Source organism: Enterobacter sp. 241F3 (genome assembly GCF_034106785.1).
GTDB lineage: Bacteria > Pseudomonadota > Gammaproteobacteria > Enterobacterales > Enterobacteriaceae > Enterobacter > Enterobacter vonholyi.
The window spans coordinates 519,045-575,596 of record NZ_JAWNDD010000001.1; the positions used below are offsets into that span (position 1 = coordinate 519,045).

Annotated in this window: 57 protein-coding genes, 2 tRNA genes and 1 other RNA gene (2 of these 60 cut by a window edge); 32 read left to right on the plus strand and 28 right to left on the minus strand. The window is 56.0% G+C overall.

Annotation, left to right across the window (positions count from 1 at the left end):
• Both UR504_RS02355 and UR504_RS02360 read left to right on the plus strand, forming a co-directional pair.
• Positions 1-235, plus strand: the final stretch of a protein-coding gene (locus tag UR504_RS02355; protein WP_302234796.1) for an HlyD family secretion protein. 626 nt of this gene lie to the left of the window's left edge; 235 of the gene's 861 nt are visible here — the last part of the coding sequence; the start codon falls outside the window, past its left edge; it ends in the stop codon at positions 233-235.
• Positions 235-2,268, plus strand: coding sequence for an FUSC family protein (locus UR504_RS02360; protein WP_302234795.1), 2,034 nt, complete (start codon positions 235-237; stop codon positions 2,266-2,268). The genes UR504_RS02355 and UR504_RS02360 overlap by 1 nt, the downstream gene beginning before the upstream one ends.
• On the opposite strand, the gene sodC is transcribed toward UR504_RS02360, so the two are convergent.
• The 3 genes from sodC to UR504_RS02375 form a co-directional block, all read right to left on the minus strand.
• Positions 2,247-2,765 (minus strand): superoxide dismutase [Cu-Zn] SodC, encoded by a 519-nt coding sequence (sodC, locus tag UR504_RS02365; protein WP_115874864.1) that lies wholly within the window; start codon positions 2,763-2,765, stop codon positions 2,247-2,249. The two genes, UR504_RS02360 and sodC, sit on opposite strands and share 22 nt — an antisense overlap.
• An 80-nt stretch (positions 2,766-2,845) precedes the next feature.
• A complete protein-coding gene (locus UR504_RS02370) occupies positions 2,846-3,742 on the minus strand; it encodes an aldo/keto reductase (RefSeq protein ID WP_032638255.1) in 897 nt (298 codons plus the stop codon).
• Between the two features lie 48 nt (positions 3,743-3,790).
• Entirely contained in the window at positions 3,791-4,030 is a 240-nt protein-coding gene (locus UR504_RS02375) for a DUF1289 domain-containing protein (RefSeq protein ID WP_008500587.1), read from the minus strand.
• 149 nt (positions 4,031-4,179) lie between these two features.
• On the opposite strand from UR504_RS02375, the gene eptA reads away from it, so the two are divergent.
• From eptA to rnt, 5 genes are all read left to right on the plus strand, one after another.
• Positions 4,180-5,805: a phosphoethanolamine transferase EptA gene (gene eptA, locus UR504_RS02380; protein ID WP_302234793.1), complete on the plus strand. Its 1,626-nt coding sequence runs from the start codon at positions 4,180-4,182 to the stop codon at positions 5,803-5,805.
• Between the two features lie 41 nt (positions 5,806-5,846).
• Complete coding sequence (locus tag UR504_RS02385; RefSeq protein WP_111965654.1) at positions 5,847-6,446, plus strand: TetR/AcrR family transcriptional regulator; 600 nt, start codon at positions 5,847-5,849, stop codon at positions 6,444-6,446.
• A 54-nt stretch (positions 6,447-6,500) separates the two neighbouring features.
• The gene (locus tag UR504_RS02390) at positions 6,501-7,598 is read left to right on the plus strand and encodes an alkene reductase (RefSeq protein WP_115874861.1); all 1,098 of its coding nucleotides are present in this window, start codon (positions 6,501-6,503) and stop codon (positions 7,596-7,598) included.
• A gap of 100 nt (positions 7,599-7,698) precedes the next feature.
• Positions 7,699-8,106, plus strand: coding sequence for a lactoylglutathione lyase (gene gloA / locus UR504_RS02395; protein WP_008500591.1), 408 nt, complete (start codon positions 7,699-7,701; stop codon positions 8,104-8,106).
• A 95-nt stretch (positions 8,107-8,201) separates the two neighbouring features.
• Positions 8,202-8,852: a ribonuclease T gene (gene rnt / locus UR504_RS02400; protein ID WP_061098432.1), complete on the plus strand. Its 651-nt coding sequence runs from the start codon at positions 8,202-8,204 to the stop codon at positions 8,850-8,852.
• Between the two features lie 44 nt (positions 8,853-8,896).
• Here rnt and grxD read toward each other — a convergent pair whose 3' ends face one another.
• Positions 8,897-9,244, minus strand: a complete 348-nt coding sequence (gene grxD / locus UR504_RS02405; protein WP_003832760.1) for a monothiol glutaredoxin 4 — start codon at positions 9,242-9,244, stop codon at positions 8,897-8,899.
• Positions 9,245-9,582: 338 nt separating this feature from the next.
• Between grxD and UR504_RS02410 the strand changes: the two genes are divergently transcribed.
• Together UR504_RS02410 and sodB are read left to right on the plus strand one after the other, a co-directional pair.
• Positions 9,583-10,356, plus strand: coding sequence for a C40 family peptidase (locus UR504_RS02410; protein ID WP_136194737.1), 774 nt, complete (start codon positions 9,583-9,585; stop codon positions 10,354-10,356).
• A gap of 122 nt (positions 10,357-10,478) precedes the next feature.
• The gene (gene sodB / locus UR504_RS02415) at positions 10,479-11,060 is read left to right on the plus strand and encodes a superoxide dismutase [Fe] (protein WP_023311353.1); all 582 of its coding nucleotides are present in this window, start codon (positions 10,479-10,481) and stop codon (positions 11,058-11,060) included.
• A 38-nt stretch (positions 11,061-11,098) separates the two neighbouring features.
• On the opposite strand, the gene UR504_RS02420 is transcribed toward sodB, so the two are convergent.
• Both UR504_RS02420 and UR504_RS02425 read right to left on the minus strand, forming a co-directional pair.
• Complete coding sequence (locus UR504_RS02420; RefSeq protein WP_115874859.1) at positions 11,099-12,265, minus strand: MFS transporter; 1,167 nt, start codon at positions 12,263-12,265, stop codon at positions 11,099-11,101.
• A gap of 163 nt (positions 12,266-12,428) precedes the next feature.
• Complete coding sequence (locus UR504_RS02425) at positions 12,429-12,518, minus strand: YnhF family membrane protein (RefSeq protein WP_008500596.1); 90 nt, start codon at positions 12,516-12,518, stop codon at positions 12,429-12,431.
• Positions 12,519-12,815: 297 nt separating this feature from the next.
• Between UR504_RS02425 and purR the strand changes: the two genes are divergently transcribed.
• Positions 12,816-13,841 (plus strand): HTH-type transcriptional repressor PurR, encoded by a 1,026-nt coding sequence (purR, locus tag UR504_RS02430; RefSeq protein WP_302234792.1) that lies wholly within the window; start codon positions 12,816-12,818, stop codon positions 13,839-13,841.
• Between the two features lie 17 nt (positions 13,842-13,858).
• Here the strand turns inward: purR and punR are convergent, their stop codons facing one another.
• Entirely contained in the window at positions 13,859-14,770 is a 912-nt protein-coding gene (gene punR, locus UR504_RS02435) for a DNA-binding transcriptional activator PunR (protein ID WP_048222755.1), read from the minus strand.
• 114 nt (positions 14,771-14,884) lie between these two features.
• Between punR and punC the strand changes: the two genes are divergently transcribed.
• Together punC and cfa are read left to right on the plus strand one after the other, a co-directional pair.
• Positions 14,885-16,084, plus strand: a complete 1,200-nt coding sequence (gene punC, locus UR504_RS02440) for a purine nucleoside transporter PunC (protein ID WP_252092800.1) — start codon at positions 14,885-14,887, stop codon at positions 16,082-16,084.
• A gap of 298 nt (positions 16,085-16,382) precedes the next feature.
• Entirely contained in the window at positions 16,383-17,531 is a 1,149-nt protein-coding gene (gene cfa, locus UR504_RS02445) for a cyclopropane fatty acyl phospholipid synthase (RefSeq protein ID WP_320739297.1), read from the plus strand.
• Between the two features lie 32 nt (positions 17,532-17,563).
• Here cfa and UR504_RS02450 read toward each other — a convergent pair whose 3' ends face one another.
• Entirely contained in the window at positions 17,564-18,205 is a 642-nt protein-coding gene (locus tag UR504_RS02450) for a riboflavin synthase subunit alpha (RefSeq protein WP_095442481.1), read from the minus strand.
• Between the two features lie 225 nt (positions 18,206-18,430).
• Between UR504_RS02450 and mdtK the strand changes: the two genes are divergently transcribed.
• The 4 genes from mdtK to UR504_RS02470 all read left to right on the plus strand — a co-directional run bounded on the left by mdtK (position 18,431) and on the right by UR504_RS02470 (position 21,830).
• Positions 18,431-19,804 carry an MdtK family multidrug efflux MATE transporter gene (gene mdtK, locus UR504_RS02455; protein ID WP_133294238.1) on the plus strand — a complete coding sequence of 458 codons (1,374 nt, stop codon included), beginning with the start codon at positions 18,431-18,433 and terminating at the stop codon, positions 19,802-19,804.
• Between the two features lie 153 nt (positions 19,805-19,957).
• Positions 19,958-20,034, plus strand: a tRNA-Val gene (locus tag UR504_RS02460).
• 4 nt (positions 20,035-20,038) lie between these two features.
• A tRNA-Val gene (locus tag UR504_RS02465) sits at positions 20,039-20,115 on the plus strand.
• Positions 20,116-20,234: 119 nt separating this feature from the next.
• Positions 20,235-21,830: an FAD-NAD(P)-binding protein gene (locus UR504_RS02470; protein WP_302234791.1), complete on the plus strand. Its 1,596-nt coding sequence runs from the start codon at positions 20,235-20,237 to the stop codon at positions 21,828-21,830.
• A 28-nt stretch (positions 21,831-21,858) separates the two neighbouring features.
• Here the strand turns inward: UR504_RS02470 and UR504_RS02475 are convergent, their stop codons facing one another.
• Positions 21,859-22,494, minus strand: coding sequence for a carbonic anhydrase (locus UR504_RS02475; protein WP_109844381.1), 636 nt, complete (start codon positions 22,492-22,494; stop codon positions 21,859-21,861).
• A gap of 72 nt (positions 22,495-22,566) precedes the next feature.
• The gene (locus UR504_RS02480; protein ID WP_274242874.1) at positions 22,567-23,349 is read right to left on the minus strand and encodes an MBL fold metallo-hydrolase; all 783 of its coding nucleotides are present in this window, start codon (positions 23,347-23,349) and stop codon (positions 22,567-22,569) included.
• Between the two features lie 125 nt (positions 23,350-23,474).
• Between UR504_RS02480 and UR504_RS02485 the strand changes: the two genes are divergently transcribed.
• Positions 23,475-23,615 carry a hypothetical protein gene (locus tag UR504_RS02485; RefSeq protein WP_003857665.1) on the plus strand — a complete coding sequence of 47 codons (141 nt, stop codon included), beginning with the start codon at positions 23,475-23,477 and terminating at the stop codon, positions 23,613-23,615.
• A 94-nt stretch (positions 23,616-23,709) separates the two neighbouring features.
• On the opposite strand, the gene UR504_RS02490 is transcribed toward UR504_RS02485, so the two are convergent.
• The gene (locus UR504_RS02490; RefSeq protein ID WP_038419198.1) at positions 23,710-23,877 is read right to left on the minus strand and encodes a hypothetical protein; all 168 of its coding nucleotides are present in this window, start codon (positions 23,875-23,877) and stop codon (positions 23,710-23,712) included.
• Between the two features lie 245 nt (positions 23,878-24,122).
• Here UR504_RS02490 and UR504_RS02495 point away from each other — a divergent pair, with 245 nt between their 5' ends.
• From UR504_RS02495 to UR504_RS02510, 4 genes are read left to right on the plus strand one after another with little or no spacing between them, the layout of a single operon-like run.
• A complete protein-coding gene (locus tag UR504_RS02495) occupies positions 24,123-24,953 on the plus strand; it encodes an ABC transporter substrate-binding protein (protein WP_181899764.1) in 831 nt (276 codons plus the stop codon).
• 2 nt (positions 24,954-24,955) lie between these two features.
• Positions 24,956-25,771 carry an amino acid ABC transporter ATP-binding protein gene (locus UR504_RS02500; protein ID WP_127730519.1) on the plus strand — a complete coding sequence of 272 codons (816 nt, stop codon included), beginning with the start codon at positions 24,956-24,958 and terminating at the stop codon, positions 25,769-25,771.
• On the plus strand, positions 25,771-26,547 hold the full coding sequence (locus tag UR504_RS02505) for an amino acid ABC transporter permease (protein WP_127730517.1): 777 nt from the start codon (positions 25,771-25,773) through the stop codon (positions 26,545-26,547). Before UR504_RS02500 ends, UR504_RS02505 begins: the two co-directional genes overlap by 1 nt.
• Positions 26,531-27,217 carry an amino acid ABC transporter permease gene (locus UR504_RS02510; protein WP_302234789.1) on the plus strand — a complete coding sequence of 229 codons (687 nt, stop codon included), beginning with the start codon at positions 26,531-26,533 and terminating at the stop codon, positions 27,215-27,217. Before UR504_RS02505 ends, UR504_RS02510 begins: the two co-directional genes overlap by 17 nt.
• On the opposite strand, the gene fumD is transcribed toward UR504_RS02510, so the two are convergent.
• The 4 genes from fumD to UR504_RS02530 all read right to left on the minus strand — a co-directional run bounded on the left by fumD (position 27,198) and on the right by UR504_RS02530 (position 30,037).
• Positions 27,198-27,407 carry a fumarate hydratase FumD gene (fumD, locus tag UR504_RS02515; protein ID WP_008500615.1) on the minus strand — a complete coding sequence of 70 codons (210 nt, stop codon included), beginning with the start codon at positions 27,405-27,407 and terminating at the stop codon, positions 27,198-27,200. The two genes, UR504_RS02510 and fumD, sit on opposite strands and share 20 nt — an antisense overlap.
• A 110-nt stretch (positions 27,408-27,517) precedes the next feature.
• Positions 27,518-28,330: a MetQ/NlpA family ABC transporter substrate-binding protein gene (locus UR504_RS02520; RefSeq protein WP_008500616.1), complete on the minus strand. Its 813-nt coding sequence runs from the start codon at positions 28,328-28,330 to the stop codon at positions 27,518-27,520.
• A 23-nt stretch (positions 28,331-28,353) separates the two neighbouring features.
• The gene (locus UR504_RS02525) at positions 28,354-29,022 is read right to left on the minus strand and encodes a methionine ABC transporter permease (protein WP_008500617.1); all 669 of its coding nucleotides are present in this window, start codon (positions 29,020-29,022) and stop codon (positions 28,354-28,356) included.
• Complete coding sequence (locus UR504_RS02530; protein ID WP_045910313.1) at positions 29,015-30,037, minus strand: methionine ABC transporter ATP-binding protein; 1,023 nt, start codon at positions 30,035-30,037, stop codon at positions 29,015-29,017. The genes UR504_RS02525 and UR504_RS02530 overlap by 8 nt, the downstream gene beginning before the upstream one ends.
• Positions 30,038-30,437: 400 nt before the next feature.
• Here UR504_RS02530 and UR504_RS02535 point away from each other — a divergent pair, with 400 nt between their 5' ends.
• From UR504_RS02535 to lpp, 4 genes are all read left to right on the plus strand, one after another.
• On the plus strand, positions 30,438-31,808 hold the full coding sequence (locus UR504_RS02535; RefSeq protein WP_302234788.1) for a cystathionine beta-synthase: 1,371 nt from the start codon (positions 30,438-30,440) through the stop codon (positions 31,806-31,808).
• An 11-nt stretch (positions 31,809-31,819) separates the two neighbouring features.
• Positions 31,820-32,965 carry a PLP-dependent aspartate aminotransferase family protein gene (locus tag UR504_RS02540; protein ID WP_320739517.1) on the plus strand — a complete coding sequence of 382 codons (1,146 nt, stop codon included), beginning with the start codon at positions 31,820-31,822 and terminating at the stop codon, positions 32,963-32,965.
• A 377-nt stretch (positions 32,966-33,342) separates the two neighbouring features.
• Complete coding sequence (gene pykF / locus UR504_RS02545) at positions 33,343-34,764, plus strand: pyruvate kinase PykF (protein ID WP_029739779.1); 1,422 nt, start codon at positions 33,343-33,345, stop codon at positions 34,762-34,764.
• Between the two features lie 309 nt (positions 34,765-35,073).
• Complete coding sequence (lpp, locus tag UR504_RS02550) at positions 35,074-35,310, plus strand: murein lipoprotein Lpp (RefSeq protein WP_010430241.1); 237 nt, start codon at positions 35,074-35,076, stop codon at positions 35,308-35,310.
• 60 nt (positions 35,311-35,370) lie between these two features.
• Here the strand turns inward: lpp and ldtE are convergent, their stop codons facing one another.
• The 9 genes from ldtE to UR504_RS02595 form a co-directional block, all read right to left on the minus strand.
• On the minus strand, positions 35,371-36,384 hold the full coding sequence (gene ldtE / locus UR504_RS02555) for a L,D-transpeptidase LdtE (RefSeq protein WP_302234786.1): 1,014 nt from the start codon (positions 36,382-36,384) through the stop codon (positions 35,371-35,373).
• Positions 36,385-36,481: 97 nt separating this feature from the next.
• The gene (sufE, locus tag UR504_RS02560) at positions 36,482-36,898 is read right to left on the minus strand and encodes a cysteine desulfuration protein SufE (RefSeq protein ID WP_111965637.1); all 417 of its coding nucleotides are present in this window, start codon (positions 36,896-36,898) and stop codon (positions 36,482-36,484) included.
• A gap of 14 nt (positions 36,899-36,912) precedes the next feature.
• A complete protein-coding gene (sufS, locus tag UR504_RS02565) occupies positions 36,913-38,133 on the minus strand; it encodes a cysteine desulfurase SufS (protein ID WP_111965636.1) in 1,221 nt (406 codons plus the stop codon).
• Positions 38,130-39,401, minus strand: coding sequence for a Fe-S cluster assembly protein SufD (gene sufD, locus UR504_RS02570; protein WP_302234785.1), 1,272 nt, complete (start codon positions 39,399-39,401; stop codon positions 38,130-38,132). The genes sufS and sufD overlap by 4 nt, the downstream gene beginning before the upstream one ends.
• Positions 39,376-40,122: a Fe-S cluster assembly ATPase SufC gene (sufC, locus tag UR504_RS02575; RefSeq protein ID WP_014831592.1), complete on the minus strand. Its 747-nt coding sequence runs from the start codon at positions 40,120-40,122 to the stop codon at positions 39,376-39,378. The genes sufD and sufC overlap by 26 nt, the downstream gene beginning before the upstream one ends.
• Positions 40,123-40,131: 9 nt before the next feature.
• Positions 40,132-41,622, minus strand: coding sequence for a Fe-S cluster assembly protein SufB (sufB, locus tag UR504_RS02580; protein WP_302234784.1), 1,491 nt, complete (start codon positions 41,620-41,622; stop codon positions 40,132-40,134).
• 8 nt (positions 41,623-41,630) lie between these two features.
• A complete protein-coding gene (gene sufA, locus UR504_RS02585) occupies positions 41,631-41,999 on the minus strand; it encodes a Fe-S cluster assembly scaffold SufA (protein WP_008500631.1) in 369 nt (122 codons plus the stop codon).
• Positions 42,000-42,311: 312 nt separating this feature from the next.
• Entirely contained in the window at positions 42,312-43,040 is a 729-nt protein-coding gene (locus tag UR504_RS02590) for a MerR family transcriptional regulator (protein ID WP_115874844.1), read from the minus strand.
• Between the two features lie 188 nt (positions 43,041-43,228).
• On the minus strand, positions 43,229-44,449 hold the full coding sequence (locus UR504_RS02595; protein WP_302234783.1) for a diguanylate phosphodiesterase: 1,221 nt from the start codon (positions 44,447-44,449) through the stop codon (positions 43,229-43,231).
• 337 nt (positions 44,450-44,786) lie between these two features.
• Between UR504_RS02595 and ycgZ the strand changes: the two genes are divergently transcribed.
• From ycgZ to UR504_RS02620, 5 genes are all read left to right on the plus strand, one after another.
• Entirely contained in the window at positions 44,787-45,026 is a 240-nt protein-coding gene (gene ycgZ / locus UR504_RS02600; RefSeq protein ID WP_302234782.1) for a regulatory protein YcgZ, read from the plus strand.
• Between the two features lie 4 nt (positions 45,027-45,030).
• On the plus strand, positions 45,031-45,351 hold the full coding sequence (locus UR504_RS02605) for a hypothetical protein (protein WP_302234781.1): 321 nt from the start codon (positions 45,031-45,033) through the stop codon (positions 45,349-45,351).
• A 29-nt stretch (positions 45,352-45,380) separates the two neighbouring features.
• Complete coding sequence (locus UR504_RS02610; RefSeq protein WP_023311323.1) at positions 45,381-45,659, plus strand: biofilm/acid-resistance regulator YmgB/AriR; 279 nt, start codon at positions 45,381-45,383, stop codon at positions 45,657-45,659.
• Positions 45,660-45,850: 191 nt separating this feature from the next.
• The gene (gene fdhF / locus UR504_RS02615; protein WP_127730498.1) at positions 45,851-48,001 is read left to right on the plus strand and encodes a formate dehydrogenase subunit alpha; all 2,151 of its coding nucleotides are present in this window, start codon (positions 45,851-45,853) and stop codon (positions 47,999-48,001) included.
• 218 nt (positions 48,002-48,219) lie between these two features.
• Positions 48,220-48,858: a winged helix-turn-helix transcriptional regulator gene (locus UR504_RS02620; protein ID WP_302234780.1), complete on the plus strand. Its 639-nt coding sequence runs from the start codon at positions 48,220-48,222 to the stop codon at positions 48,856-48,858.
• A 135-nt stretch (positions 48,859-48,993) separates the two neighbouring features.
• Here UR504_RS02620 and UR504_RS02625 read toward each other — a convergent pair whose 3' ends face one another.
• From UR504_RS02625 to UR504_RS02635, 3 genes are all read right to left on the minus strand, one after another.
• On the minus strand, positions 48,994-49,188 hold the full coding sequence (locus UR504_RS02625) for a YdiH family protein (RefSeq protein ID WP_003857766.1): 195 nt from the start codon (positions 49,186-49,188) through the stop codon (positions 48,994-48,996).
• 85 nt (positions 49,189-49,273) lie between these two features.
• Positions 49,274-49,684: a 1,4-dihydroxy-2-naphthoyl-CoA hydrolase gene (gene menI / locus UR504_RS02630; RefSeq protein WP_023311321.1), complete on the minus strand. Its 411-nt coding sequence runs from the start codon at positions 49,682-49,684 to the stop codon at positions 49,274-49,276.
• On the minus strand, positions 49,681-52,737 hold the full coding sequence (locus UR504_RS02635; RefSeq protein WP_320739304.1) for an FAD-binding and (Fe-S)-binding domain-containing protein: 3,057 nt from the start codon (positions 52,735-52,737) through the stop codon (positions 49,681-49,683). The genes menI and UR504_RS02635 overlap by 4 nt, the downstream gene beginning before the upstream one ends.
• A 199-nt stretch (positions 52,738-52,936) precedes the next feature.
• Here UR504_RS02635 and ydiK point away from each other — a divergent pair, with 199 nt between their 5' ends.
• Positions 52,937-54,052 (plus strand): AI-2E family transporter YdiK, encoded by a 1,116-nt coding sequence (gene ydiK, locus UR504_RS02640; protein WP_045910283.1) that lies wholly within the window; start codon positions 52,937-52,939, stop codon positions 54,050-54,052.
• A 208-nt stretch (positions 54,053-54,260) separates the two neighbouring features.
• Positions 54,261-54,368: antisense sRNA RprA (rprA, locus tag UR504_RS02645), an RNA gene on the plus strand.
• 5 nt (positions 54,369-54,373) lie between these two features.
• On the opposite strand, the gene UR504_RS02650 is transcribed toward rprA, so the two are convergent.
• A protein-coding gene (locus UR504_RS02650; RefSeq protein ID WP_302234778.1) for a glycoside hydrolase family 3 N-terminal domain-containing protein crosses the window boundary here: on the minus strand, positions 54,374-56,552 show its 3' portion. Its footprint extends 197 nt past the window's final position; 2,179 of the gene's 2,376 nt are visible here — the last part of the coding sequence; the start codon falls outside the window, past its right edge — the gene reads right to left on this strand; it ends in the stop codon at positions 54,374-54,376.

Genomic DNA, 56,552 nt, shown 5'->3' on the forward strand with positions numbered 1-56,552 from the left:
GATAACGCTTTACAGCGGCTCTCAGAGGTTACAGGGTCACGTATCCAGCGTTGGCCGTGCCATTTACGATCAAAGCGTTGAAACGGATTCAGGTCTTGTGCCGGACATTAAGCCGAACGTGCCCTGGGTACGTCTGGCCCAGCGCGTTCCAGTTCGCGTGGAGTTTGACCGTTTACCGCAGGACATTACGCTGGTGTCCGGCACCACCTGCACAGTCTCCATCGGAACCCGTTAATGAAGCTGCAGGGGATCGCCTGGCAAAACACGCCGTGGATGAAAGCGACGCGCCCACAGTGGCGCTACGCCCTGCGTAACGGCATTGCCATGTGTCTGGCGCTGACCGTCGCCTATTACCTGAACCTGGATGAGCCCTACTGGGCGATGACGTCTGCGGCGGTGGTTAGTTTCCCAACGGTGGGCGGGGTGATCAGTAAAAGCCTTGGCCGTATCGCAGGCAGCCTGCTGGGCGCCACCGCAGCGTTAATTATCGCCGGGCATACGCTGAACGATCCGTGGCTGTTCCTGCTCAGTATGGCGGCATGGCTGGGGGGCTGTACCTGGGCCTGCGCCCATTTTACTAATAACGTCGCCTACGCTTTTCAGCTGGCGGGCTATACCGCCGCCATTATCGCCTTTCCGGTAGTTAACGTGCTCGACACCACCGAGCTGTGGAATATCGCCCAGGCGCGCGTCTGTGAAGTGATTGTCGGGATCCTCAGCGGCGGCTTCATGATGATGATCCTCCCCAGCACATCCGACGGCACAGCGCTTATCACTGCGCTAAAAACCATGCACACCCGGCTACTGGAACACGCGAGCCTGCTGTGGCAACCGGATAACAGCGACGATATCCGCCTCGCGCATGAAAAGGTTATCGGACAGATTCTGACGATGAATCTGTTGCGTATTCAGGCGTTCTGGAGTCACTACCGCTTTCGCCGCCAGAACACCCTGCTTAACTATTTGCTGCATCAGCAGCTGCGCATGACCAGCGCCATATCCAGCCTGCGCCGGATGCTGCTCAACTGGCCGACGCCTCCGGATAACACCCGTGCCGTAATCGAAACGCTGCTCGCGGCACTTGCGCGCCCGGATGCGGACATCTACACCGTTGCGAAGATCATCGCCCCGCTCGCCCCTGTTGATGAGTACGACTACCGCCATCGCGCCTTCTGGCAGCGCCTGAACTACTTCTGCCGTCTGTACCTGCGCAGCAGCCGCTGGATTATGGTCGTCGAAAATGCGACCCCATTGACTGAGTTCAACGTCCCCGGCAGCCCGGCACTTGCACGCCATACCGACTATCTTGAAGCGTTGTGGAGCGGTTTTCGCACCTTCTGCGCGCTGATGCTGGTGGGAGCATGGAGTATTACCACGCAGTGGGAGTCCGGTACGGCAGCCCTGACGCTTGCCGCCATCAGCTGCGTGCTTTACTCCGTCGCGGCATCGCCGTTCAACTCTCTGAATCTCCTGTTGCGCACGCTGGTGCTGCTATCGCTGTTCAGCTTCGTGGTGAAATTTGGCCTGATGGTGCAGATAAGCGATCTTTGGCAGTTCCTGCTGTTCCTGTTTCCCCTGTTGACCACCATGCAGCTTCTGAAGCTGCAGATGCCGAAGCTGGCGGGCCTCTGGGGACAGCTGATTGTCTTTATGGGCTCGTTTATCTCCGTAACGAATCCGCCGGTTTATGATTACGCCGACTTTCTCAATGACAACCTGGCAAAGATCCTTGGCGTGGGGCTGGCGTGGCTGGCATTCGCGGTGTTGCGTCCCGGCTCCGATGCACGCAAGAGCCGCAGGCATATCCGGGAGTTACGCAGAGGGTTTGTCGACCAGCTCAGCCGTAAACCACACATGAGTGAAAACGAATATGAATCGCTGGTTTATCATCACGTCAGCCAGCTGAACAGCAGCCAGGACGCACTTTCCCGGCGCTGGCTGCTGCGCTGGGGCGTGGTGCTGTTGAACTGCTCGCACGTGGTCTGGCAGCTTCGCGGGTGGGAAACGCGTTCCGACCCGCTGTCGCAGGTTCGTGATGTTTGCATATCCCTGCTGCGCGATGTGATGAGCGAACGCGGTGTTCAGCAGCGCCCGCTGGCAACCACGCTGAATGAACTGCAGCGGATCTGCGATACGCTTGCACAGCATCATCTGCCCGCAGCCCGTGATTTGGCCTCGATAATCTGGCGGCTGCACTGCTCGCTGTCGCAGCTGGAGCAGGCACCACCGCCGGGAACGATTGGGGATCAGATCACGCCGCACGCATAGCGTGCCCCTCCGCCGCCAAGCGGTTTAGGCCGATCGGACATATTGTCGCCGCCGACATGGATCATCAGCGCTTTGCCTTTCACCTCATCCAGCTTTTTCAGACGCGGCGCGACGACGGGTTCGGTGGCTTTACCGTCGTTATTGACCACCAGCACGGGCAGATCGCCTAAATGCCCCATTCCATCCGGGCCTTCATGCTTACCGGAATGCTGGGGATCGAGGTGCCCCCCTGCCGCTTCCGCCGCCGACGGTTTACCTTCTTTTAAAGCGGGCTGACAGCTGCCTTTGGCATGAACATGGAAACCATGCTCACCGGGCGGGAGTGCTTTGAGGCTGGGGGCAAACTCCAGTCCTTTATCGGTTTCCGTGATTTTCACCGTTCCGATGGACTGACCCACACCTTGTGGGGTGACGAGATTCATTTCCACTTCGTCGCTGGCTGCCTGCGCCCCTGCGCAAACAACCAGCGTGATCAGTGCCAGAGCAAAACGCTTCATATGACCTCCGCGGGTTATTTTTTGCCCCTTAAGTGTATACCAGGGGCAAAGATTTCACCGGAAAGTCACCTTCTGGCGGTTTATGGCACGTCGTAACCCAGAGCGGCTTTGCGGATGCGGAACCACTGCTGGCGGGTCATCTGCAGCTCTTCAGCGGCCAGTGCAGAACGCACGCGTTCTATTTTGCCGGAACCGATAATGGGCAGCGGTTTTGACGGCAGGCGCAGGATCCACGCGTAAACCACCTGTTCGATGCTTTCCGCGTTCAGTTCGCGGGCGATCGTCTCAAGCTCGTTGCGCAGCGGCTGGAATTCATCATCATTAAACAGGCGTCCGCCCCCCAGGCAGGACCAGGCCATCGGGCGAATGCGCAGCTGTTGTAGCTGATCGAGGGTACCATCCAGCAGCAGCGGCTGGTGAACCGGGGAGATCTCAACCTGGTTTGTGGCCAGTGTAAACGGCAGACGAGACTGAAGAAGCGCAAACTGCGCCGGGGTAAAGTTAGAAACGCCGAAATGACGCACTTTCCCACTCTGATGCAGGTTCAGGAAAGCTTCGGCCACCTCGTCAGCATCCATCAGCGGGTCGGGGCGGTGGATTAACAGCAGGTCGATACGATCGGTCGCCAGATTGACCAGCGACTGCTCGGCGCTCTTGATGATATGCGCGCTGTCGGTGATGTAATGACCGAGGGCGTGTTCCGGCTTTGCCGTGGTGGCAATCCCACACTTCGTGACAATTTCCATGCGATCGCGCAGTGCCGGAACCAGCTTAAGCGCCTCGCCGAACGCGGCCTCGCACTGGTAGCCACCGTAAATATCAGCATGATCGACCGTGGTGATGCCTAAATCGAGGTGCTCTTCAATAAAGCTCGCCAGCTGGAGCGGAGACATATTCCAGTCCATCAGGCGCCAGTAGCCCATCACAAAACGGGAGAATTCTGGCCCCTGGGGGGCAAGGGTAATTCGCTGAACCATAACATTTTCCTCAAGGACGTGATGTCATGAGTATACGCAATTACCGTGTTAAAAAAGTGAAGGTTGCTGGGGTTCTTCGGTCTCACCCGCTTTGTTTGCGCGTATTTTGCGCAGAAGGCGCTGTCGACAGAGGCGTAGTACCTCCTGCTTTTGCGTGTCGCTAAAGTTTTGCCAGTTGAAACGCTCGTCACGGGTACGCATGCATCCACGGCAATATCCGCGTTCATCCACCTGACAAATACCCCGGCACGGGCTCTGGATGGGGAAAAACTCCAGCTGCTCTGCCACACTCACCTCCAGATAGCCACTCTCACCTACAGTGAAGACGCTAAACGCGCCACGTGCAAGGCCTATAGCACAGATTTGTGGCATTAAGGTTTCACTAATCTTCCCTCTCTATACTCGGCCCATCATGACAATAACAGGTTTACCGATCGATGTGGTCAATCAAAAAGTTACACTGTAACGACATTAAATTTACTCTGGGTTGTGCTCTCTTCTTTACGTTAATCAACGGGCTGTTTATCCAGCGCAGCTGGGCCATCATCGGCCCAGTCCATCTGCACGACTTCCTCTTTGCCGCCTCCGTACCGCTGGTGCTGTTTTGCGGCTGGGTGATTGTCTTTAGCCTGCTTAATATCCCGTATATCCGTAAACCGCTGCTGATTGTTTTAACCATCGGTTGCGCCGCTGCGACGTATTTTATGTACACCTACGGCGCGGTGATCGATCAGAATATGATTGTGAACGTCTTCGAAACCAACTCTCAGGAAGCGACCGCCCTGGTGACCCCGCAGATGATTCTGTGGATTGTTATCGCAGGCCTTGTTCCCTCGGTGGTGCTGGCTCTTACCCACATTCGTACCGGGAAATGGTGGTATGCCCTGCTGACGCGGGTTGCCGCGATGCTCGGCGCTCTGCTGGTGATTATTCTGGTTGCCGCGCTGTTTTATAAAGATTACGCGTCGCTTTTCCGCAATAACAAAAGCATCGTCAAAATGGTCACTCCGGCGAACTATGTCAGCGCCGTGGTGAAGTACAGCAAGATGCGCTGGTTTGCCGGCGATCAGACGCTGGTGCGGATTGGTGAAGATGCCCATAAAGGGCCACTGATTTCCGGTCAACAAAAGAAAACCGTTCTGGTGCTTGTCGTCGGCGAAGCGTCTCGCGCGGCAAACTACTCCCTGAACGGTTACGATCGTGAAACCAACCCGGAGCTAAAAAAGCAGGATGTGATTAACTTCCCGCAGGCCTCCTCATGCGGCACTGAAACCGCGGTTTCCGTTCCGTGCATGTTCTCCGGCATGACGCGCAGCAAGTACGATGCCGACCTTGCACACCATCAGGAAGGTCTGCTCGATGTGCTGAAGCATGCGGGAATCAATCTGCTGTGGCGCGACAACGATGGCGGGTGTAAAGGTGCCTGCGATCGCATCCCCCATACCGATATGACGCAGTGGAATCTGGATCAGTTCTGCAAAGATAAATCCTGTATTGACGACGTGAACTTCTACCGTCTGGACAACGTGCTGGATGGCGTGAAGCAAGATACGGTGCTGGTTATCCACCTGATGGGGAGTCATGGACCGGCGTACTATCGCCGTTACCCGGACAATTTCCGGAAATTCACCCCAACCTGCGACACCAATGAAATTCAGGATTGCGACCATCAGGCGCTGGTAAACACCTATGACAACACTATCCTCTATACCGACAGCATGGTCAGCAAAACCATTGATGCGCTGAAAGCGCGACAGGCAAGCATGAACACCGCGCTGATTTACCTTTCGGATCACGGTGAATCACTGGGTGAAAGCGGTATTTATCTGCACGGCACGCCGTACATGCTGGCGCCGGAGCAGCAAACGCATATTCCGTTTATGTTCTGGCTGTCACCTGATTATGCAAAAAACTTTGGCATCAACGGACAGTGTTTGCGTGACCAGGCAGCAAAAAATGCGGTTTCCCAGGACAATTTGTTCTCAACCGTATTGGGTATGATGGACGTGAAATCAACGGTTTATCAACCGCAGCTGGATATACTGAGTGCATGTCGTCAGTAAACTCGCTTGCATTAGACCGAACGGTCTATTAGAGTGCGGCCATGAGCAGAAATACTGAACACGATACCCGCGAACATCTACTGGCAACCGGCGAGCAGCTTTGCATGCATCGCGGGTTTACCGGTATGGGGTTGAGCGAGTTATTAAAAACCGCTGAAGTACCGAAGGGGTCGTTTTATCACTACTTCCGGTCCAAAGAGGCCTTTGGCGTGGCGATGCTGGAGCGTCATTATGCTGGCTATCACCAGCGTCTGGCGACCCACTTTGCGTCGGGTGAGGGAAACTACCGGGATCGTGTTCTGAATTACTATCAGGAAACGCTGAACCAGTTCTGCCAGCAGGGCATTATCAGCGGATGCCTGACGGTCAAACTTTCTGCCGAAGTGTGCGATCTTTCCGAAGATATGCGCTCGGCGATGGATAAGGGTGCCCGCGGCGTAATCGCCCTGCTGGCCCAGGCGCTGGAAAAAGGCCGCGAAGAAAAAACGCTGGCCTTTTCCGGCGACCCCTTAATGCAGTCTCAGGTGCTCTACTCCCTCTGGTTAGGAGCCAACCTGCAGGCAAAAATTTCGCGCAGTGCCCTGCCGCTGGAAAGCGCGCTGGCACATGTGAAAAACAGTATTACTGCGCCAGGCGTATAACGGGCGTTTTTTATTTACCTTATTACTAGTCGACTGGTCTACTCAGGAGTCTTTATGTCAGCTGAAAAACTGTTTACCCCATTGAAAGTGGGTGCCGTCACGGCGCCAAACCGCGTGTTTATGGCTCCGCTGACCCGTCTGCGCAGCATTGAGCCGGGTGACATCCCCACCCCCCTGATGGGCGAATACTATCGTCAGCGCGCAAGCTCTGGCCTGATCATTACGGAGGCCACACAGATTTCTGCTCAGGCGAAGGGTTATGCGGGCGCGCCAGGCCTTCACAGCCCGGAACAGATCGCCGCATGGCAGAAAATTACCGCAGGCGTTCACGCTGAAGAGGGTCGTATTGCGGTCCAGCTGTGGCATACCGGTCGTATCTCACACAGCAGCATCCAGCCTGGCGGTCAGGCACCGGTTTCTGCGTCGGCCCTGAGCGCCAATACCCGTACTTCCCTGCGCGATGAAAACGGCAACGCGATCCGCGTGGATACCTCTATGCCGCGCGCGCTGGAGCTGGACGAAATCCCGGGGATTGTTAACGATTTCCGCCAGGCCGTGGCCAACGCTCGTGAAGCCGGTTTTGACCTGATTGAGCTGCACTCCGCGCACGGCTACCTGCTGCACCAGTTCCTGTCACCGTCGTCTAACCATCGCACCGACCAGTACGGCGGCAGCGTCGAAAATCGCGCTCGCCTGGTACTGGAAGTGGTTGATGCCGTATGTCAGGAGTGGAGCCCGGATCGTATCGGGATCCGCGTTTCCCCAATCGGTTCTTTCCAGAACGTCGACAACGGTCCGAACGAAGAAGCCGATGCACTGTACCTGATCGAAGAACTGGCTAAACGTGGCATCGCTTATCTGCACATGTCCGAGCCGGACTGGGCCGGCGGCAAGCCATACACTGAGGCTTTCCGTCAGAAAGTGCGCGAACGTTTCCACGGGGTGATCATCGGTGCAGGGGCGTATACGCCGGAGAAAGCCGAAGATCTGATTAATAAAGGGCTGATTGATGCCGTCGCGTTTGGCCGTGACTACATCGCCAACCCGGATCTGGTTGCTCGTCTGCAGAAAAAAGCAGCGCTCAACCCGCAGCGTCCGGAAAGCTTCTACGGCGGCGGCGCGGAAGGCTACACCGACTACCCTTCACTGTAATCTCGCCATTGTTCATTGATAGCGGCGACAGTTCGCCGCTATACTAAAACATCGTTTCTGATCAAAAAGCTTTTTTATTCCATTGGTTAATGAGGAAATTATGCGCCTACTTCACACCATGCTGCGCGTTGGCGACCTGCAACGTTCTATCGATTTCTACACTAACGTCCTGGGCATGAAGCTGCTGCGCACCAGCGAAAACCCGGAATACAAATACTCGCTGGCGTTCGTGGGTTACGGCCCGGAAACGGATGAAGCAGTGATCGAGCTGACCTACAACTGGGGCGTTGACAGCTATGAGCTGGGCACGGCCTACGGCCATATCGCGCTGGAAGTGGATAACGCGGCCGATGCGTGCGAACGCATTCGCAAAAATGGCGGTAACGTCACGCGCGAAGCGGGCCCGGTAAAAGGCGGCACCACCGTGATTGCGTTTGTGGAAGATCCGGACGGTTACAAAATCGAGCTGATTGAAGCCAAAGACGCCGGTCGCGGTCTGGGCAACTGATCCCTCAGGGCGCAACGTGCGCCCGTAGTTTTACTGCATCACCCCGCAAAATTTGCCATAATGCGCTCTGCTTTTTCCCCATGTAAGAGACCCTGATGTCCGATAACGCTCAATTTAGCGGTCTGTGCGACCGTTTTCGTGGTTTTTATCCCGTTGTCATTGATGTAGAAACAGCCGGATTTAACGCTAAAACCGATGCGCTGCTCGAAATTGCCGCCATCACGCTGAAGATGGATGAACAGGGCTGGCTTACACCGGACACCACGCTGCATTTCCACGTTGAACCTTTCGAAGGGGCAAACTTACAGCCGGAAGCGCTGGCGTTTAACGGTATCGATCCGCATAACCCGCTGCGCGGTGCCGTCAGTGAATATGATGCGCTGCACGCCATTTTTAAAATGGTGCGTAAAGGCATGAAAGAGAGCAACTGCAGCCGCGCCATTATGGTGGCCCATAACGCCACCTTCGATCACAGCTTTACCATGGCTGCCGCGGAGCGCGCGTCGCTCAAACGCAACCCCTTCCACCCTTTTGTCACCTTCGACACCGCCGCATTGAGCGGCCTGGCGCTGGGACAAACGGTGTTATCTAAAGCCTGCATTACGGCTGGCATTCCGTTCGACGGAACGCAGGCGCACTCCGCTCTATACGATACGGAGCGCACCGCAGAGCTGTTCTGTGAGATCGTCAACCGCTGGAAGCGTCTTGGCGGCTGGCCGCTGCCGATGGGTGACAGCGAAGAATAAAAAAAAGCGACCTTATCTGGTCGCTTTTTTATTTGCGCAGAAAATTACTCTGCGTCCGGCTCTTCCGTTTTATACTTCGCCGCCGTCTCTTTGATCAGCTGCTGCAGTTCGCCGCGCTGATACATTTCAATCAGGATATCGCAGCCGCCAACCAGTTCGCCGTCAACCCACAGCTGTGGGAAAGTCGGCCAGTTAGCGTACTTAGGCAGCTCAGCGCGTATGTCCGGATTCTGCAGGATATCAACGTAAGCAAAACGCTCACCACAGGCTGACAGCGCCTGAACCGCTTGTGCGGAGAAGCCGCAGCTTGGCAGCTTCGGAGAACCTTTCATATACAGCAGAATCGGGTTTTCAGCGATCTGGCGCTGGATTTTTTCAATAGTGGTGCTCATGTCTTGCTTCCTTTAACTTCTGTTACGGCATTCGTCTGACATTGTAGCGGTTCAGACTGGCATCGGAAAATAACATTTTTGTCACGTTTATACATTCTACCCCGAGTCACGAAAAGTTGCATTGCAAATGGTGTTTACCCCTGCCGCATTCAGGGTTTTGCTTAGGGAGCGGGCAAATGTGCGACAGAACGATGAATTTTTTTGCACTTGCTAACGAAACACGATTGTAGATTGAAAAATGCTATTAACTTTCTGGCTTTTTATAGATTAGAATCGACGGGCTTTGTAAATCACACGCGGGTATTATTGATGACCTGCATTTATCAGGGGACTGCCCAGTGGCGCGGATAAATAAAATCTCGATCACGCTCTGTGCTTTACTGTTTACTTCACTCACTTTCACGCCAGTGGCAAACGCCTCTCAGCAGGCGCGGCATTCTGCTGTACAAAAAAACCATCTGGTGAAAGCCACAGAACGTAAGAAAAAAACCACCGCTAAGAACGACAAGAAAAAAACACCGGCTCAGACGAAACAGACCGCTTCCAGCAAAACGAAAACAAAACCTTCCCGCACTGCCCACTCTGCCAAAAGTAAAGCTTCGCAAACCGCCGCTAACCTCGTTACTGAAAAATGCATCACGCGTAAAGGCCATAAGGCGAAATGCACGAAGGTCACGAAAATTGCGGAAGTGCATAAAGTGCGCGTACAGAAAGCGCAAAAAACCGCAATGAATAAGCTGATGGGGCAGATTGGCAAACCTTATCACTGGGGTGGGACTTCGCCGCGTACCGGTTTTGACTGCAGCGGCCTCGTCTATTACGCCTATAAAGATCTGGTCAAGTTCCGCATTCCGCGCACCGCCAACGAAATGTACCACCTGCGCGATGCCTCACCGGTTGACCGCGGTGAGCTGGAAAATGGCGATCTGGTGTTCTTCCGCACCCAGGGCCGCGGGACGGCTGACCACGTTGGCGTCTATGTCGGCAACGGAAAATTCATCCAGTCTCCACGTAGCGGTCAGGATATTCAGATCACCTCTCTCAGTGAAGACTACTGGGTACGCCACTACGTCGGCGCACGCCGCGTGATGACGCCGAAAACCATTCGCTAACCCCTGCTCTGCCACACCCGTGGCAGGGTAAGTTCCTCTTTTGCATACCCTTTCAATTTGCTATCCTGTCCTTGTTGTCTGTGTGGTTATTGGCAACGCAAAATACAATAAGGAGAGAAGCAATGTCGTTCGAATTACCTGCACTACCGTATGCAAAAGACGCCCTGGCACCGCACATTTCTGCGGAAACCCTGGAATATCACTACGGCAAACATCACCAGACTTACGTCACCAACCTGAACAACCTGATCAAGGGCACCGATTTTGAAGGCAAAACGCTGGAAGAGATCGTCCGCAGCTCTGAGGGTGGCGTATTCAACAACGCCGCTCAGGTGTGGAACCACACCTTCTACTGGCACTGCCTGGCGCCGAATGCCGGTGGTGAACCTGCCGGTGAACTGGCTACCGCCATCAACGCCGCCTTTGGCAGCTTCGCGGACTTCAAGGCGAAATTCACCGATGCCGCCATCAAGAACTTCGGTTCAGGCTGGACGTGGCTGGTTAAAGAGGCGGATGGCAAACTGGCTATCGTATCCACCTCTAACGCGGGCACCCCGCTGACCACCAGCGCGAAGCCGCTGATGACCGTGGACGTATGGGAACACGCTTACTACATCGATTACCGTAACGCGCGCCCAAACTACCTGGAACACTTCTGGGCATTGGTTAACTGGGACTTTGTGGCGAAGAACTTCGCCGCGTAAAAGACACGCAGAAGGGTTCGCCCTTCTGCGTTTTTGGTTTATTCCGCAGCGCAGGCTGCTTCTGGCTGTTTACGCCCCGACATCATCACCAACAGCAGGCCGAGCGCGGCAATGATTGCCCCCATCACCGGCACAAAGCTGTATCCCAGACCACCTGAAATCACGGCCCCACCGGCCGCCGCACCGAGCGCATTGCCCAGGTTAAAGGCACCGATATTGACCGAGGATGAGAGGCCCGGCGCTTCATGCGCAACACGCATCACGCGCATCTGCAGCGGTGGCACCACGGCGAACGTTGCTGCACCCCAGACGACCATCGCCATCGCGGCGCCAAACTCGTTACGCGCCAGCCACGGAATGGCAATCATGATGACAATCAGCAGGGTTAAGAAGCCCTTCAGCGTCCCGCTCACGGAACGGTCGGCAAATTTCCCGCCGAGATAGTTACCGATCGAGAAGCCCACGCCAATCAGCACCAGCATCGCGGTCACAAAGAGAGGCGTTGCGTGGGTAATGTCATGCAGTACCGGTGAAATATAGGTATAGAGGGTAAACATCGCCCCAGCCCCGAGAACGGTGGTAAGCAGCGCGGAAAGCACCTGCGGGCGCATCAGCACCGCCAGCTCCTTACGCACTTCCGGACGTTCTCCGGCGCTGCCTTTCGGCAGGGAGAAGAACAATGCCACCATCGCGACCACGCCCAGCCCGGCCGTCGCCAGGAAAGACATACGCCAGCCGATCGCTTCTCCCAGCCAGGTTGCCGCAGGAACACCGCCGATGTTAGCGATGGTCAGACCCATAAACATGGTGGCCACGGCGCTCGCCTGCTTATGTTTTGGCACCACGCTTGCCGCCACGACCGACCCCAGCCCAAAGAACGCGCCGTGGTTGAGGCTTGTCAGAATACGCGACAGCATCAGCGTGGTGTAGTCCGGCGAAATGGCCGAAAGCACGTTGCCGAGGGTGAAAATCGCCATCAGGAAAATCAGCGCATTGCGGCGCGCGCGATGAGAAAGGAGAAGCGTCATCAGCGGCGCTCCCACCATCACGCCGATAGCGTAGGCGCTGATCAACATGCCTGCCGCAGGGATCGAGACGTCCACGCCGCGGGCGATGACAGGCAGTAACCCCATCGGGGAGAATTCAGTGGTGCCAATCCCAAAAGCGCCAATCGCCAGGGCAAGCAGGGGAAAATTGATTTTCATGCGTCAACTCCGGATGCCGTGTCATGTGGTGACACAGAACAATGAAGCGGAAAGCATGACATCAATCACAAAAAATGAGAAGTTAACAAAATGGCAAAAGTTTTTTGCCAGAGAAGTAACAATCCGGGGAGTCGGGAGGGAGAAGGCTCTCCCTCCGCGTAAATCAGTGCAGCGCAGCCGTCAGACCGGCCGCAACAATCAGAGCCAGCACAACAACGGTGGTGAACAGCGAAAACTTAAGATCGGAACTCATCAATTTTTCTCCTTTTAATCCCCACACGAAAAGTGAGCTTGCTCATTTTTGCACAGATTACGTCAAAAATCTTCCTGGATTTATACTGATAACCACTTTACCTCTTCCCCTTTTCATCAAGATAGGACAAAATTCCACGCTAAATTTATTAGCGTACCGGCCATTGACCCCCTCCTGACGTCCCGTGTCGTTTTCCCGGCGTGCCGCAATTCAAGATTGCGTGATAAGGGTGAGAGAAGGCAAACGTTTACCTTCAAGTTTTTCAGGAGCTTAGGATATGGTCTGGAGTGACATTTAATGGCAACAATTAAAGACGTAGCAAAACGCGCAAACGTTTCCACTACAACCGTATCACATGTAATTAACAAAACCCGCTTTGTGGCGGAAGAGACGCGCAACGCCGTCTGGGCAGCGATCAAGGAGCTGCACTATTCGCCAAGTGCGGTCGCGCGTAGCCTTAAGGTTAATCACACCAAGTCCATTGGATTGCTGGCGACCAGCAGTGAAGCGGCCTATTTTGCCGAGATCATTGAAGCGGTTGAAAAAAACTGCTTCCAGAAAGGCTATACCCTGATTCTGGGCAACGCGTGGAACAGCATTGAAAAACAGCGCGCCTACCTGTCGATGATGGCGCAGAAGCGCGTTGACGGCCTGCTGGTAATGTGCTCCGAGTATCCGGAATCCGTGCTGGCGATGCTCGAAGAGTATCGCCACATCCCTATGGTCGTTATGGACTGGGGCGAAGCGCGTGCGGATTTCACCGACTCCGTTATCGACAACGCCTTTGAAGGCGGTTATATGGCCGGCCGTTACCTGATCGAACGCGGTCACCGCGAGATTGGCGTGATCCCGGGTCCGCTGGAGCGCAACACCGGGGCGGGCCGTCTGGCCGGTTTTATGAAAGCGATGGAAGAAGCGCTGATCACCGTGCCGGAAAACTGGATCGTGCAGGGCGACTTTGAGCCGGAATCAGGCTACCGCGCAATGCAGCAGATCGTTTCCCAGCCGCACCGTCCGACCGCCGTTTTCTGCGGGGGTGACATCATGGCCATGGGCGCGCTCTGCGCCGCCGATGAACTGGGTCTGCGCGTACCGCAGGATATTTCCGTGATCGGGTATGACAACGTGCGTAACGCGCGCTTCTTCACCCCAGCGCTGACCACCATTCACCAGCCGAAAGATTCGCTGGGCGAAACGGCCTTCAATATGCTGCTCGACAGGATCGTCAACAAGCGCGAAGAGTCGCAGTCCATTGAAGTTCACCCGCGCCTGATTGAACGCCGTTCCGTTGCGGACGGTCCGTTCCGCGACTACCGTCGTTAATCCCTTTACGGGGCCAGCTACGCTGGCTCCCGTAACCATTCCCGGTTCAGCGTTTCGCTGTCCCCCAGATAATCCAGCAGCCAGGCCATGGCGGGCGAGACATCATTTTGTTGCCAGGTCAGGCAGCAGGCCGCGTCCGGGAACGGATTTTCCAGCGTCAGTTCAACCCATTCGCCGGTATCGATGCGCGGACGCGCAAAATGAACGGGCACCATCGCGACGCACAGTCCGGCACTGAGGCACGTCGCCGACGATTCCCAGTCCGGAGCCACCACCCGCCGCTGGTTGTCCAGAAGCCAGGTGATACGCTTGGGCAATGAACGGGACGTATCCTCCAGCACCAGCGAGGGCCAGTTGCGCAGCGTATCGTCGCTAAGCGGCCCATCCATCGCTGCCAGAGGATGATCGCTGGCCACCACGCATTTCCAGCTCAGCATCCCCATGTCGCGAAAGGCGTAACGTCCCCCGACCGGGATCGCCTGCGTCGCGCCAATCGCCATCTCCGCCCTGCCGTCCGCCAGCGCATCCCACACCCCGTTGAACACCTCCTGCGAGACCCGCAGCTCAACGTCAGAGAAATGACGATAGAAATCGACAATCATCTGTCGGGTGCGTTCCGGCTTCACGATGTTATCCACCGCGATGGAAAGATGTCCCCGCCAGCCGTTGGCGATCTGCTGGCACTGTTCGCGGGTGATCTGCATTTTTTTGATAACAGAACGCCCTTCCTTCAAAAACCACGCGCCTGCGGGCGTTAATTCCACGTCGCGATGCCGCCGTTCAAACAGCGGAACCGCCAGCCATTCCTCAAGCTGACGCACCGTGTAGCTGATGGCCGAAGGGACGCGGTGCAACTCCTGCGCTGCACCGCTAAAGCTGCCGTTACGCGCAACAGCATCGACCACTTCAAGAGAATAATCTGACCACATTTTCTGCCTGCAAAAAATTTGAATGCACCCGCCAAATATTAGCGTTTCACAAGCGGCTTTGCACTCCCTACACTCAGCGCCAATGTATACCTGCCTCCTCAGGAGAATAAAATAATGCAACCCAGGAACGGTTTTTTAGTCTGGCTCGGCGGCTTAAGCGTGCTGGGCTTTTTGGCCACCGATATGTACCTGCCGGCTTTTGCCGCGATGCAGGAAGATTTGCAAACCCCCGCTGCCGCCATCAGTGCCAGCCTGAGTTTGTTCCTCGCCGGTTTTGCTTTTGCACAGCTGCTGTGGGGACCGCTCTCGGATCGCTTTGGTCGTAAACCGGTACTGCTGCTGGGTCTGGCCATTTTTGCCGTGGGCTGCCTGGGGATGTTATGGGTACGCGATGCCACCTGGCTGCTGGTGCTGCGCTTCGTTCAGGCCGTGGGCGTCTGTGCCGCGGCCGTGACCTGGCAGGCGCTGGTGACCGACTACTACCCGGCTAACCGCACAAACCGTATTTTCGCCACCATTATGCCGCTGGTGGGCCTCTCCCCTGCCCTGGCTCCGCTGCTGGGCAGCTGGATCCTCGCGCACTTTGACTGGCAGGCCATCTTCGCCACGCTGTTTGCCATTACCCTGGTGCTGATGCTGCCGGCGTTTGCCCTCAAGCCTGCGCATAAAAAAGAGGCGCATGCCGACGCGAAGCCGATTACCTTCACCTCACTGTTGAGCGCCAAAGCGTATCGCGGGAATGTCCTGATCTATGCCGCCTGCTCGGCAAGCTTCTTCGCATGGCTAACCGGCTCGCCGTTCATTCTGCACGATATGGGCTACAGTCCGGCAGCCATCGGCCTGAGCTATGTTCCGCAGACAATCGCGTTCCTTGTGGGCGGGTACGGCTGTCGCGCGGCGCTGCAAAGATGGGAGGGTCAGCAGATGCTGCCGTGGCTGCTGGTGCTGTATGCGCTGAGCGTCATCGGGACCTGGGCCGTTGGCTTTATTCCGGGTGCCGGTCTGGCCGAAATTTTGATCCCGTTCTGCGTGATGGCCATTGCGAACGGGGCGATTTACCCTATCGTTGTGGCGCAGGCGCTGCGTCCATTCCCGCAGGCAACAGGCCGCGCCGCCGCGCTGCAGAACACCCTGCAGCTGGGTTTGTGCTTCCTGGCAAGCCTGGTGGTCTCGGCGCTGATTGCTACGCCGCTTTTGACCACCACCAGCGTGATGCTGTTCACCGTAGCGCTGGCGGTATTGGGCTATCGCATGCAGGCCTCCGCGCAGCGTGAGCAGGATAACGGTGCTCAGGTGGAAACCTCGCATGCCTGATTGCGCCAGAAATCATGTTATATTTCAGTGATTAGGTTGCTAACAATTTTCTATTGAATCACCAAATTTTGAAGCCTATACTAAATTTGGTTCGATTAAATACGATAAATATTAAGTGTTAACGGGAGCCGGAGTGCTCCCGTTTTACCATGGAAGGCATTTCGGCAAGGGTTATCTCCCTTCCTCTGTTCTACGTCGGATACTAGCCTCGCGGTATTTACCGTGAGATTTCTCACAAACCAAAAAAAGCGTCTACGCTGTTTTAAGGTTCTGATCACAGTAGGGTGATGGAGAAGCTATGAGTTCATCGTGTATAGAAGAAGTCAGCGTTCCGGACGATAACTGGTACCGGATCGTCAGTGAACTGTTAGGTCGAGCAGGCATCACTATCAATGGATCATCGCCATCCGATCCTCAGGTTAAACATCCCGACTTTTTTAAACGCGTGTTGCGGGAAGGGTCGTTAGGCCTGGGAGAAAGCTACATGGACGGCTGGTGGGAGTGTGAACGTCTGGATACCTTTTTCGCCAGCGTGTTGCGTGCCGGTCTTGAAAATCAACTCCCCCGTAACCTGAAAGACACCCTGCGCGTCGCCTCTGCCCGACTTTTCAATCTCCAGAGTAAAAAACGCGCGTGGATCGTTGGCAAAGAACATTACGATCTTGGCAACGATTTGTTCAGCCGTATGCTGGACCCTTTCATGCAATACTCCTGCGCCTACTGGAAAGAGGCCTCGACGCTTGAAGAGGCTCAGCAGGCGAAGCTGCGTCTGATTAGCGAGAAGCTGCAGCTACAGCCCGGCATGCGCGTGCTGGATATCGGCTGCGGCTGGGGTGGGCTGGCATATTTTATGGCGAAGCATTATGGCGTCAGCGTGGTCGGCGTGACGATCTCAGCGGAACAGCAAAAAATGGCGCGGGAGCGCTGCCAGGATCTCGATGTGGATATCAGGCTGCAGGACTACCGTGACCTGAATGAACAGTTTGACCGGATTGTTTCCGTCGGCATGTTCGAGCACGTGGGGCCAAAAAACTACGATACCTATTTTGAGGTGGTGGACCGGAATCTGAAACCGGACGGCATCTTCCTGCTGCACACCATCGGCTCTAAGCGGACCGACAACAACGTTGACCCGTGGATCAACAAATACATCTTTCCGAATGGCTGTTTACCGTCCGTTCGCCAGATTGCCAACGCCAGTGAACCCCATTTCGTGATGGAAGACTGGCATAACTTTGGCGCGGACTACGACACCACCTTAATGGCATGGCATGAACGTTTCCAGAAAGCCTGGCCAGAGATTGCGGACAACTATTCTGAACGATTCAAACGAATGTTTAGCTATTATCTGAATGCCTGCGCGGGGGCGTTTCGCGCACGGGATATTCAGCTCTGGCAGGTGGTATTCAGCCGTGGGATAGAACACGGACTGCGTGTCGCACGCTAAAAAAAATAACCCCGGATATCCGGGGTTATTTTTTATTCTTCTTCGGCGGTCTTTATTATTGCGGCTTCTTTTGCTGCCAGCACGCGCTCAACCGTATCCACCACAGCCTGGGTCTGCGGATCGATTTCGATATTCACGCGATGCCCCAGTTTTTTCGCGCCCAGCGTGGTGCGCTGCAGCGTTTCAGGAATTAAATGCACGCAAAAACGCGTTGGCGTCACTTCCCCTACCGTCAGGCTAATCCCGTCAATGCCAATAAATCCTTTATAGAGGATGTATTTCATTAATGACGGGTCCTGCATTTTAAACCAGATTTGACGGTTATTTTCCGAGGTCACGATTTTCGCCACTTCGGCGGTGGTCATGATGTGCCCCGACATAAGATGACCGCCAATCTCATCGCTGAACTTCGCCGCGCGCTCAACGTTGATGGTATCGCCTACCACCAGCTCGCCCAGGTTAGTGATGCGCAGCGTCTCTTTCATTAAATCAAAGCTAATCTGGTTGCCGTTAATTTCGGTAACGGTCAGGCAGCAGCCGTTATGGGCAATCGACGCGCCGGTTTCAATGCCCTCAAGCATATATTCCGGCAGCTCAACAACATGAGTACGGAAATTAGGTTTTTCATCAATGGACACCACTTTGGCAGTGCCCTGCACAATACCAGTAAACATGCTTACAACTCCTGTTTTTTCCGAACGGTGATGACACCGTTTAATCCCTCCACAATAACAGTTGGAAAAACAGGTTGCCAGCAGAGCGCATTTTCTGGCGATTTTTTCACTAGATAAATAGCTAAAGCCCGCTACAATAGCTGGCACCCCCCTGCATTTTCTTCTTGCTGCCAGTTTCGGCGGCTTTTTTAGTCTCTCATATAACTACAAAATAAAGGTGTTCACGTGCAGAAGTACATGAATGAAGCGCGCCAGCTATTGGCACTGGCTATACCAGTGATCGTCGCGCAGGTGGCCCAGACCGCAATGGGATTTGTGGATACGGTAATGGCGGGTGGCTACAGCGCCACCGACATGGCGGCCGTAGCTATCGGTACGTCAATCTGGCTTCCGGCCATCCTGTTCGGCCACGGTCTGCTGCTCGCGCTCACGCCTGTTATCGCTCAGCTCAATGGTTCGGGGCGCCGCGAGCGCATTGCCCATCAGGTCCGCCAGGGCTTCTGGCTGGCAGGATTTGTCTCGGTGCTGATTATGGTCGTGCTCTGGAACGCGGGCCATATCATTCGCGCTATGCATAATATTGACCCGGCACTGGCGGACAAAGCCGTGGGTTATTTGCGCGCGCTGCTCTGGGGTGCGCCTGGCTACCTCTTCTTCCAGGTGGCGCGTAACCAGTGTGAAGGCCTGGCGAAAACCAAGCCCGGCATGGTGATGGGCTTTATCGGGCTGCTGGTCAACATTCCCGTTAACTATATCTTTATTTACGGTCATTTCGGGATGCCGGAGCTGGGCGGCGTCGGCTGCGGCGTGGCGACGGCCGCCGTTTACTGGGTAATGTTCTTCTCGATGCTTACCTTCGTGAAGCGCGCCCGCTCCATGCGCGATATTCGTAACGAGCACAGATTCAGCATGCCGGACTGGAACATCATGACGCGTCTGGTGCAGTTAGGGCTGCCGATCGCCCTCGCGCTGTTCTTTGAGGTGACCCTGTTTGCCGTGGTCGCCCTGCTGGTCTCCCCGCTGGGCATTGTGAACGTCGCCGGGCACCAGATCGCGCTGAACTTTAGCTCCCTGATGTTCGTCCTGCCGATGTCGCTGGCGGCGGCGGTGACGATTCGCGTAGGCTTCCGCCTGGGCCAGGGCTCAACGCTCGATGCGCAAACGGCCGCCCGAACCGGACTGGGCGTCGGCGTCTGCATGGCGATCTGTACTGCGCTCTTTACCGTTGCATTACGCGAGCAGATCGCCCTGCTCTATAACGACAATCCGGAAGTCGTCACGCTGGCATCGCACCTGATGCTGCTGGCCGCGATTTACCAGATTTCTGACTCCATTCAGGTGATTGGCAGCGGCGTGCTGCGCGGCTATAAAGACACGCGTTCCATCTTCTTTATCACTTTCATCGCCTACTGGGTGCTGGGTCTGCCGTGTGGCTATATTCTGGCCCTGACCGACCTGGTGGTTGAGCGCATGGGGCCGGCAGGGTTCTGGATGGGCTTTATCATCGGCCTGACCTCGGCGGCGATTATGATGATGATGCGCATGCGCTTCCTGCAGCGCCAGCCATCAACGGTCATTTTGCAACGCGCTGCACGTTAACGACGCAGTAGCCGCCGCCTGGCGGCTACTTTCTCTTCACTTTGCGCGGTAATACAGCAATCGCGTGAAATCAGAGAGAAAATTGCATTTTCCCTCTTGCCACCTCGATGCTGTGCCGCTAATATTCGTCCCCGTTGTCACCGACAACACGTTGCGTTCATAGCTCAGTTGGTTAGAGCACCACCTTGACATGGTGGGGGTCGTTGGTTCGAGTCCAATTGAACGCACCATTCTGCGTCCGTAGCTCAGTTGGTTAGAGCACCACCTTGACATGGTGGGGGTCGGTGGTTCGAGTCCACTCGGACGCACCATTTCAGTCCTGAAATGGTGCAACTCCTCTTCTGATATCCTGAATTTTCCTAATCCCTTATTTTCTTCATTGTTCTCCTGCTACGCTTTTCCTATGGAAAAAAACACAGGAAACGTGTTGATGAAGAAGATCGCGATTATCGGCTCCGGCCCCACAGGGATTTACACCTTTTATCACCTGCTTAAGAACAGCACGCCGCTCTCCGTTTCCGTTTTCGAACAGGCCGATGAAGCCGGCGTGGGTATGCCCTATAACGACGACGATAATTCCCGGCTGATGCTGGCGAACATTGCGAGCATTGAAATCCCGCCCATTTTTATGACCTACCTCGACTGGCTCAAGGAACAGAGCGACGCCCATCTGTCGCGTTTTAAGGTTGATAAAGCCAGCCTGCACGATCGGCAGTTCCTGCCGAGGATCCTGCTGGGGGAGTATTTTCGCGACAGCTTTCGTTCAATCGTAAAAGAGGCGAAAAAGCTGGGGTTCCAGGTTGAGATCCATGAATCAGCGAAGGTCACCGACATCACCCCTTCGACAACCGGCGTGACGATTTCGGTCAACGACCGCGCCCTACCGGATAAATTCGACCTGGCGGTTATCGCCACCGGCCACGTCTGGCCAGACGAGGATGAAGCCACGCGCTCGTTCTTCCCAAGCCCGTGGTCCGGCCTGATGGATGCCAGCATTCCCCCTTGCCGCGTGGGCATTATGGGCACCTCGTTGAGCGGTCTCGACGCGGCTATGGCGGTGGTGATGCAGCACGGTGAGTTTCGTGACGGTAAATTCATCCTCGACAACGGCAGCGAAGGGTTACACATTACGCTGATGTCCCGGACGGGCATTCTGCCGGAAGCCGATTTTTACTGCCCTATTCCTTACGAACCGCTGTCGGTTTTGACCGAATTCGTGGTGGAAAGCGAGATAGCCAAAGGACCGGATGGCCTGCTTGACCGCATTTTTGCCCTGATGGTCAAAGAGCTTCAGCTTGCCGATCCGGCGTGGTGCGAGAAAATGTCTCTGCATACGCTGAATGCGGACACTATTCGTAAGGCCTGGTTTGAGGATCGTAAACGCCACGGCCCCTTTACCTGGGCGGAAGAGAATCTCAACGAGGTTGAACGCAACAAACGGGAACGCCGTACCGTGGCCTGGCGCTATACCGTGCTTCGGCTGCATGAAGTGGTTCAGGAGATCGTCCCCCATCTCGATGAGCAAGACGGTGAACGCTTCAGTCAGGGGCTGGCTCGGGTATTTATCGACAATTATGCCGCCATTCCTCCGCAGTCTATCCGCAGGCTGCTCGCACTTCGCGAAGCCGGCATCATCAGCGTGGCCGCGCTCGGTGACGACTACACGCTCGACGTTGGCAGTGATCGAACGGTGATAACCACAAAAGAGACCGTCTATCGTTTCGACGTATTTATTGACGCACGCGGACAAAAGCCGCTCAAAACGAAAGATCTGCCCTTCCCGACGCTGCGAAAACAGCTGGAAGCAACGGGAGATCGGATACCCGATATCGGCGAGGATTACACCTTAAAAGCGCCTGACATCGTGCGCGGACGCATCGCCTTCGGCGCGATACCGTGGCTGATGCACGACCGTCCCTTCGTTCAGGGGCTGGCGGAATGTGCTGAGATTGCAGAAGCGATGGCGAAGGCGGCTGAAAAACCCGCGTCGGGATCGCGGAGAAGGTTACCGTATATTGAGATCTGACAGGGCTTCCATGCCCTGCTGTCGGTAATTACTCGAAGAAGACTTCCGGGTTTTCCGACAGCGAAACGAAACTTTTCGTCGCTTTATCCAGCGCGAGGATTTCGCCGCTTTCAATGTCGTACACCCAGCCGTGCAGTCGGATGGAGTTATTACGCAGGCCCACCGCAACGGACGGATGGGTCTTGATGTTGCTCAGCTGCGCAAAGACGTTTTCCTGCACCATCGCATTGACCTTATCGATCGGCTTATCCCAGGTTTTCTTCTCAACCACGGCTTTCGCCGCGTCGGAATAGCGCAGCCAGTGTGACACCGCAGGCATCGGCTCCAGGTTCGCGTTATCGGCAATCGCCTTCATTGCGCCACAGTTGGAGTGACCACAAATCACGATATCCGTGACGCCCAGCGCCACCACGGCGTATTCGATGGTTGCGGACACGCCGCCAGGCTCCGGTCCGAACGGCGGCACGATGTTGCCAGCATTACGAATGACAAAGAGTTGTCCTGGCTCTTGCTGGGTGACCAGTTCCGGGACCAGACGGCTGTCGGAGCATGAGATGAACAGCGCTTTGGGATTCTGGCTGGACGCTAAACTGCGGAAGAGTTCTTTACGTTGCGGGAAAATCTCTTTTTGAAAGCTGAGAAAACCTTCAATGATATGTTGCATAGCAATGTCTCTTTTATCTGTTTTAGTTTAGGCATGATCGAGATCACACTCGTAAAGTTTACCCATCGTGGTTTACTTCAGACAAGCAATATATTTCTGGCCCGACCGCTGCACGATCTCGTCCGCACTGGTCAGGATGTTCTGCCCTTCGAACGCGCCGTAAAGACGTTCAAAGGTTTTGCCTTCGAGATGACTCACCACCGACGCCACCGTTCGGGCCGGCAGCGGGAGATAATTCGGGTAGCTCCACATAAACGAGACGGCGTCTTTACCCGGCGTGACCTGCAGAATATCGCCAACCAGCAATACCCCGTCCCCCTCCTGCCAGTGCAGCACCGTTCCCCCGGCAAAATGCCCACCCAGACGCAGCAGGGTAACCGACGGGAAAATCTCCAGCGTATCCCCCTCCCAGAAATCAATGGCAGGGCTGTCGCGCATGACCCACTCTTTGTCGCTGGCGTGCAGGTACACCGGCGCGTCAAACGCCGCAGCCCACTCCTGCATCGTGGTGTAATAGTGCGGATGTGAAATCGCAATCGCGCTGATGCCGCCAAGGGCGGCGATGAGGGTTTGGGTTGCGGGATCGAGGTTGGCGATGCAGTCCCAGAGGATATTGCCGTGGGGCGTTTGCAGGAGCAGCGCCCGCTGGTTAATCGCAAACGCAGGAACCGTTTTGATACCGAATAATCGCGGCTCCAGCTGCTGCCATTTGTTGCTGTGCGCCGCGGTGATGGTATCGAGATCGGTCCACGCCTGCCCAGTGATGGGTACATACTGGCGTTCATCCTCACAAATCGGGCATCTGTCCGGCTGCGTATCGTAGGCGGTTCCACAGGTTTTACAGAGTGTAATCATGTGCTCTCCTCAGCGATAAAGCACTGAGTATGGCAGGGATTATCCTTATGTGCTGCGAGGTACATTGCTGGCTTTTTTTGCCCTATACTGTGCCAGTATCGAAAACTGAACAGAGCAGGTGCAACATGGAAATTGATCTCGATAACTTAGTCTTTAACGGTCTGGATGAAGCAGAAGAGCGTAATGCGGAACGTCTGGACGATGCAGACAAAAAAGCGCAGGCGATTGTCGCCGACGACGACTGCGGCGACGCCTGCAAGATCTAATAAAAAAAGCACCGGGAAACCGGTGCTTTTTTTATTTCACTCGTTAAACGTCACGCACACCTCGTTCCAGTAGGTTTCGCGCGTGCGGCGCAGTTCAGCGTGACGTTTTATCATGGAACCACTCCGGGTCAATGTTGGCAACGTCTACGCCATACAGGCTGGCGACAGGCAGTATCGACTCAAGAACACGTTGCGCGCTGTTCTCCGCATTCGCTGGCCGGGCCGCAAAAAACCGCCGTAACGTGCTGATCCACTTTTTCATCGTCTTACCCTCTCTCGCCGTGTCTGACCTCAGTTAAGCACCCAAATCCCGTGCAGGGGAAATACCAAAATCCACTGTCTATGTGCAGGATCTGCAAATAGCACCCCGTCCTTTTCACGCTTCATTAACACCTTGTTCACTAATGCTTTTTTGCTCATAGCAAAGAACGATTTCTTATTTGGCGATAGCTTTCCCTTATGGGAGCGTAACGGGGTAAAACAAAAACAACGGGATGGCGAATGACTATGGCAGCAAATATGAAAGGGTTTACCAAACGGACACTGGTTCTGGGATTACTGGCGGCGGGGAGCCTGCTTTCAGCTCAGGCACAGGCCGATCAGCTGGCGGATATTAAGGCAGCAGGGGTGGTGAAAGTGGCCACGTTTGACGCCAACCCGCCGTTTGGCTCGATTGATGCAAAAACGCATGAGATCGTGGGTTATGACGTGGACTTTGCCAAAGCGCTGGCAAAATCGCTCGGCGTGAAGCTTGAACTGGTTGCCACCAATCCGGCCAACCGCATTCCGCTGCTGCAGTCCGGCAAAGCCGACCTGATCGTGGCGGATATCACCATCACCCCGGAACGCGCACAGGTCATTGATTTTTCTACGCCTTACTTCGTTACCGGCCAGCAGTTCCTCGTTCCGGCAAAATCACCGGACAAGCTTGATGACTATAGCCGGGCGCGCATTGGCGCAGTCAAAGGAACGACGGGCGAGCAGGCGCTGCACCAGCGTTTCCCGCAGTCCCGCGTCCTCTCTTATGACGACATCCCGCTGGCGTTGACCGCACTGCGCAATGGCAACGTCCAGGCCATTACCCAGGACAGCACCATTCTGGCCGGCCTGCTGGCGCAGGCGCCGGACAAAGCCAATTTCAAAATCCTGCCCGACCTGCTCAGTAAAGAAGAGATTGGCGTGGGGGTGAAGAAAGGTGAAACGGCGCTGCTGAAGGCCGTTAACGACGAACTGGTTAATCTCGAGAAGACCGGTCAGGCGGCAAAAATCTATGATGTCTGGTTTGGTCCTGGCACCCCTGCTCCACAGCCGCGCGCCTTTAAAATAGAAGCCAGGTAATTATGCTCTCAGGTTTATTTTCACACTCCGCGGCCGGTGCCGCGGATTTTTCACATCTGGAACAGGCCAGCGTCGAGTTTCGTCATGTGGACAAACGCTACGGTGACCATCAGGTTTTAAACGACATTAACCTCACCATCACGCCCGGTGAAGTGGTTGCCATCCTCGGCCCTTCAGGCTCCGGTAAATCCACCCTGATCCGTCTTATCAACCAGCTTGAAACCCTGAGCGGCGGGGAGATTCTGGTCGACAACAAGCCTACCGGAAAGCTCTCCGGTACCGGGCTGCGTCAGCTGCGAAGCCGCGTGGGGTTTGTGTTCCAGCAGTTCAATCTTTACGCCCATCTCACCGCCAGCCAGAACATCACCCTGGCACTGGAGCACGTTCACGGCTGGAAGCCGCATCCTGCTCAGGAGCGTGCGCTGGCCCTGCTGGAGAAAGTCGGGATGCTGGAAAAGGCCCACCATTACCCGGCAGAGCTTTCCGGCGGGCAGCAGCAGCGCGTGGCGATAGCCCGCGCCCTCGCCTCTTCACCGCAAATCATTCTGTTTGATGAACCCACCTCCGCGCTGGATCCGGAGATGATTGGTGAAGTGCTGTACGTGATGAAAGCCCTCGCCCACAGCGGGATCACGATGATCGTGGTGACCCATGAGATGCAGTTTGCCCGTGAAATTGCCGACCGGATTGTCTTTATCGACGGCGGGCAAATTCTGGAAACCGCGCCGCCGGCGCAGTTTTTCAGCCAGCCAGCGCATCCGCGCGCGCAGCGCTTCCTGCAAAAGGTGCTCAACCCGCTGCATCAGGAGCATCTGTAATGCCCGCGCTCGACTGGCAGGGGGTACTGACCGGACAGCCTCTGCAGTGGATACTCTCCGGATTCCTCACCACCCTGTGGGTGACGCTGGCGGGGATCGTGCTGGCCAGCCTGCTCGCACTGCTCTTTATGCTCCTGCGCCTTTCCGGGGGACGCGTCGGGAAAGCGATCGTCAGCGGCTGGGTATCACTCTTTCGCAATACCCCGCTGCTGGTGCAGCTACTGTTCTGGTATTTTGCCGCCTGGAACGGGCTGCCGCAGGCGTTTCGCGAAGCGGTCAACGCCGATCACAGCTGGTCGATTCTGCCCGGCGACGTCTGGTGGTTTACGCCCGAATTTTTATGCTCTGCCTGGGGGCTGGGCGTTTTTACCTCGGCGTTTTTAATCGAAGAGGTGGAAGCAGGATTGCGTTCCGTGCCCGCCGGGCAGCGGGAGGCGGCGCTCGCCCAGGGATTCTCCGCGTGGCGCTTGTTTCGCTTCATCCTTCTGCCGCAGGGCCTGGCCAACGCCTGGCAGCCCGTTGTGGGCCAGTATCTCAATCTGATGAAGCTCTCCTCGCTCGCCAGCGGGATTGGCTTCGCCGAGCTCACCTATCAGGTCAGGCAGATCGAAAGCTATAACGCGCACGCGCTGGAGGCGTTTACCCTCGGTACCGTGCTCTATCTGCTGACCGGCCTGGTCATGGGGATGGTGCTGGTACGCCTTGGGCCACAGGCGAAACGTAAACGCCCGAACGTCGTCATCGCAGGGAGTGAAAAACATGATTGCCGGACTTAATGTCATCACCGATAACCTCGATTATCTGCTGTGGGGACGCGCGGCAACGGGTGAACCGGGAGGCGTACTGCTTTCGTTAATGATGGCAGCAGGCGCTGCGGTTATCGCTCTGCCCGGAGGGATACTGCTCGCGTGCCTGGCCTGGCGCTTTACCGGGCTCGTGCGAAAAGTCCTCTTTTTATGGGCAGAGCTGATTCGCGGTATCCCGCTTATCTTCGTGATTTTCTGGATGTGGTATCTCCTGCCGCTCATCACCGGGGGCGATCTGCCCGGGGCGCTGACCGTCACGCTGGCACTGGCCTGGTTTACGGCGGCCACCGTGATGCACTCGATGCTGGCCGGGCTGAGCGCACTGCCGACCGGGCAGTACGAGGCCGCACTGTCTCAGGGCTTCAGCACCCAACAAACCCTGTTGCGCGTGCTGCTGCCGCAGGCGCTGAGGAATATTCTGCCGTCGCTGGTGGGGATTTTTATTAGCCTGCTGAAGGATACGTCGCTGGCGTTTATCGTGAACGTCCCGGAACTGACCACGGTGGCGGGACAGGTCAACAACCGGGTGCAAATCTACCCGGCGGCCATTTTTATCTTTACGGGCGTGGTTTACTACCTGCTCTGCTGCTCGCTCGAGCAGCTTGCGAAGCGCTGGCGCCTTACCCGGCCAGCGCTTTAACCACCGTTTCCATTGCTTCGGTTGTCAATTCACTGCGTTTAACGCGCTGGTTCGCCAGCGCGGTACGCAGTACCCCGGCAATGACAATATGCTTTGGCTCCTGCCCTAAATCACGCATCTCGAGCACCACCTTTCCGACCACCCGGCACATCTCCTGGTACAGCGCTTCATCTTTGGTCACGTTACCCATCGTCATCACTCCATTGCCTTTTAAACGTTGAGCTTAAATGATTCTCCAGCCGGATACAAAAAAGAAGCCCGGCGAGAGACTCGCCGGGCTTCATCAGTAAAATCAGTAAATTAGTTGTTTACAGGAATAACCGCGCCTTTGTACTTGGTGCGGATCCAGTCCTGAATCTCTTTCGAGTGCAGCACGTTCACCAGCGCGACGATATCTTTCTTCTTCTCGTCACCGCGGTGTACGGTAATGATGTTGGCGTACGGGTTGTTTTCACCGCTCTCTACCGCAATCGGGTCGTGAACCGGATCCAGACCGGCGTCAATCGCGTAGTTGGCGTTGATCACCACCGCATCGCCTTCGTTGTTGTTGTACATCTGCGGCAGCAGAGACGCTTCAACGTTAGGCGTGAACTTCAGCTTTTTCGGGTTCTCGACGATGTCGCTGATGCGCGCGGTCACTTTATCGATGCCCGGCTTCAGCTTGATCACGCCCTCTTTCTCGAAGATGGAAAGAATACGGCCCTCTTCAGAAACCGCGTCACGCATGATGATCTTGCCGCCTTCCGGCAGGTCTTTCAGCGACTTGTATTTTTTGGAGTAGATGCCGATTGGCTCAATGTGGATCGCGCCCGCACTGACAAAATCGTAGTCCTTATCGCCCGCATGATCTTTCAGCACGCTGTTCAGGTAAGGAATATGCTGGAAATAGTTCGCGTCGATGTCATGACCCGCCAGCGCGGTATTCGGCAGAATGTAGTCCTGGAACGGTTTAATCTCCAGGTCGATACCCTGCTTCGCCAGAATCGGCTTTGCCTGCTCCAGAATTTCCGCATGCGGCGTGTTGGATGCACCCACGGTCAGGGTGTCGGCCCAGGAGGCGAAGCTCAGGGCGCTCAGGGTTGCTGCGGCGATCAGTGTCAGTGTCTTTTTCATGATGTGGTTCCTGTGTGTATTTATTAGCGTTTATCTAACAGTGAAGTAATGACATCGCCGCAGAACTGGATAATGAAAACGATGATCAGAATGGTCACCGTTGCCACCAGCGTGACGTCACCATGGTTGCGCTGGAATCCTTCCAGATAAGCCAGATTTCCCAAACCACCGGCGCCAATCACCCCCGCCATTGCGCTGTAGCTCACCAGCGCAATCAGCGTTACCGTAATACCCGATACCAGTGCAGGTGATGATTCCGGCAGTAAAACCCGAAATACGAGCGTGCTCAGTCGTGCGCCCATCGAGCGCGTCGCTTCAATCACGCCTTTATCCACTTCACGCAGGGCGATCTCCACCAGGCGTGCGTAGAACGGTGCAGCCCCCACAATCAGGGCCGGCAGCGCCGCATTGGCGCCAAGAATGGTGCCGACAACGGTCTTGGTGAACGGGATCAGCAGCACAATCAAAATGATGAACGGAATCGAGCGGAACACGTTCACCACGATCGAAATGACGCTATACACCGTGCGGTTGTGGAACAATCCGCCGCGCGCGGTTAAAAACAGCGCCAGACCCAGCACGATGCCTAATACAAAGGTCGCCACGCCGGACAGCGCGGTCATGTACAACGTCTCCAGCGTTGCCGCCCAGAGCTGATCCCACTTGAGATGCGGAAAGAGATTCTCAGCCATGTTTAATCACCTCGCCTTCAATATCGCTGTGCTGCAGGTCGGCGAGGATATTGTTCAGTTGTTCATCAGATGCCACGACGTGCACCCAGAGTTGACCAAACACGCCGTGAGCGGTTTGGGTCATTTTTCCGTGCAGGATGTTAAACGGCAGGCCGTAGCGCAGCGTCAGTTCGCCCACAATCGGCTTATGCGTGCTGTGCCCGGTAAAGGTCAGCCTGATGACCGTCCCTTCCAGATCGTTTGCCAGTTCGGTATTGAACGTTTCTTCTTCAGCGTACTGGCTCACCTGACGCACAAACTGCTGCGTAATCGGCTGCTGCGGATGGGTAAAGACGCTCAGCACGTCTCCCTCTTCCACCACCTTACCGTTCTCCATTACCGCCACGCGGTCGCAGATTTTGCGCACCACGTGCATCTCGTGCGTGATGAGCACGATGGTCAGCTTAAAGCGGCGGTTAATATCCAGCAGCAGATCGAGGATCTGATCGGTGGTCTGCGGGTCAAGCGCGGAGGTGGCTTCATCGCAGAGCAGCACATCCGGGCGATTAGCCAGCGCACGCGCAATACCCACGCGCTGCTTTTGACCACCGCTCAGCTGCGACGGATAGGCATGCTCGCGGCCTTTCAGGCCAACGAGTTCAATAAGCTCGGCCACGCGGGCCTTAATTTCGGCTTTCGGTACGCCGGCAATTTGCATCGAGAACGCAATATTCTCGCTGACCGTGCGCGACCACAGCAGGTTAAAGTGCTGAAACACCATGCTGATCTTCAGACGCGCCTGGCGCAGCGCTTCACCTTTTGCGGCAGAAATGTTCTGCCCGTTGATGGTTACGCTGCCGCTGCTCGGTTTTTCCAGCCCGTTGAGCAGGCGGATAAGCGTACTTTTACCTGCGCCGCTGTAACCAATGATCCCGTATATCTGTCCCTGTGCTATCGTCAAATTGACGTTATCAACGGCTGTGAGTGCCACCTTTCCGTTGTCAAAAACCTTCGAAATATTGCTCAGTACAATCATTCTTATTCATTATCCGTGCCGCCCGTGGCGGTTTAGCAGTATGGATGTCCAAATGATAGTAAACAGCCGTTACCCGCTTTTAAATGAACAAAAAAGAATGTGTTATAACTTTCCGAAATAAACAGCGGATTTACCGGGTGGGAAGCATTTAGACCAATTTCAGCAATGATTATCTGCCGGATGCATATCTGCTGGCGGACGGGCGCAAAAAACGGTCATTTTTGCAGCATTTTATCCCGATATAGCCATCCTCACATCCAGACAACTTTACGTCTTGCTGTCCTGCCATCCAGAAATGGCATTTATATTCCTTTCTGTTCTAAACGGCAGTGAATGGTTCTTTATTGAGAAAATTTCACCGCCCTATCATCCCGTCATGACATCCAGAAAGGAAAACATCATGACGATTTATCACTCCGTCACCGAACTGATTGGTCGTACCCCGCTGATCCAGCTGCATAAGCTTGATACCGGTCCCTGCTCGCTCTTTCTGAAGCTGGAAAACCAGAACCCGGGCGGTTCGATTAAGGATCGCGTTGCGCTGTCGATGATTAACGAAGCGGAACGTACCGGTAGGCTGAAGCCTGGCGGCACGATAATTGAGGCTACGGCGGGCAATACCGGTCTCGGCCTGGCCCTGATCGCCGCCCAGAAAGGCTACTCGCTGATCCTGGTGGTGCCGGACAAAATGAGCCGCGAGAAGATTTTCCACCTGCGCGCGCTGGGTGCCCAGGTGGTGCTGACCCGCTCCGACGTCAACAAGGGCCACCCGGCCTATTACCAGGATTACGCCCAGCGCCTGGCTAACGAACTTCCCGGCGCGTTTTACATCGACCAGTTCAACAACGAAGCCAACCCGCTGGCGCACCGCACCACCACGGCGCCGGAACTGTATGAACAGCTTGACGGCCGGATCGACGCCATCGTCGTGGGCGTCGGCTCAGGCGGCACGCTGGGCGGCCTGCAGGCGTGGTTCGCCGAGCACTCTCCGCATACTGAATTTGTCCTGGCAGACCCGGCCGGATCCGTGCTAGCCGACCAGGTGGAAACCGGACGCTACCACGACGCGGGCTCCTGGCTGGTTGAGGGAATTGGCGAAGACTTTATTCCGCCGCTGGCCCACATTGAAGGGGTGAATCGCGCCTGGCGCATCACCGACCGCGAAGCCTTCACCACCGCGCGCGAGCTGCTGAAAACGGAGGGCATTCTGGCGGGCTCCTCCAGCGGCACGCTGCTGGCGGCCGCGCTGAAGTATTGCCAGGCGCAGACCACGCCGAAGCGCGTGGTGACCTTCGCCTGCGACAGCGGCAATAAGTATCTTTCGAAGATGTTCAACGACGACTGGATGCGACAGCAGGGGCTCATCACGCGTCCTCAGGCCGGCGACCTCTCTGACTACATCGCCCTGCGTCACGATGAAGGCGCCACCGTTACCGCGGCCCCGGACGACACGCTTTCCACCGTTCTGGCACGCATGCGTCTGTATGACATCTCCCAGCTGCCGGTGCTGGAGAACGGCAAGGTGGTGGGCATTATCGACGAGTGGGATCTCCTGCGGCATATCGGCGGCGACGGCGATCGCTTCGCGCTGCCGGTGACGGCAGCCATGACGCGTCAGGTGGAGTTTCTTGATAAACACGCCCCGGAAAGCGCCCTGCACGCCATCTTCGACCGCGGCCTGGTGGCCGTCATTAATGACAACGACCGTTTTCTCGGTCTGATTACGCGCAGCGACGTTCTGACCGCCTGGCGCAACCGTCTTCAGCAATAAAGGAACAGATGATGAAAAACCTGGCTACCCTGAGCGTCCACAGCGGCGAGTTCAACGACCAGCACGGCGCCGTCATGCCGCCGATTTACGCCACCTCGACGTTTGCGCAACCGTCACCCGGCGAGCATACCGGCTATGAGTATTCGCGCAGCGGCAACCCTACCCGCCACGCGCTGGAAACCGCGATCGCCGAACTGGAAGGCGGCACGCGCGGCTACGCCTTCGCCTCCGGCCTGGCGGCCATCTCCACGGTGCTCGAACTGCTGGATAAAGACAGCCATATCGTCGCCATTGATGACGTTTACGGCGGGACGTACCGCCTGATCGAAAACGTGCGCAAGCGCAGCACCGGCCTGCAGGTCTGCTGGGTTAAACCGGACGACCTCGCCGGGCTCGAGGCCGCCATCCGCCCGGATACGCGTATGGTGTGGGTCGAGACGCCGACCAACCCGCTACTGAAGCTGGCGGATCTGGCGGCCATCGCGGCAATCGCCCGTCGTCATAACGTCATCAGCGTGGCGGATAACACCTTCGCGTCACCGGTGATCCACCGTCCGCTGGAGTCTGGTTTCGATATCGTGGTGCACTCTGCCACCAAATACCTTAACGGCCACTCTGACGTGGTCGCCGGGCTGGCGATTGTCGGGGATAACAAGGAACTGGCGGACAAGCTGGGCTATCTGCAAAACGCGGTGGGCGGCGTTCTGGATCCGTTCAGCAGTTTCCTGACGCTGCGCGGTATTCGCACGCTCGCGCTGAGGGTCGAAAAGCACAGCACCAACGCGCTGGCGATTGCGCAATGGCTGGAGCAACACCCTCTGGTCGAAAAGGTGTTCTATCCCGGCCTGGAGTCGCATCCGCAATATCAGCTTGCCCGCACCCAGATGGCCCTGCCCGGTGGCATGATTTCCGTCGTGGTAAAAGGCGATGCGCAACGCGCCACCGAGGTGATTCGCAACCTGAAGTTGTTCACCCTCGCAGAAAGCCTGGGCGGCGTGGAAAGTCTGGTGAGCCAGCCTTACAGCATGACCCACGCGTCGATTCCGCTCGAGCAACGCCTGGCAAACGGCATTGTGCCGCAGCTGATCCGCCTGTCAGTCGGGATTGAAGATCCGAAAGACCTGATTGCCGACCTCAGCCAGGCGCTGCAAAAATAAGCAAAATGCGGCAGGTCCCTCACCTGCCGCCACAAGTTGTCATCATGGCTTAACGCATTGATAACAATATTATGTGAAACTGCACAGATTATTTCTGAAACACCGTTTCCATTTTCCTTTTATCTTCAAATCAGCGTATAATGCGCGCCTAATCCCTGGTGAATGGTTTCAGCGCTTGGAATACAAAAAACAACGTACAACTTCTCCTCTCCTTCGTTGGGCTGTCACTCAGGCACACTTTCTTCTGCACGCTCATTTGATGTCTCCTATCCTTAGTGCGTGTCATATACTCTTTTGCAACACAGGTTTGACTCCGCGGCGGTGCGCCCCCGGAGCGAGATTTCCATATCCTTCCCAACTTAAAGACTAAGACTGTCATGAAAAAGACGAAAATTGTTTGTACTATCGGCCCGAAAACCGAATCTGAAGAGATGCTGACCAAAATGCTGGATGCCGGCATGAACGTGATGCGTCTGAACTTCTCCCACGGTGACTACGCAGAACACGGTCAGCGTATCCAGAACTTGCGCAACGTGATGAGCAAGACCGGTAAAAAAGCCGCGATCCTGCTGGATACCAAAGGTCCAGAAATCCGTACTATCAAACTGGAAGGCGGTAACGACGTCTCTCTGAAAGCTGGCCAGACCTTCACCTTCACCACCGATAAATCCGTTGTCGGCAACAGCGAAATCGTTGCAGTGACCTATGAAGGCTTCACCAACGACCTGTCCGTCGGTAACACCGTGCTGGTAGACGATGGTCTGATCGGTATGGAAGTCACCGCGATCGAAGGCAACAAGGTTATCTGTAAAGTGCTGAACAACGGCGACCTGGGCGAAAACAAAGGCGTTAACCTGCCAGGCGTCTCTATCGCACTGCCAGCGCTGGCTGAAAAAGACAAACAGGACCTGATCTTCGGTTGCGAACAAGGCGTTGACTTTGTTGCGGCATCCTTCATCCGTAAGCGTTCTGACGTAGTTGAAATTCGTGAGCACCTGAAAGCGCACGGCGGCGAGAAGATCCAGATCATCTCCAAAATTGAAAACCAGGAAGGCCTGAACAACTTCGACGAAATCCTCGAAGCGTCTGACGGCATCATGGTTGCACGTGGCGACCTGGGTGTAGAAATCCCGGTTGAAGAAGTGATCTTCGCGCAGAAGATGATGATCGAGAAATGCGTGCGCGCGCGTAAAGTGGTTATCACCGCAACGCAGATGCTGGACTCCATGATCAAAAACCCACGCCCTACCCGCGCTGAAGCAGGCGACGTGGCAAACGCCATCCTCGACGGTACTGATGCGGTTATGCTGTCCGGTGAATCCGCCAAAGGTAAATATCCGCTGGAAGCGGTGTCCATCATGGCCACCATCTGCGAACGTACCGACCGCGTGATGAAAAGCCGTCTGGACTACAACAACGACAGCCGCAAGCTGCGCATCACCGAAGCGGTATGCCGCGGTGCGGTAGAAACGGCTGAGAAACTGGAAGCCCCACTGATCGTGGTTGCCACCCAGGGCGGTAAATCTGCTCGCGCCGTGCGTAAATACTTCCCGGATGCGACTATCCTGGCGCTGACCACCAACGAAACCACTGCGCGTCAGCTGGTGCTGAGCAAAGGCGTGATCCCACACCTGGTGAAAGAGATCGCGTCTACGGATGATTTCTACCGTCTGGGTAAAGAAGTGGCTCTGGAGCTGGTTGATCGTGGTCTGGCACAGAAAGGTGACGTTGTGGTCATGGTTTCTGGCGCACTGGTACCAAGCGGCACTACCAATACCGCATCTGTTCACGTGCTGTAATAATTCCTGAACGAATTAATTTGGATAAAAAGCGCCCTCCGGGCGCTTTTTTTATTCCTGGCATTAGCCAAACGCATTCAAAATGCAAATCGGGTTTTTCTATTTAATTGCGAATTATCTAAGATGAATCCGATGATAAATGCCTTTTTTTCCTTAGATTTTTGCCCGAAAAGGGCTGATTCGATGCTTCTTTGAGCGAACGATCAAAAATAGGTGTATTCCCATCAAAAAAATATTCTCAACCCAAAAAACTTTGTGTAATACTTGTAACGCTACATGGAGATTAACTCAATCTAGAGGGTATTAATAATGAATCGTACTAAACTGGTACTGGGCGCGGTAATCCTGGGTTCTACTCTGCTGGCTGGTTGCTCCAGCAACGCTAAAATCGATCAGCTGTCTTCTGACGTTCAGACTCTGAACGCTAAAGTTGACCAGCTGAGCAACGACGTGAACGCAATCCGTTCCGACGTTCAGGCTGCTAAAGACGACGCAGCTCGCGCTAACCAGCGTCTGGACAACCAGGCTACTAAATACCGTAAGTAATAGTACCTGTTAATAAAATGGCGCACATTGTGCGCCATTTTTTTTGCCTGCGTCAAACGACTACTGCGTCACCTTCTCTCCTTCATCTTCCGCTACCGCAGCAGATACCCGGCTGTTCTGCACCGACAACACGCTATTGCTGGCTGAAGGGCCGCTACCGGCCGACACGATAACCGGGATCCCGGCGCGACGTGACAGGGCTTTATCAATCAGCGCCTTATCGCTTCCCGCCTGAGAAACAAAGGTCGCAAAGTCAGCGGAATGGGTAATGGGCGAGACCTGCGGATTCTCCCCTTCTACCTGCGCAAGCGGACGGTGGACTTCAATATAGCGTTTACCATCCGGCTCAACGGAGAATTTCACGGGTTCATTAATAATCTGCACCCGCGTGCCCACCCGCACCTGTTCGAACAGGGCCTTAATGTCCGGGGCGTTCATCCGCATACAGCCGGAGCTGACCCGCAGGCCGACGCTGTCCGGCGCGCTGGTGCCGTGGATAAGATATTCCCCATTCCCCACGCCTAAACGCAGCGCGAAGCGTCCCAGGGGGTTATTTGGCCCGGCAGGAACCACCGGAGGCAATTTGATGCCCTGCTCCAGAGAACGTGCTCTGATGCCCGGCGTGGGCGTCCAGGTGGGATTAGGGATCTTCTGGCTCACCCGCGTGGTCGTCACCGGCGTTTCCAGCCCCAGCTGTCCGATACCCAGCGGGAAAACCTGAACAATGTTTTGCCCCGGCGGGAAGTAGTAGAGCCGAAGCTCAGCGAGATTCACCACAATCCCCTCGCGCGGCGTATCCGGCAACAGCATTTGCGACGGAATGGTAATGACGGTTCCCGGCGCAGGGTTAACCGGCGCAATGGTATTGTTGGTTTCCAGGATCACCTGCGCCGCCGTATTAAACCGACGGGCGATGGTCTGCAGCTTATTATCCCCTTCCTGTATCGTGTAGGTTTGATTTTGCCCAATCAGACGACTGCCTGCGGGCGGCAACGGATAGTCCATCGCGCGGGCCGAATTAAGGGCACCGAGCGAACTGAGGAGTAATAGAGTTATGAGAGACGCGCGCTTCATGCTGAGATTCCTTATTCACTGACAGAACGCCAGAAAGCTGAAAAACCAGCGAGGCGGGAACCACCTCGCGAAACAGAATGAATGCTGTTCTGTAAGTCTAGCTAAGGATTGAAGCTTTGGCGCGGATGGCGCGAATCATCGCTTCCAGTCCCTGAGAACGGGACGGGGTGAGGTGTTGGGTTAAGGCCATTTTTTCAAACCACGGGCGGACATCGAACGCGACAATATCCTGCGCCGACATCTGCTGATAAAGGCTAAAGACGACCGCAATAAGCCCTTTTACAATGGCGGCATCGCTGTCGCCGCGCAATTCTATCGTGCCGTCATCAGACTGCGTCATCACAATCCAGACCTGGCTCTGACAGCCCTGAATAATATTTTCCGGGCTATGCGCCTCTTCACCGAGCGGCGGCAGACGCTGCCCCAGCTCGATGATATAAAGGTACTTCTCTTCCCAGTTTGCGCAACGCCCAAAGTTGCGCAGCAATTTGTCTCTGTCCGGCAGTTCTGCCATCGTTTGCCTCTCCGTTAACCCAGCAGCTGGTGAATGCGCTTAAGCCCCGCCACCAGCCTGTCGACCTCTTCCGTCGTGTTGTACATCACCAGAGATGCGCGGCACATTGCCGGCACCTGGTAAAACGCCATCAGCGGCATGGCGCAGTGGTGCCCGGTGCGGACAGCCACGCCGTAGTTATCAAGGAAACTGCCCACGTCATAGGCGTGGTGTTTCCCGAGATTGAACGCGATCACCCCCTGACGATCGGCAGGCCCGTAGAGGGTCAAATCCGGCACGCTGGCAAGCTCCGCAAGCGCATAGTGCATCAGCAGCCGTTCATACTCCTGAATGGCATCAAGACCGATGGCAGAGACGTAAGAGACCGCCGCCCCCAGACCGATAATCCCACCGGTGTTGGGCGTGCCCGCTTCAAAACGCCACGGCGCGCGCGCGTAGGTCGTGCCTTCCGTCAGGCTGACGGTGGCGATCATCGACCCGCCCCCTTCCCACGGCGGCATCGCCTGCAGAATGTCTTCTTTTACATACAGCACGCCTATCCCGGTCGGCCCATAGAGCTTGTGGCCTGAAAAGACGTAGAAATCACAGTCCAGCGCCTGAACGTCAACCGCGTGGTGCATCACTGCCTGGGCGCCGTCAATCAGGACCTTTGCGCCCGCCTGACGGGCTTTTTCCACAATCGCTGCCACCGGGTTTTCAGTCCCCAGCACGTTGGAAACCTGAGTAACCGCCACCAGCCGCGTGCGGCCATCCAGCAGTGCATCGAGCTGCTCAAGCTGAAGCGTCCCGTCAACGTTGAGCGGAATGACCCGCAATTGCGCACCAACGCGCTCGCAGAGCATCTGCCACGGCACGATATTGGCGTGATGCTCCATCTGGGTGATGATGATGTTATCCCCCGCGTGGACCTGCGCGTTGCCCCAGCTGTTAGCGACAAGGTTGATCCCTTCGGTGGTTCCGCGCACGAAGACCAGCTCTTCCGGCGAGCGGGCGTTAAGAAAAGCGGCAAGCTGCGTGCGCACGTTTTCCATCCGCTGGGTCGCCTCGGCGCTCAGGGTATGAATACCGCGATGCACGGCGGCATAGCCGTGGCGATAAAACTCGGCTTCGGCATCCACCACTTGATTCGGCTTCTGCGCGCTGGCCGCGCTGTCCAGATAGGCCAGAGGAAGACCGTTCACTTCACGGGTCAGAACCGGGAAATCTGCCCGTACTTTCTCAACGGGAAAACTCATGCTTCGCCTCCAGGCAGACGCTGACCGATACGCGCCAGCACCTGCTGTTTTAACTGACCATCGTGCAGCGCTTCCGTCAGTTCGGCGGCAAACGCATAGATAATCATTTTCTGCGCCGCCTGCTGGTCGATACCGCGGGAACGCAGGTAGAACATCTGTTCGTCGTCGATTCGCCCGACCGTCGCACCGTGGCTGCACTTCACGTCGTCGGCGTAGATCTCCAGCTGCGGTTTGGTGTCCACCTCCGCCAGTCGGCCCAACAGCAGATTGTTGTTGGTCATCTGCCCGTCGGTTTTAATGGCGTGCTGCGCCACGTTAATCAGACCGTTAAACACCGCTCGCCCTTTATCACTCACGATGGTTTTGTGCAGCTGGCGGCTGTTGCAGTAGCCTTTGTTGTGCTCCAGCCACGTGCGCGTGTCGCACACCTCAGATTTAACCGGCATCGCCAGGCTGTTGATGCGCAGCGTGGTGTTTTCACCGTTAAGCTGCGTGCTGGTGTTGTGGCGCAGCACCGACCCGCCGAGCAGGAAGCTATGGCTGTACGCCGCCGCATCCTGGCCCAGGACAATGTCGTTATGGGCAAAGTGGTGGCTCTGCGCATTCTCAAACGCCAGCTTGATGTGGTGTAGCTGGGCATTAGCCGCCACGTTCATCGTCAGACGCGACCCGGTAAAGTGACGCGTCTCATTGAGGCTGACGTAATGTTCGATGATCGTGGCCTCGGCGCCCTCCGCCAGCTCAAGATGGTGACGATAGTGCGCGGTATTGATTTCGTCGCCGTCCAGACCCTGAGTGATGTGCATCAGCAGCAGCGGCTTAGCCGGACGCTGGTTACGCTTCACGCGGATGTGCGTCACGCTGCGGGCCAGGCTCTCGGTCAGGTGCAGGAAAACCTCAGGCTGAACCGGGGCGCTCAGGGGCTGGCGATCGTCGTTTATCTCAATCTCAAATCCGCTCGCCTGAAGAGCGTCGCTCAGCTCCGGACGGAACTGACCGTCGACAAACACCAGGCGCAGGGCATCGACACGCAAGGCCAGCGCGTCGCGCTGTGCTGGGGTGAGATCCGCCAGACGAGTCACAAACTCGGCGTTTAGCAGGCCATCGAGCGGAGTATATTTCCAGTTCTCATGCTTACGCGTCGGCAGACCAAGACGCAGCATCTGCTGCAGATGCTGCTGCGCCTGCGCCGAGCGCGTGCCGCCCTGGGCTTCAAACAGCCGGTGCCACTGCTGGAGCGCATTACTGCTGTTCGGTAAGCCAGCCATAGCCCTGCTCCTCCAGTTGTTTAACCAGCGTGAAATCACCGGATTTGACAATACGCCCCTGATAAAGCACGTGAACGTAATCCGGCTTGATGTAGTCCAGAATGCGCTGATAGTGGGTGACGATGATGAATGAACGCTTGCCGTCGCGCAGGGAGTTCACTCCGTCAGCGACAATCTTCAGGGCGTCGATGTCCAGACCGGAGTCGGTCTCATCCAGAATGCACAGCTCGGGCTCCAGCACCGCCATCTGCAGAATGTCGTTACGCTTTTTCTCGCCGCCGGAAAAACCGACGTTCACCGAGCGGGTCAGCAGATCTTCCGGCATTTTCAGCAGCTTGATCTTCTCTTCCATCAGGTCCTGGAAGTCGAAGCGGTCCAGCGCCTCCAGGCCACGGTATTTGCGCACCGCGTTGAGCGCAGTTTGCAGGAAGAACTGATTACTGACGCCCGGAATTTCGACCGGGTACTGGAAGGCCATAAAAATGCCCTCTCCAGCACGATCTTCCGGCGACATCTCCAGCAGATCTTTGCCGTTAAACTCGACCGAGCCGTGGGTCACTTCATAATCTTCGCGTCCGGCCAGCGTCGCAGAAAGCGTACTTTTCCCGGAACCGTTCGGCCCCATGATGGCGTGGACTTCGCCCGGCTTGACGTCAAAATTGAGGCCACGCAGGATGGCTTTGTCTTCTACGCTAACCTGTAAATCTTTAATGCTTAACATGTGCTTTCCTTAACCGACGCTGTGTTCAAGACTAATGGCGAGGAGTTTCTGGGCTTCAACGGCAAATTCCAGCGGCAGTTCAGAGAACACGTCCTTACAGAAGCCGTTAACGATCATCGAGATGGCGTCTTCTTCGCTGATCCCGCGCTGCAGGCAGTAGAAGAGCTGATCTTCCCCAATGCGTGACGTCGTCGCCTCGTGCTCAAGCTGGGCCGTATTGTTGCGGCACTCAACGTACGGGAAGGTATGCGCCCCGCAGTCTTCGCCAATCAGCATCGAGTCACACTGGGTAAAGTTACGCGCATTGGTGGCCGTCGGCATGATTTTCACCAGCCCGCGATAGCTGTTCTGGCTGTGCCCGGCAGAGATCCCTTTCGAGATGATGGTTGACCTGGTGTTTTTACCAATGTGGATCATCTTGGTGCCGGTGTCCGCCTGCTGATGGCCGCTGGTCAGCGCCACCGAGTAAAACTCGCCGATGGAGTTATCGCCGCGCAGGATACAGCTCGGGTATTTCCAGGTGATGGCCGAGCCGGTTTCGGACTGGGTCCACGACATCTTGCTGTTTTCGCCTTCGCACAGCGCACGCTTGGTTACGAAGTTCAGGATGCCGCCGGTATTGCCGTCGCCCGGGAACCAGTTTTGCACCGTCGAGTATTTCACCTCGGCGTCTTTATGGATAATGACCTCCACCACCGCCGCGTGCAGCTGATAGCTGTCGCGGACCGGGGCCGAGCATCCTTCGATGTAGCTGACGTAGCTGCCTTCATCCGCGACCAGAATCGTACGTTCGAACTGACCGGTTTTTTCGGCATTGATGCGGAAATAGGTCGAGAGCTCCATCGGACAGCGCACGCCTTTCGGCACGTAAATAAAGGTGCCGTCCGAGGCTACCGCCGCGTTGAGCGCCGCAAAGAAGTTGTCGTTAGAGGGCACCACGGTCCCGATGTACTTTTTCACCAGTTCCGGATGATCGTGAATCGCTTCGCCAAAGGAGCAGAAAATGATCCCCTGCTCTGCCAGCTTCTCGCGGTAGGTGGTTGCCACCGAGACGGAGTCGAAAATGGCGTCCACCGCCACCTCTTTCCCCTCACGCACGGGCACGCCCAGCTGGTTAAAGGCTTCTTCAACCTCTTTGCTGAGGAAGCTGTTTTCCGCGCCGGTTTGCTGCACCGCGCCGGGCTGTGAGGCGCAGGTGTCGTCGCAGCTACCGCATGAGGGCGCGGAGTAGTAGCTATAGTCCTGATAGTTCAGCTTGTCATAATGCGCTTTCAGCCAGTGCGGCTCTTCCATCTCCAGCCAGGCGCGGAATGCGCTCAGACGAAACTCCAGCATCCACTCGGGCTCGTTACGTTTCGCCGAGATCGCCCGCACGACATCTTCGTTAATGCCTTTTGCCAGCTCATCGGTCTGCAGCTGGGTGAAGAACCCCTCTTTATAGTTGAGGTGCCCACCGCTCCAGGTATTTACTTCACTCGTTGCTTCAGTATTACGAGACATAGTACCGCCTATACCCCAAAGCTTTCGCCGCAGCCGCATTCGTTCTGGGCTTTCGGGTTATGAAATTTGAATAACTGGTTTAAGCCCTCGCGGACGTAGTCCACTTCGGTGCCGTCAATAAACGGCATTGCCTGCAGCGCCACGTACAATTTCGCACCGTCAGTCTCGAACACCAGGTCATCTTTTTCGGGTTCGGTGACGGTATCGAGCACGTAGCCGAAACCTGCGCAACCTGTCTGTTTGACACCCAAACGCACGCCGAGGATCTCGGGCTTTTTCGCCACCAGCTCATGAATATGTGCCGCCGCCGCTGGCGTGAGCGTTAACCCGCGCCAGGCGAAATCGGCAGGATTAAAGGTTTCTGAATGCAGTTCCATAGGTCCACCTCATCTGATAAGCCATCAGGGCATAACACCATGTTAGTGATAACGATTATCACTTCAACCCTCTGTCAGCAGGGGCATTCGGCTTAACCGCCCTTTTTGCCTACTTTTATTAAGCATAGACCCTGTGAGAGGATGCAGTCAGGATGGATGTATTTGTTCAATGCATTGATTAATAATGCATTTCATCGCAGCGTTTATAACGCAGAGGAGAAAAGTAAAATATGCATCGGAAATGCCTATTTTTGAGATAGCTTTTGCGCAGAAAGTGATAAAAACAAAAAAGGCCCTCAAGGCCTCTTACACTCAGTGATGAAATGAGACAGCAAACCCCTGCTCACGCCAGTGGTCGAGCTGTTCCTGCTGGCGAGGCGTTGGGGATTTCCCCGTCCAGACGAAGATTTTTTGCCCCGGGAAAAGTTCAGGACGCGGCGAATCAATAGGTTCCGCCAGGACGTCTATGTGCCAGCCCTTCTGCGATAAGCGCGCGGCTTCCAGCCACAGGTGGGTGCGGTCATCGCATTCCCAGCCAATAAGAAGCGCGTCTTTACCGGCTTTTTTGCGGGATTCCGCCAGGCTTGCTATCGCGAATTCGATCAGGACGCCGTCAAACAGGCTCGCCATGTGACGCACGGTGTTTTGATCCTGATTCATGCGCTGCCGGACGGGAGAGAGAATATTGTCAATCAACGCATCTATCGCGTGATCGCGGCGGAATTCGCCGATTTTGGCGCGCAGCTTTGCCGGGCTGGCATAGCGCAGAACGGTCATCATCTCTTCCTGGTACGAGACCCAGTTGCCCTGAGTCAATACTTCTTTGTTTTCCAGCAAGGCTTTAACTTTTCCGACCGAGACGCCGCTTTTCATCAGGCGTTTGATCTCTTCAATACGCAGGATATCTTCATCGTCAAACTGACGATGGCCCCCTTCGCTGCGCTGCGGCTTCAACAATCCATAACGGCGCTGCCAGGCACGCAGCGTAACGGGGTTGATACCGCATCGTTCGGCCACTTCGCCGATACTGTAATAGGCCATTAACTCCCTCACGCTCAGAACTTCCATACCTAACTGCACCAACCTTATCAGATTGTACACACCATTTGTATAACTAAGACCGCATTTTGAACGGGTGAACGGGCTGCTCCTCCGTTCACCTGCTAATACATTGTTGTATAAAATTTGCCGTTCGTACAGCTAACTCTGTCCGATTGTGTACAGCTTTATCAGAACTCGAATTTTTTCTCCGGCCACGCTATAGCCGGAATACCGCCGTGTCGCGGGCTGGCAAAAAGATGTCCCTGGAACTGGGAAATACCCGCGGATTCCAGCCACATCCACTCTTCAGCCTTCTCTACTCCTACCGCGCAGAACTGGATCTCAAGCGAGGAACAGCATTTGATAATCGCCTGAATAATGGCCTGTCGGGGGCCACTTTTATGCACGTTCGCCACCAGATCGCGATTAATCTTAATTCTGTCAGGCTGGAAGTGGGCCAGCAGCTGCAGCCCGGCAAAACCGGCGCCAAAGTGATCGATCGTCACGCTGATACCCGCGCTTTTTAACTGCCTGACCGAATCCGTGAATTCATCAAAACGGGAAATGGCTTCGCTCTCGGTGAACTCAACCACGATTTGCTCGGGTACAAACCCATTTGCTTCGATCGCGGTGAGCAGAAAGTCCACGGCGTTGGGAATGTTAACCAGCGTCATAGGCAGCAGGTTCAGGGATAACGTCTGGTCCTGTAACCCCAGCGCGCTGGCCATGGAGAGCGCCACCTGCTTGCTTTGCAAATCAGACGCGTACACTTCCTCATTCGGAAGGCTGGCGAAATAAGCCCCTGGCGAGTCGCCGGACGGGGTGCGCAAAAGCGCCTCCCAGGAGACAACCTGCTGCATAAACGGATCGACTATCGGCTGGAACGCGAAGCTGCAATCCGCCCCTTTCGCGACTACCTCAGGCTGCTCGGACAAGTGTGTTTCTTCGCGAACGAATTCCCATGAATCCGCAGGCGGCAGTTCAAAATAGTTCGCTTTTTCCGTGGCCTCGACAAAGGTGCGGAAAAACTGCAGCGGGCGGTCGTTATACGTCAGCTGATAGCGTGTCGTCCCCCTGTTGAGCACCTGCTGCAGCACTTCGTCCCTGTCGAAGTGGCGCAAATCAAAAAGCTCCATGCCCACGTTGCCAAAACGCCGGACAGGTCCGTGATCGCGCATCAGCTCCACCACGTTATGGTGGCGCGGGTCGTTGCAGATCTGCTCATAGATAGCAGAGACGTGTTCCACTGGCCCTTCAAGCAGCTGAAAAAAATGTGTGCCGTTAAACAGCAGGATCCCCGTGACGTTGGATTGCCGGTTTTTACTATTTGCTGCAGCGACCATGGCTTCCAGCGCTTTCACTGGAACGTCCTCGCAGATATGGCTGCGGTAAATGATGGTTGTGAGCATGCGATTCCTGGGGTTAGGGTTTTGGCCACAAAAAAAGTGGATAAGTATCATTTATAGCACATTCATTGCCTGACAAATAATTTACATCTCAATCATTTACGGCAGTTAATGAAATATTTTTCTGCGCTGTACAACTTACCAGTGCCAGACCTTTTTGTACAATATATCCTGTAACATTACCGGTTCATACCAGCCAGTCAACCAACTGAAAATAAAGGATTTTATAAAATATATCATAAAAATATTAAAAATTTGTACATTTTATATGTACAGATTTAGGAATTGTGTATACCTTAATTGTAACGTTAGTGATTACAAAATTTTACAGGAGCGAAACATGCAGCAGAAAGGTTACGCCACAGATTCCGCAGCAGCGATCGCACAGTACTTCGAAAAGGCCACCCTACCTACTCAACAAGAGACGCTGGGCCAGGTAGTTGTCGAAATTCTCAGCGACGGGCGAAACCTCAATCGCAAATCGCTCTGTACCAAACTGCTCAGCCGCCTCGAAAGAGCCGATGGGCCAGAAGAGGAAGAGCATTACCACATGCTGCTTGGTCTGCTCTTCGAACGGTAAGGTTATGAATAGCAGTGACGCAGACCGACTGACTGACACGCTTATCGGTGAAGCCGTTCTTTCTCTTCTAAAAGAGCGGGGGCCAGTGACAACCGAAGGCTTGCTGCAGCGTCTGCGGAGCATGAAAGAACATGAAAAGGATCCCCGGCGGCGGGAGACACTTGAGGCGGTGATTGCCGAAATTGGCTCAAACAGCATCGCCTTTACACGTCGCAGAACCGCGCAAGGACGAACGAAAAGAGAGGGACCTCTCAACGATAACAGAGACAATGTAGTGCCGTTATTTGGAAGTGGAAAACCGTCCGACCCCAAAAAAATACATTGACTGCAATTTTACAGCTACGGTGAGAACAAATGAGACAAAATATTCAGCTTCAACCCGAATACCACTCTGCTTTTTTAGACAGTGCGCTGTCGGAATACTTCCGTCACGCAGGCGATCGTTTTGCTGAAGAGTCCGCTGTTTTTTCTACTGCAGTACGCTGTGTTCTGGCCTCCGAGGGGCATCTGTCTAATAAGGCGATCATCCTTTGGCTCATTCAGACGCTGGAAGCCACTCACGACGTGGTTCAGGCGGATGTGATTCGCAAGACGCTGGAAATCGTGGTGGGTTACACGATGGACGATCTCTAAGTTCCAGGTTGCCGCGCCTCCTGACGTGTCATCGTCAAAACTGACGAACAGCTTGACGATGACACGTGCCCTCCCCGCATAACTCCCTGTAATACACGCAAAGACAACCTGGCACGCTTCCTGCTTACCTCCGCATACGGGACTGGGTTTTCCAGTCAACTTTGCTTCATTTCTTAACAGGTCTGTTATTGATGAAAAAGATCGCCAGCGTCTGCCCGTACTGCGGTGCAGGCTGTAAATTGAACCTTGTCGTTGAAAATAACCGTATCATCCGTGCCGAAGCGGCAGAGGGCGTCACAAACCAGGGCACCTTATGTCTGAAAGGCTTTTACGGCTGGGACTTCCTCAACGATACCCGTCTGCTCACCCCTCGCCTCACCCAGCCCATGATCCGCTACCGCAAAGGCGAAGCATTCACCCCCGTTACCTGGGAAGAGGCGATCCGCTACACCGCCCACAGGCTCAGCAGTATTAAAGCGCAGCACGGGCCGCGGTCGATCATGACCACCGGTTCCTCTCGCGGCACCGGCAATGAAACCAACTACGTGATGCAGAAATTTGCCCGCGCGGTGCTGAACACCAACAATGTGGACTGCTGTGCGCGCGTCTGTCATGGCCCGTCCGTCGCCGGTTTACAGGAAACGCTCGGCAATGGCGCAATGAGCAACTCAATCAATGATATTGAAAACTCAAAATGCCTGCTTGTGTTTGGCTATAACTGCGCGGACTCCCACCCTATCGTTGCCCGCCGCGTGCTGAAAGCACGTGAGAACGGCGCAAAAATTATCGTCTGCGATCCGCGGCGCATTGAAACGGCACGCATTGCCGACCAACATCTGCAGCTGAAAAACGGCAGCAACATGGCGCTGGTTAACGCCTTTGGCTATGTGTTGCTGGAAGAGGAGCTGTATGACAAAAGCTACGTGGCGCGCTTTACGGAAGGGCTTGAGGCCTACCGACAAACGGTAAAAGACTATGCGCCGGAGAAGGTCGAACATATCACCGGCATCCCCGCCCGTGACGTCCGCCAGGCGATGCGGACCTTCGCGGCGGCCCCTTCCGCTACCGTGATGTGGGGGATGGGCGTGACCCAGTTTGGTCAGGCCGTTGATGTGGTCAAAGGGCTTTCCAGCCTGGCGCTGCTGACCGGCAACCTCGGCCGCCCTGCCGTCGGCGTCGGGCCGGTACGCGGTCAAAACAACGTCCAGGGCGCCTGCGACATGGGCGTTCTGCCGAATATGTTCCCCGGCTATCAGGACGTTACCGATCCTGCGGTCAGGCAGAAGTTCGCCGATGCCTGGGGGATTGACGTCAACAAAATGGACGATCGGGTCGGGACGCGCATTACCGAGGTGCCCCACCTGGCGCTGGAAGGCAAGGTAAAGGCCTACTACATCATGGGGGAGGATCCGCTTCAGACCGAAGCCGATCTCGGCCTGGTGCGCAGCGGTTTTGAGGCGCTCGACTTTGTTGTGGTTCAGGACATCTTTATGACCAAAACGGCAGAGGTGGCGGACGTTCTGCTCCCGGCCACATCCTGGGGTGAGCACGGCGGCGTCTTTACCTGTGCCGATCGCGGCTTCCAGCGTTTTGGCAAAGCCATCGAGGCCAGCGGCAACGTGAAGCGCGACTGGGAAATCATCAGCCTGCTCGCCACCGAGATGGGCTACCCGATGCATTATGACTCCAACCAGCAGATCTGGGATGAGATGCGCGAGCTGTGCCCGCTTTTCTACGGCGTGACGTATGAAAAAATGGGCGAGATGGGCCACGTGCAGTGGCCGTGCCCGACGCTGGATCACCCCGGCACGCCGTACCTGTACAAAGACAATCAGTTCGACACCCCGAGCGGTAAAGGGCAACTCTTTGCCGCACCGTGGCGCGCGCCGGCTGAAACCCCGGATGCAGATTTCCCGCTGGTGCTGTGTACGGTACGCGAGGTGGGACATTATTCCTGTCGCTCCATGACCGGGAACTGCGCCGCGCTGCAAAGCCTGGCCGACGAGCCGGGCCGGGTGCAAATGAACCCTGCCGATGCAGAAAAGCTGGGCATTACTGACGGGCAGCTGGTCTGGGTACGTTCACGCCGCGGCAAAGTGATTACCCGCGCCAGCATCAGCGAGCGTATCAACACCGGAGCCGTTTACATGACCTATCAGTGGTGGATTGGCGCCTGCAACGAGCTGACACAGGATAACCTCGATCCCATCTCCAAAACGCCGGAAACGAAGTACTGCGCGGTGCAGCTGGAGGCGATAGAGGATCAGCGTTGGGCGGAGGACTATGCAGCGTCTGCATATCAGTCCATGAAGTCTCGGTTGATGAGTGCGGCGAACGTCTGAGGAAAATGCCGGGTGCGCTATGCGTACCCGGTAATAGTTAACGCATCTCTCACTATCTCCAGCATTTCGAAATACTTTGTTTTTTCATGCCGTGACATCCTGCATATCCGCCGTGCCGCTGAAATACTTAGCAGCAGGGCTGCTTGAAACAGACTCAGCAGGATCCACGCTATACTGAACCGCATCACTATTGACAGGTTTAATGGATAGGCGTGCACATGGCTGATGAGATGTCCCAGACGTTAATATTCGATTGTTCTTCATCCACACAACTGCTGATCGATTATCTAAAACAGGGTGCAAATCTGAAGAAAGTGCTCCCCCGCCGTCGATTAAATTATGTAGCTGGCGACGAACGCCTCTGTTATATCCTCCTCAACGGGCGCGTCATGATTCACCGTAGCAACGACGATTTAGCCATGGCAACGGTTAAGGCGCCCGCTTTGCTCGGTCTCAGTAATCTGCATTACGCTCAGATGTTCGGTTACATCAAAACCTTTAATCACTGTGAGATCGTAACCCTTAAAATGGATGCTGTTTATGACATTATCAAGCATCATGAACTATGGGAGCCGCTGGCTTATCACCTGATGGGCCTTGCAGGTAAGCTATTTCATAGCTACGAAGATATAACCGGACCTTCCGCTTACAATATTGTCCGCGCCCAGCTTTATGCACTCTCAAACGAAGAAGAATCATTCAGGCAGAACATTACTGCAGAAAGGTATATCCGGGATAAAACCCACCTGTCCCGTAGCGGCGTCATGCGTATTCTTTCAGCTTTAAAAGAAGGGGGTTATATCGAAGTTGAAAGAGGTGTGCTAATCAATATGAGGAAATTGCCTGAAAGATTTTAATCTCACCGGCTGGTGATGGCCGTGCAGAAAATGATCTGACCCGGACACTGTAGCCGTCCTTTAACAACGAGTTGCCCGATACTGAATTTCAGACACAAAAAAGGCCGCACTCGCGGCCCTTTTATTCTCATGTACTCAATGGACGTGAACGCCCAACCGCCAGGCAAAATAGATCTCTTCTTTTAGTTCATTCGAAGAGAGCGCCAGCAAATCTGTAAATTCCAGCTCAAGCTGTTTCAGCTTTTTCAGGTACTGCGCCGGAGACAGGTTGCTCTTATCGCGACGTAAATATTCAATTGCCAGCTGCGTTGGGGTTATTTCAGTATCCATGATGTCCTCGCTTATGTACAAAACCTGACCAGCATATCACAACCATCTGGCTAGTTTTTGACCAAAGGCAAAACATCTGAAAACTTTACACAACCGCCGTGGTCAGCCGCGACGAGCAGCACAGGCGATCCTGCTCATCGAGAATATCTATCTGCCACACCTGATGGCGGCTACCGGCGTGCAGCGCGCGGCATACACCGCGCACGCGCCCGCTGCGCACCGAGCGGATATGGTTAGCATTCACCTCGAGTCCGACAACCTTCTGCTCCCCTTCGGTACAGAGATAGCCCGCCACCGAGCCCAGCGTTTCGGCCAGCACGACGGACGCTCCGCCGTGCAATAAACCAAACGGCTGATGGGTGCGACTATCGACGGGCATGGTGGCTTCAATCTCATCGTCGCCAATGCGGATGAACTGGATATCCAGCAGCCCCACCATATTCCCCTCGCCCATGGCGTTCAGCGCCTGCAGCGTCACGGCACGTTTCCAGATCATCCAATTATCTCCAGTAAAGCCTGCAATGGGTGACGTACGCCGTTACCTTCTACTCGCTTCACCTGGCTACGACAGGAGTAGCCCGTCGCCAGACAGCGGTTTCGCGGTAAACGCTGCATCGCCTGATGCCAGGACAGCTCATAGATGCCGAGCGAGTTGGCGTGGTTTTTCACTTCGTGTCCGTAGGTGCCGGCCATTCCGCAGCAGCCTACGCTGACGCTCTCCAGCTTCGCGCCGAAGCGGGCAAAGACGGACGCCCACTGCGCGGGCGCGCCCGGCAGCGCGGTGACTTCCGTGCAGTGTCCGAACAGATACCATGGTTCCCCGCTGACATCCTGAACCGCCTTATCTTCCAGCGCCACCGGCAGCCACTCGTGCACCAGCATCACGTTGAAATCACCGCGCTTGTCGCCGAGCGTCTGCCTGTATTCATCGCGATAGCACAGCACCAGCGCCGGATCGACGCCGACCATCGGTATCCCGAGTTGCGCCACGCGGTTTAAGAAGTCAGCCGTTTTCTGCGCGGTCTTTGCAAAGCGCGTCAGGAAGCCCTTGATGTGCTGCGCCTTGCCGTTGGGTGAGAACGGCAGAACCACCGGCTGATACCCTAGCTTTTCCGACAGGCGGATGAAATCCGCGACCACCTGCGCATCGTAGTAGCTGGTAAACGGATCCTGCACCACCAGCACCACCTTCGCTTTTTGCTCAGGCGTGAGTGCCTCCAGCTGCTCCAGGGTCATGTTCGCCGAGCGGTGACCGACGAGCTGGCGCTGCAGAGACGGCACCGACAGCAGCGGCAGATCGATCATACCGATATGTTTTTCGGAGAGCTTGCGCACCAGCGGCTGGTTGATAAAGAAGTTAAAGGTCTTCGGCGCGCGCGCCATCAGCGGCGCGTAGCTTTCTACCGTTGCCACCAGATGGTCGCGCACCGGGCGGAGGTAGCGGGTGTGATACAGCTGCAGGAAGCGCGAGCGGAATTCCGGCACGTCGATTTTAATCGGGCACTGGGTGGAGCAGGCTTTACAGGCCAGACAGCCGGACATTGCCTCTTTCACCTCATGGGAGAAATCATACTCGCCCTTATTCGCATGCCAGCTGTTGCGGGTGCGCTCAATCAGCGAGCGCAGGCTGGCCCGTTTTTCCGGGAGCTGCTGCTCCAGCCTGAGCGGATCCACCCCGCGATCGGCCAGCAGACGCAGCCATTCCCGCACCAGCGTCGCCCGCCCTTTCGGCGAGTGGATGCGGTTGCTGGTGATTTTCATCGACGGACACATCGGGCTTTTCACATCAAAGTTAAAGCACAGTCCGTTGCCGTTGCACTCCATCGCGCCGCGCCAGGAGGAGCGCACCGCAATCGGGATCTGTCTGTCGTACGTGCCGCGCTTGACGGCATCCACCTGCAGCATTGGCGCGTCCACGCCTTCAGGAGGGCAGATTTTGCCCGGGTTGAGGCGGTTATGCGGGTCAAACGCCGCTTTCACCTTGCGCAGCTCCGCGTAGAGCTGTTCGCCGAAGAACGCCGGGCTGTATTCCGCGCGGAACCCTTTCCCGTGCTCCCCCCAGAGCAGGCCGCCGTATTTGGCGGTTAAGGCCACCACATCGTCGGAGATCTGCTTCATCAGGATCTCCTGCTGCGGGTCGCACATATCCAGCGCCGGACGCACGTGCAGTACCCCGGCATCGACGTGGCCGAACATGCCGTAGCTCAGGCCGTGGCTGTCCAGCAGGGCGCGAAACTCGACGATATAATCCGCCAGATGCTCAGGCGGCACGCAGGTATCTTCGGCAAAGGGAATCGGCTTCGCCGCCCCTTTCGCATTGCCGAGCAGGCCCACGGCTTTTTTACGCATCGCATAGATACGCTCAATCCCGGCCAGATCGTTACAGAGCTGCCAGCCGATCACGCCGCCTTCGCCCTGCGCAATCAGCTCATCCAGCCGCTGGCAGAGCGTGGTGACCTGGCTCTCAATCAGCGCCGCATCGTCGCCGGCGAACTCCACGATATTGAGGCCGAGCATCTCTTTATCCGGCACGTCGGTAATGAGATCGCTGACGGAGTGCCAGACAATATCCTCCCGGGCCAGGTTGAGCACTTTGGAGTCGACCGTTTCCACCGAGAGCGCTTTAGCTTCCACCATAAACGGCGCATTGCGCAGCGCAGAGTCGAAGGAGTCATATTTGACGTTCACCAGACGACGCACCTTCGGCAGGCGGGTGATATCCAGCCGCGCCTCGGTGATAAACGCCAGCGTCCCTTCGGAACCGGTTAGCACGCGGGTTAAATCAAACTGGGTCAGGTCGTCGTTAAAGACGTGACGCAGGTCGTACCCGGTCAGGAAGCGGTTCAGTTTGGGGAACTTATCGAGAATAAGCTGGCGGTTGTCGCGGCAGCGCTCCAGCACGGTACGATAGATGCGTCCGCTGGCGGTGTTATCTTTGCCCAGCGTTTCCGCCAGTTCGACCGGCATCGGCTGCGTATCGAGAATATCGCCGCCCAGCAGAACGGCACGCACGCCCAGCACGTGATCGGAGGTTTTGCCGTAGACCAGCGAGCCCTGACCGGAGGCATCCGTGTTGATCATCCCGCCGAGGGTCGCGCGGTTACTGGTGGAAAGCTCCGGGGCAAAAAAGTAACCGTAAGGCTTGAGGTACTGGTTAAGCTGATCTTTGATAACGCCCGCTTCGACCCGCACCCACCCCTCTTCCGGGTTGATTTCAATGATGCGGTTCATATAGCGCGACATATCAACAATGATGCCCTGGTTCAGCGCCTGACCGTTGGTCCCGGTGCCGCCGCCGCGCGGCGTAAAGACCAGCGAGGCAAAGCGCTCCTGCGTTGCCAGCCGGGCGATAAGCGCCACGTCGGCCGTGGAACGAGGGAAAACCACGGCATCGGGAAGAAGCTGGTAAATACTGTTATCGGTCGCCATCGTCAGCCTGTCGGCATAGTTCGTGGCGGTATCACCTGTAAAACCCTGTTGCTCCAGTGCTTGCAAAAAATTAAGCACCAGCTGAACGACGCCAGGTGCCTGAGAAATCTGTGGGATCATGACTGTCGACCCTAATTAGAGTTGTATGAAATCGTTTGCGTGTATCTTAAAAGTTTTATCACATTTTTTTCTTATAATCTCTGCTGAATTACAGGCAAAATCCGCCTGTCAAAAACCGCTGAGATCATTAATGATTAAAGAGACGCGGTTTTCCGTTCCCGCCAGTTGTACTGGCGTTCTTTTAAGGAAAGTTTCATTTATGGTCAATCTTCGCCAGCCCAGGGATGTTGCGCAAATTTTGCTGTCGGTGCTGTTTCTGGCCCTCATGATTATTGCGTGTCTGTGGATTGTTCAACCCTTTATTCTCGGCTTCGCGTGGGCTGCGACCGTTGTCGTTGCCACGTGGCCTTTGCTGCTGCGCTTGCAGAAGCTGCTGTTCGGCCGCCGCGGGTTAGCCGTGCTGGTCATGACGCTCCTGCTGTTCCTGCTGTTTATTATTCCGATTGCTCTGCTGGTCAATAGCCTGGTGGATTCCAGCGGCCCCGTTATTCGCGCCATTAGCAGCGGTGATCTGACGCTGCCGGATCTCGCCTGGCTGAACAGCATTCCGGTGGTGGGCGCCAAGCTCTACAGCGGCTGGCATAGCCTGCTGGAGATGGGCGGCAGCGCGCTGATGGCAAAAGTCCGCCCGTATATTGGCACTACCACCACCTGGTTTGTGGGTCAGGCGGCGCATATCGGCCGCTTTATGATGCACTGTACCCTGATGCTGCTCTTCAGCGCCCTGCTCTACTGGCGCGGCGAGCAGGTGGCATTAGGCGTTCGTCACTTCGCCACCCGCCTGGCGGGCAAACGCGGTGACGCTGCGGTACTGCTGGCTGCGCAGGCCGTGCGCGCGGTTGCGCTGGGCGTGGTGGTGACCGCGCTGGTGCAGGCGGTGCTGGGCGGTATCGGTCTGGCGATTTCCGGCGTACCGTACGCCACCGTGTTCACCGTTGTCATGCTGATGACCTGTCTTGCGCAACTGGGACCGCTGCTGGTACTGGTCCCTAGTATTATCTGGCTCTACTGGACGGGTGATACCACGTGGGGAACGGTGCTGCTGGTCTGGAGCTGCGTGGTCGGCACCATGGATAACGTCATTCGTCCGATCCTCATCCGCATGGGTGCAGACCTGCCGCTGATCCTGATCCTCTCCGGAGTCATTGGCGGACTGATTGCCTTTGGCATGATCGGCCTGTTTATTGGCCCGGTGCTGCTCGCCGTCACATGGCGTCTGTTCTCCGCCTGGGTGCATGAAATTCCGCCGCCGGGAACCGACCCGGACGTGATCCTGAGCGAACTGGAAGAGCTGGAAGAGAAAAACACGCATTAAGTTTTATGCCGGGTGGCGCTAACGCGCACCCGGCCTACATTCCCCCTCACAATACTTTAACGCTGCTAAAGTATTTATTCGTTGCACACTGGTCAGACCCGCTATTCATGCACTCATTCTGCTCTTAACCTCAAGAAATCTTTACGTCTCTTTAACTATTGAGACGAATCCGATCGACGCTCAAAGATGACATGCCTACTATTAGCACACGGTTATAAATCAACACCTTGATTTATAAGCATGGAAATCCCCTGAGTGAAACAACGAATTGCTGTGTGTAGTCTTTGCCCATCTCCCACGATGGGCTTTTTTTTATCCTGACTACGCGCGCTTAATCTCACAGGCACTGAGCATCCGCCACTCCGCTGGCAGCACCCGCGTTTCCCCGGACACATTGACCGTCACCGCCTCGCGGATATCCGCCGACGATGCGCCAACCTGCAGTTCAAACTCGCCCGGCTCAACGATGCGCTTCGCGTCCCGGCGGGTAAAGTTGAACATCTCAACCGGTAGCGTAAAGCTGAGCGTGGCGGATTCGCCCGGCGAGAGCGTGACGCGCTGGAAGGCCTTCAGCTCCTGAAGCGGCCGTACCTGGGTGGCGACCTTATCCCTGACGTAAACCTGCACCACCTCGCTGCCGCTGCGTTCCCCGGTATTGGCGATATCTACGCTCAGCGTCACCTCGCCGTCGATCGGCACGCTGCTTTCGGTGAGGCGGGCTGCGCCCCATCTAAAAGTCGTCCAGCCGAGGCCGAAGCCAAACGGATAACGTGAACCGAAGTGGAACGCAAACGGCGTGCCGCCGCTTTTGAGCTTGTGATTGTAGTAATACGGCATGGCCCCGGCGCTTTTCGGCACGCTCACCACCAGACGCCCCTGCGGCTCTGCGCGTCCCGTTAGCACGTCCGCAATCGCCCAGCCCCCTTCCTGCCCCGGCGCCCACGCCACCAGCAGCGCCGCGACCTTATCCTCCAGCCCATGAAGGTTGTACGGGCGCCCGCCGGTCATCACGACGATCACCGGTTTGCCCGTCGCCACCAGCGCTTCCAGCAGCTGTTGCTGCACGCCAGGGAGGTTCAGGGAATCGGTATCGGAACCTTCCCCCACGGTGCCGCTCTGGAACAGCCCGGCAAGATCGCCCACGCAAGCCACCACCACGTCACTCTCCTGGGCGGCGTTCACGGCCTCGGGGATCAGGGCGGTACTTTGCGAGACCGGCGACTGCTGCATAGGTTTGCCGCCGCTGTCGCCCGGGAAGACCGGCGCACCCGCCATCCGTTTCTCGATAATGTGACACCCTTTGGCATAGCGGACCTGCGACGCGCCGAGGTAGTGTTCCAGGGCCGCGCGCGGGGTCGTCACCTGCGAGGTCTCTTCAACCATATCGCTGATGATCAGATGCACCGGGAAGCTGTAGCCGCTGAGTAACGCCAGCGGATCGTCTGCCGTCGGCCCCACCACCGCCACGCGGGGCTTACCGCCGAGCGGTAAAATACCGTTATTTTCCAACAGCGTAAGCGATTTCGTCGCCACCTCCCGCGCGACCTGGCGGGTCATGTCGTTTTGCAGATCGATACCGTTCTCATCCGCGTACGGCTTTTCAAACAGGCCCAGGCGGAATTTTTCCGTCAGCACGCGCGCCACGATCTCATCCACTTTCGCCATAGAGATCAGCCCGCGCTCAACGGCGTCTGCCAGATGCCGCGCGCAGTCGTCTTTCGGCAGCTCAACGTCCAGCCCCGCGTTGAACGCCAGCGCGGCGGATTCCGCCGCATCGTGGGAAATCCCGTGATGCTGGTGCAGCAGGCTGATGCCGCCGTAGTCCGCGACAATAATCCCGTCGAATCCCCACTGTTCGCGCAGGACGGTAGTCAGCAGGAAGCTGTCGCTGTGCCCGGGCTGATTGTCGATATCGTGATAGGCGGGCATCACCGACCCGGCATTGGCCAGCTTCACCGCCATTTCAAACGGCAGCAGGAAGGTGTCGTTCAGCTCGCTGAACCCCAGGTGTACCGGCGCGTGGTTGCGCGCCCCTTCGCTGAACGAGTGGCCCACGTAGTGCTTGAGCGTCGCCAGCAGGTCGCGATTATCGCCCTGCAATCCTTTCACCCAGGCGGTCGCCATCACGCCCACCAGCCACGGATCTTCCCCAAAGGTTTCCTCGGTTCGCCCCCAGCGCACGTCGCGGGACACGTCCAGCACCGGCGCCAGCCCCTGCTGACAGCCGACGGACCGCGCCTCTTTACCGATCTGCTCTGCCGCGCGCTGTACCAGTTCAGGGTCCCAGGTGGAGCCGTAGTTAAGCGACGACGGGAACAGCGTAGCGTCTTTGCACAGCAGCCCCACCAGGCACTCTTCATGGAACAAGGCCGGAATGCCGAGACGCGTCTCCTCCACCATCATGCGCTGCAGGCGGTTCGCGGCGCGCACGCCGGTTTTCGCGTCAACGATATGGGTACCCAGCGGACGGGTGATCTGCCCGACGCCCAGCTTTAGCCGT

Coding starts and splice junctions, on each gene's coding strand:
- sodB (WP_023311353.1), top strand. CDS start 10,479: ATGTCGTTCGAATTACCTGCACTACCGTATGCAAAAGACGCCCTGGCA.
- ydiK (WP_045910283.1), top strand. CDS start 52,937: ATGGTCAATCTTCGCCAGCCCAGGGATGTTGCGCAAATTTTGCTGTCG.
- UR504_RS02390 (WP_115874861.1), top strand. CDS start 6,501: ATGTCAGCTGAAAAACTGTTTACCCCATTGAAAGTGGGTGCCGTCACG.
- UR504_RS02635 (WP_320739304.1), bottom strand. CDS start 52,737: ATGATCCCACAGATTTCTCAGGCACCTGGCGTCGTTCAGCTGGTGCTT.
- punR (WP_048222755.1), bottom strand. CDS start 14,770: ATGTGGTCAGATTATTCTCTTGAAGTGGTCGATGCTGTTGCGCGTAAC.
- UR504_RS02500 (WP_127730519.1), top strand. CDS start 24,956: ATGCTCTCAGGTTTATTTTCACACTCCGCGGCCGGTGCCGCGGATTTT.
- UR504_RS02370 (WP_032638255.1), bottom strand. CDS start 3,742: ATGGTTCAGCGAATTACCCTTGCCCCCCAGGGGCCAGAATTCTCCCGT.
- menI (WP_023311321.1), bottom strand. CDS start 49,684: ATGATCTGGAAACGTGCCGTGACGCTGCAGGCGCTGAACGCCATGGGC.
- UR504_RS02450 (WP_095442481.1), bottom strand. CDS start 18,205: ATGTTTACTGGTATTGTGCAGGGCACTGCCAAAGTGGTGTCCATTGAT.
- UR504_RS02360 (WP_302234795.1), top strand. CDS start 235: ATGAAGCTGCAGGGGATCGCCTGGCAAAACACGCCGTGGATGAAAGCG.
- punC (WP_252092800.1), top strand. CDS start 14,885: ATGCAACCCAGGAACGGTTTTTTAGTCTGGCTCGGCGGCTTAAGCGTG.
- UR504_RS02510 (WP_302234789.1), top strand. CDS start 26,531: ATGATTGCCGGACTTAATGTCATCACCGATAACCTCGATTATCTGCTG.
- fdhF (WP_127730498.1), top strand. CDS start 45,851: ATGAAAAAGATCGCCAGCGTCTGCCCGTACTGCGGTGCAGGCTGTAAA.
- pykF (WP_029739779.1), top strand. CDS start 33,343: ATGAAAAAGACGAAAATTGTTTGTACTATCGGCCCGAAAACCGAATCT.
- ycgZ (WP_302234782.1), top strand. CDS start 44,787: ATGCAGCAGAAAGGTTACGCCACAGATTCCGCAGCAGCGATCGCACAG.
- UR504_RS02420 (WP_115874859.1), bottom strand. CDS start 12,265: ATGAAAATCAATTTTCCCCTGCTTGCCCTGGCGATTGGCGCTTTTGGG.
- UR504_RS02590 (WP_115874844.1), bottom strand. CDS start 43,040: ATGGCCTATTACAGTATCGGCGAAGTGGCCGAACGATGCGGTATCAAC.
- cfa (WP_320739297.1), top strand. CDS start 16,383: ATGAGTTCATCGTGTATAGAAGAAGTCAGCGTTCCGGACGATAACTGG.
- sufE (WP_111965637.1), bottom strand. CDS start 36,898: ATGGCAGAACTGCCGGACAGAGACAAATTGCTGCGCAACTTTGGGCGT.
- gloA (WP_008500591.1), top strand. CDS start 7,699: ATGCGCCTACTTCACACCATGCTGCGCGTTGGCGACCTGCAACGTTCT.
- sufB (WP_302234784.1), bottom strand. CDS start 41,622: ATGTCTCGTAATACTGAAGCAACGAGTGAAGTAAATACCTGGAGCGGT.
- UR504_RS02610 (WP_023311323.1), top strand. CDS start 45,381: ATGAGACAAAATATTCAGCTTCAACCCGAATACCACTCTGCTTTTTTA.
- UR504_RS02490 (WP_038419198.1), bottom strand. CDS start 23,877: ATGAAAAAGTGGATCAGCACGTTACGGCGGTTTTTTGCGGCCCGGCCA.
- rnt (WP_061098432.1), top strand. CDS start 8,202: ATGTCCGATAACGCTCAATTTAGCGGTCTGTGCGACCGTTTTCGTGGT.
- UR504_RS02525 (WP_008500617.1), bottom strand. CDS start 29,022: ATGGCTGAGAATCTCTTTCCGCATCTCAAGTGGGATCAGCTCTGGGCG.
- UR504_RS02385 (WP_111965654.1), top strand. CDS start 5,847: ATGAGCAGAAATACTGAACACGATACCCGCGAACATCTACTGGCAACC.
- UR504_RS02425 (WP_008500596.1), bottom strand. CDS start 12,518: ATGAGTTCCGATCTTAAGTTTTCGCTGTTCACCACCGTTGTTGTGCTG.
- fumD (WP_008500615.1), bottom strand. CDS start 27,407: ATGGGTAACGTGACCAAAGATGAAGCGCTGTACCAGGAGATGTGCCGG.
- UR504_RS02595 (WP_302234783.1), bottom strand. CDS start 44,449: ATGCTCACAACCATCATTTACCGCAGCCATATCTGCGAGGACGTTCCA.
- UR504_RS02625 (WP_003857766.1), bottom strand. CDS start 49,188: ATGGATACTGAAATAACCCCAACGCAGCTGGCAATTGAATATTTACGT.
- UR504_RS02480 (WP_274242874.1), bottom strand. CDS start 23,349: ATGATTACACTCTGTAAAACCTGTGGAACCGCCTACGATACGCAGCCG.
- eptA (WP_302234793.1), top strand. CDS start 4,180: ATGTGGTCAATCAAAAAGTTACACTGTAACGACATTAAATTTACTCTG.
- UR504_RS02620 (WP_302234780.1), top strand. CDS start 48,220: ATGGCTGATGAGATGTCCCAGACGTTAATATTCGATTGTTCTTCATCC.
- UR504_RS02535 (WP_302234788.1), top strand. CDS start 30,438: ATGACGATTTATCACTCCGTCACCGAACTGATTGGTCGTACCCCGCTG.
- UR504_RS02605 (WP_302234781.1), top strand. CDS start 45,031: ATGAATAGCAGTGACGCAGACCGACTGACTGACACGCTTATCGGTGAA.
- ldtE (WP_302234786.1), bottom strand. CDS start 36,384: ATGAAGCGCGCGTCTCTCATAACTCTATTACTCCTCAGTTCGCTCGGT.
- purR (WP_302234792.1), top strand. CDS start 12,816: ATGGCAACAATTAAAGACGTAGCAAAACGCGCAAACGTTTCCACTACA.
- UR504_RS02530 (WP_045910313.1), bottom strand. CDS start 30,037: ATGATTGTACTGAGCAATATTTCGAAGGTTTTTGACAACGGAAAGGTG.
- sufS (WP_111965636.1), bottom strand. CDS start 38,133: ATGAGTTTTCCCGTTGAGAAAGTACGGGCAGATTTCCCGGTTCTGACC.
- sodC (WP_115874864.1), bottom strand. CDS start 2,765: ATGAAGCGTTTTGCTCTGGCACTGATCACGCTGGTTGTTTGCGCAGGG.
- sufD (WP_302234785.1), bottom strand. CDS start 39,401: ATGGCTGGCTTACCGAACAGCAGTAATGCGCTCCAGCAGTGGCACCGG.
- grxD (WP_003832760.1), bottom strand. CDS start 9,244: ATGAGCACCACTATTGAAAAAATCCAGCGCCAGATCGCTGAAAACCCG.
- UR504_RS02505 (WP_127730517.1), top strand. CDS start 25,771: ATGCCCGCGCTCGACTGGCAGGGGGTACTGACCGGACAGCCTCTGCAG.
- UR504_RS02485 (WP_003857665.1), top strand. CDS start 23,475: ATGGAAATTGATCTCGATAACTTAGTCTTTAACGGTCTGGATGAAGCA.
- UR504_RS02495 (WP_181899764.1), top strand. CDS start 24,123: ATGGCAGCAAATATGAAAGGGTTTACCAAACGGACACTGGTTCTGGGA.
- sufA (WP_008500631.1), bottom strand. CDS start 41,999: ATGGAACTGCATTCAGAAACCTTTAATCCTGCCGATTTCGCCTGGCGC.
- sufC (WP_014831592.1), bottom strand. CDS start 40,122: ATGTTAAGCATTAAAGATTTACAGGTTAGCGTAGAAGACAAAGCCATC.
- UR504_RS02475 (WP_109844381.1), bottom strand. CDS start 22,494: ATGCAACATATCATTGAAGGTTTTCTCAGCTTTCAAAAAGAGATTTTC.
- lpp (WP_010430241.1), top strand. CDS start 35,074: ATGAATCGTACTAAACTGGTACTGGGCGCGGTAATCCTGGGTTCTACT.
- UR504_RS02540 (WP_320739517.1), top strand. CDS start 31,820: ATGAAAAACCTGGCTACCCTGAGCGTCCACAGCGGCGAGTTCAACGAC.
- UR504_RS02470 (WP_302234791.1), top strand. CDS start 20,235: ATGAAGAAGATCGCGATTATCGGCTCCGGCCCCACAGGGATTTACACC.
- UR504_RS02520 (WP_008500616.1), bottom strand. CDS start 28,330: ATGAAAAAGACACTGACACTGATCGCCGCAGCAACCCTGAGCGCCCTG.